Here is a 55,793-nt window from a genome sequence, read left to right on the forward strand (position 1 = left end):
GAGAACTCCCCCCTCCCCAGAGTGGCCGCGCCCCCCCCCGTCTCGGGTGGGAGCGGGCGCGCCCGCGAAGAGGCCAGCACAGTCACCTCACCCATTCTGTTGTAGCCCCCAATGCCCCAAATCCCCCACATCGTCCAGCGCATCATCGAACTGCTCAAACGCTACCCCGGCATCATCGCGCTCGGCGGTTTCCTCTCCGGCATCGGCAGTTTTATCCTGGTCGACCGCCAGGCTGGCCTTGCCAGCTGGGTAGCTGTGCTCATGCTGGTCAGCTGGCTCTGGCTGATGCTGGAAAACACCCTCACCGGCCTGTTCGCGCGCACCTTCAACCGCGAAATACCGCAGCCATTGCTGCGCTATGCGACACAGATGATCCACCAGGAATCGCTGTTCTTCGTACTGCCGTTCTTCTTCATCACCACCACCTGGAACAGCGGCCAGTTGGTGTTCACCGGCCTGCTTGGCGCCGCCGGGCTGATTTCGATCATCGATCCGCTGTACTACAAGTGGCTGGCACCGAGGCGCTGGCTGTTCCTGGCGCTGCATACCCTGACCCTGTTCGCCGCCCTGCTGACCGCGCTGCCGATCATCCTGCACCTGACCACCGCGCAAAGCTTCAAGCTGGCCCTGATCGCAGCCATGGCCCTGTCGTTTCCCAGCCTTGCCAGCAGCTTCCCGATCAACAACTGGCGCCGTGCCGTGGCCCTGGTGCTGGTCACCCTGTCGGTTGGCGGCGGGGGCTGGCTTCTGCGCTCCTGGGTGCCACCAGCAACCTTGTGGATGACCGAAGTGGCGGTCAGTACCGAAGTGCTGAACCGCCAGCCGGGCGATTCGCTGCACGAAATTGCCGCCAGCCGCATCCGTAGCAGCGGCCTGTACGCCTACACCGCGATCAACGCGCCACGCGGCCTGAACGAGCGGATCTATCACGTGTGGCAAAAGGACGGCCAGGAAGTCGATCGCATTGCCCTGGACATCCATGGCGGGCGCAAGGAAGGCTACCGGGCCTGGACCCACAAGCAGAACTTCCCGCCGAACCCGGTGGGCAAGTGGCAGGTGAGGGTACTGACAGAGGATGGGCAGGTCATCGGTGTGCTGCGCTTCAAGGTGGTCGATGACGCGCCCGCAGGGTGAGTTTAAGGGGGCCCCTTTGCGGCCCATCGCCGGCAAGCCAGCTCCCACCGGGCCAGCGATAACCCGCTCCATGTGGGAGCTGGCTTGCCGGCGATGGCGGCGATGGGCTGCAAAGCAGCCCCCAAGGTCCGTGAAGACAGCACATAATCACCAAACAGCCCATGCCCGCTGCGCTATGATCAGGCCCTAAGCCTTAGCGCCGAGTCAGTAGCATGGAGCCGATGACCACCCCCAGCGCCACCCTGGACACCAGTAGCCAACCGGCCTGCCTGCGCATTACCGGTGACTGGACCCTGGCGCACTACGCCAGCCTCAAGCGTGAGAGCGAGCGCCTGCGGGCGCAATATGCTGCCGATACCGTCGCCGACCTTAGCCAACTGGGACGCCTGGATACCGCCGGTGCCTCGCTGCTGGCCGAACTGCTCGGCTCCGAACGCCTGTCCCGCTGCACCCATGGCCTGCCCGAAGCCAGCCGCGCCCTGCTCAAGAATGTCTACTGCTCGGTGCAGGACTACTGCATTCCGGTCAAGGAACCCGAGCGTAACGTGCTGCTGTTGCTGCTAGAGCGCATCGGCTGCGCCGTTGGCACCTTGTGGCAAGACACCCTGCAGGTGCTCGGCTTCGTTGGCCTGATCCTCGAAACCCTGCTGCGCCGTGCCCTGCAACCCCATCGCTGGCGCTTTACCCCGGTCGTGGCGCACATCGAACAGACCGGTCTGGACGCCGCGCCCATCGTCGCCCTGCTGACCTTCCTGGTGGGCGCGGTGGTGGCCTTCCTCGGCGCCACGGTGCTGGCCGATTTCGGCGCGACCATCTTCACCGTCGACCTGGTGGCATTCTCGTTCCTGCGAGAGTTCGCCGTGCTGCTGACCGCCATCCTCATGGCCGGCCGCACCGCAAGCGCGTTCACCGCGCAGATCGGCTCGATGAAGGCCAACGAGGAAATCGATGCCATCCGCACCCTGGGCCTGAACCCTATGGAGATGCTGGTGGTGCCGCGCGTACTGGCGCTGTTGATTTCGCTGCCCTTGCTGACCTTCATCGCGATGATCTGCGGCATCGTCGGCGGCGCGGTGGTGTGCGCGCTGTCACTGGACATCTCGCCAGCCATGTTCCTGTCACTGCTGCAAAGCGACATCGGCGTGCAGCACTTCCTGGTCGGCCTGGCCAAGGCACCGTTCTTCGCCTTCCTGATCGCCGCGATCGGCTGCCTGGAAGGCTTCAAGGTCAGCGGCAGCGCCGAATCGGTGGGCGCGCACACCACCTCGGCGGTCGTGCAGTCGATATTCGTGGTCATCGTGCTGGATGCGGTGGCTGCGCTGTTCTTCATGGAGATGGGCTGGTGAGTGGCCAGGAACGTGTGATCGAGGCCCGCGGCATCTGTAACCGCTTCGGCCGCCAGAGCGTGCACGAAAACCTCGACCTCGACCTGTATCGCGGCGAGATACTCGCCGTGGTCGGCGGCTCGGGCAGCGGCAAGTCGGTGCTGCTACGCAGCATCATTGGCCTGCGGCGGCCCGACGAAGGGCAGATCAAGGTGTTCGGCCAGGACTTGGCCGGCCTGCGCGAAGAGCAGCGCTCACTGGTCGAACGGCGCTTCGGCGTGCTGTTTCAGAAGGGCGCGCTGTTCTCTTCGCTGACTGTCACCGAAAACGTGGCATTGCCGCTGATCGAGCACGCCGGGCTGTCCCGCGCCGATGCCGAGCACCTGGCCGGGGTGAAACTGGCCCTGGCCGGGCTGCCAATCTCGGCCGCCGACAAATACCCGGCCTCGCTGTCCGGGGGCATGATCAAGCGCGCCGCGCTGGCCCGGGCACTGGCACTGGACCCGGACATCCTGTTCCTCGACGAGCCCACCGCCGGCCTGGACCCGATCGGTGCCGCCGCCTTCGACCAGTTGATCCTTACCCTGCGTGACGCCCTGGGCCTGTCGGTGTTCCTCATCACCCACGACCTCGACACCTTGTACACCATCACCGACCGCATCGCCGTGCTGTCGCAGAAGAAGGTCCTGGTGGCCGGCCCGCTGGCTGAGGTCGAGCAAACCGACGACGCCTGGATTCAAGAATACTTTCATGGCCCACGCGGGCGCGCAGCCGAGCAGGCCGCCACCCGTGCCGGGCAGGAGCGCTGAGCAATGGAAACCCGAGCCCATCACGTTCTTATCGGCCTGGTCACCGTCCTGGTGGTGGCCGGCGCCATGCTGTTCGGCATGTGGCTGGCCAAGTCGAGTGTCGACGACGCCTTCAAGGACTACGAAGTGGTGTTCAACGAAGCCGTCTCCGGCCTGTCCCGCGGCAGCCCGGTGCAGTACAACGGCATCAAGGTAGGCGATGTGTCCACCCTGCGCCTGGACCCGAAAGACCCGCGCCGGGTACTGGCACGGGTGCGCCTGAGCGCCGACACCCCGGTGAAGGAAGACACCCAGGCCAAGCTGACCCTGGCCGGCGTGACCGGCAACTCGTTCATCCAGCTCAGCGGGGGCACCCCGCAAAGCCCCGAGTTGAAAGGCAAGGACGGCAAGCTGCCGGTGATCATCGCATCGCCCTCGCCAATCTCGCGCCTGCTCAATGACAGCAGCGACCTGGTGACCAACATCAACCTGCTGCTGCATAACGCCAACCAGATGTTTTCCGAGGACAACATCGGCCACCTCAGCAACACCCTGTCCAACCTCGACAAGACCACCGGCGCCTTCGCTGGCCAGCACGGCAGCATCACCCAGGCCATCGAGCAACTGGTGCAGGTGGGCAAGCAGGCCAGCGCCACCCTGGCCGAAACCCAGGCACTGATGCGCAATGCCAACGGCCTGCTGGGCAGCGAAGGCAAGCAGGCAATCGGCAGCGCCGAGCAGGCCATGCAGTCACTGGCCGAGAGCACCGCCACCATCAACCGCCTGCTCGAGGACAACCGCGAAGCCATCGGCGACGGTGCCCAGGGCCTGAACCAGCTGACCCCGGCGATTCGCGAGCTACGCGAAACCCTAAACGCACTCAAAGGCATTTCCCGGCAACTGGAGGCCGACCCTAGCGGCTACCTGCTCGGCCGCGACAACAACAAGGAGTTCCAACCATGAAACCGTCGCTGCGCCTGCTGGCCCTGGCGGCCGCACTGAGCCTGGCCAGTGCCTGCTCGATCCTGCCGCAGAGCGAGCCCGTCGACCTGTACCGTCTGCCGGTGAACCAGCCCGGCCGGACGGCGCCGGCGCTGGACTGGTCATTGCGCCTGAACAAGCCGCTGGCCAGCGAAGTGCTGGCCGGGCCACGGATTGCAGTGATTCCCCAGGGCGATGTGGTCAGCAGCTACAAGGGCGCGCGCTGGAGCGACGCAGTGCCGGTGCTGCTGCGCAACCGGCTGCTAGACGGTTTCCAGCGTGACGGCCAGGTAGAACGCCTTAGCGCCGACGACAGCAACCTGCAGGCCGACTACGAGTTGGCTGGCGAGCTTCAGGCGTTCCAGACCGAATACCGCGCGGGCGGGGCGGTGGAGGTGGTGATCCGCTATGACGCACGCCTGGTCCAAGGCCGCAACCAGCGCATTCTGGCCAGCAAACGCTTCGAAATTCGCCAGCCGCTGGCCGACAAGCAGGTGTCAGCAGTAGTTGCCGGTTTCGGGAAGGCCTGCGACCAGCTGACCGGGCAGGTGGTGAGTTGGACCATTGCACAGGCGGGTAGTACACAACCACCATCAGTCCGTTGAGTCAGGCCCGGTTCTATCTCCTGTCAGGGCCTCATCGCCGGCAAGCCAGCTCCCACAGGTACTTCGCATGCCTTGAAGTCTGTGAGGTCAAGGTGGGAGCTGGCTTGCCGGCGATGGGGCGCACAGCGCCCCCAAAAAAGTTAGGTGGAGAAACAATAGAAGACGAATATCGCCGCGATCACACCGGAAAACTCCGCCAGCAAGGCGCAGCCGACGGCATGGCGCACGCGCTGGATACCCACCGCACCAAAGTAAACCGCCAGCACGTAGAAGGTGGTTTCGGTACTCCCCTGAATCGTCGCCGCCACCAGCGCCGGGAAGCTGTCCACACCGTGGGTCTGCATGGTCTCGATCAGCATCGCCCGCGCCGCACTGCCGGAGAACGGTTTGACCAGCGCCGTGGGCAAGCCCTCGACGAAGCGGGTGTCCAGGCCCAGCCCAGTCACCGCATGACGAATACCGTCCAAGGCCAGCTCCAGGGCGCCTGAGGCCCGCAATACACCCACCGCCACCAGCATCGCCACCAGGTAAGGCAACAGGCCCTTGGCCACATCGAAACCTTCCTTGGCGCCTTCGACAAAGGCTTCATACACCTTGACCCGCTTCAAGGCGCCGATCACCAGGAACAGGGTGATCACGCCAAACAACGTGAGGTTGCCCAGGATCGACGACAGGCTGGCCAGCGCGGCCGCCGAAAGGGTGCCGAGAAAGGCCATGAAGCCGCCCAGCAGCAAGGCACCGGGAATCAGGTAGGCAAGCACTACCGGGTCCCACAGGCGCAGGCGCTGCATCACTGCCACCGACAGCAGGCCGACCAAGGTGGAGACGCTGGTGGCCAGCAGGATTGGCAGGAACACCATGGTCGGGTCCGCCGCACCTTGCTGGGCCCGATACATGAAGATGGTCACAGGCAGCAGGGTCAACGACGATGCGTTGAGCACCAGGAACAGGATCTGCGCGTTGCTCGCCGTGGTACTGCTGGGGTTCAACTCCTGCAGCGCGCGCATGGCCTTCAGGCCGATCGGCGTGGCGGCGTTGTCCAGCCCCAGGCCGTTGGCGGCGAAGTTCATGGTGATCAGGCCCAGGGCCGGGTGGCCGGGCGGAACTTCCGGCATCAGCCGGGCAAACAGCGGGCCGAGCACCTTGGCCAGCCACTCGACGATGCCAGCCTTCTCGGCGATCTTGAGAAAGCCCAGCCACAGGGTCAGCGTGCCGAACAACAGCACCATCACCTCGACCGACAACTTGGCCATGGCGAATATGCTCTCGACCATCGCCGCGAAGATGCCGGCGTTGCCGCCTATTAGCCATTGGGCCAGGGCGGACACTGCCGCCACCAGGAAAAAGCCAAGCCAAAGGCCGTTGAGCATCCGTGTGTTCCCCCTGAAAAATGCCCGAATGATAGCGTATCGGGGCCTGTGACTGGCGATCGCGATCCTTTGTAGGAGCGGCCTTGTGTCGCGAAAGGGGTGCGCAGCGCCCCCCAAGATTTCAGCTCCGCTGCACAAATTGCCGGGGCCGCTCTGCGGCCCTTTCGCGACACAAGGCCGCTCCTACAAGGGTTCGCAATTGGCTCCCAAGATCTCACAGGCAACAAAAAGCCCCGACAAGTCGGGGCTTTTGGTCAAACAGCAGTCAGGCTCAGCGCTTGGCAGCTTCGCCAACCATGGCCGCTTCCTGCTTGCCGGCCATCAGCGAGGCGTAGTACTTCTCGCCCTTGGCGGCGTCGTACATGCCTTCCCAGCGCGCGATGACCAGGGCTGCCAGGGCGTTGCCCACAACGTTCAAGGCGGTACGGGCCATGTCCATGATGCGGTCGACACCGGCGATGAAGGCCAGGCCTTCCAGCGGGATACCCACGCTGCCCAGGGTGGCCAGCAGCACCACGAAAGAAACACCCGGTACGCCAGCGATACCCTTGGAGGTGACCATCAGGGTCAGCACCAGCAGCAGCTGCTGGCTCCACGACAGATCGATACCGTACAGCTGGGCAATGAAGATGGCCGCGATGCTCTGGTACAGGGTCGAGCCGTCGAGGTTGAACGAGTAGCCGGTCGGTACCACGAACGAGCAGATCGACTTCGGCGCACCGTACTTCTCCATCTTCTCGATCACGCGCGGCAGCACGGTTTCCGAGCTGGAGGTGGAGTAAGCGAGAATCAGCTCATCTTTCATGATGCGCATGATCTTGATCACCGAGAAGCCGAACAGGCGGGCAACCAGGCCCAGCACCATGAAGGCGAAGAAGGCGATGGCGAAGTACACCAGTACCACCAGCTTGGCCAGCGGCAGCAGCGAGCTGAACCCGAAGTTGGCCACGGTCACGGCGATCAGGGCGAACACGCCGATAGGGGCGTAGTTCATGATCATGTGGGTGACCTTGAACATGGTCTCGGAAACCGCCTGGAAAGTACGCACCAGCGGGTCGCGCAGCTCTGCCTGCAGGCTCGACAGACCCAGGCCGAACATCACCGAGAAGAAGATGATCGGCAGCATTTCGCCACGCATCAGCGCTGCGAAGATGTTCGACGGGATCAGGTTCAGCAGGGTTTCGATGAACGCATGCTCATGCTGCACCTCGGCCGCGGTAGCCTGGTACTTGGAGATGTCCACTGTACCCAGGGTGCTCATGTCGATGCCGGCGCCCGGGTGGAACAGGTTGGCCAACACCAGGCCGACGACGATGGCGATGGTGGTCACCACTTCGAAGTAGATGATGGTCTTCAGGCCGATGCTGCCCAGTTTCTTCGCGTCGCCAACCCCGGCGATACCCACGATCAGCGACGAAATCACGATCGGGACAACGATCATCTTGATCAGGCGAATGAAGATGTCACCAGCGGGCTGGAGGACGTTGCTGATCCACCATGCCTTTTCTGCACTGAAATGATTCAGTAGAGCGCCGATTGCAACACCCAGGACCAGACCGATGACGATCTGCCAGGCGAGGCTCAGTTTTGCCTTCTTCATGTCTTTACCCTTTGTTCTAGTGGTCATGGGCACCCAACGGAAACGCGCGTAACAGAGCCGTTGGCTAGGTCACGGGCAGCAGCTGCTTCCGTCCGGCGACTTCATGTAAGGACACCGCAGGCGAGCGATAGGGCGCTCGGCCGGCGAAAAAGGCGGCAACTATTGCGATGGCAAAGGGGGAAATCTAATGCCTGAAGCGCATGGCCCATGCCGTTTATGCATAACGTTTCTGACCAGAACGAGAGGTTCGCAAGTGCTTGATTTACAACGTTCGGAATCCCGAACAAGACCAAACCGCCATATTTAGGCAGATTTGGCAGGGTAAAAAGGACAGGGGCGATGGCTCGTTCGACAATCCGAATGGCCGAAATGCCACTTGAACAAGCGCCGAGCTGATCGAAAAAAATTGATGTGCGGTCGAGACAAAATGTGTCTCGAAGAGGAAATCGCGCAGGGAAGAGACGTTTCCTACATGGCTCCTCGGAAGTCAGGTCTGGTCAGATGCCCCTATGGCACCGCCGACCTGAAACTTCCGATTCCGCCTTTCCTGACCCGGCCCATTGCTGGAGGCACTCCCTGTACCCCTAGGCCACTCCGATCCTGCAACAATCAGAACAGCCCGGCCCCTTGGTCATGTGCAGCCCCTCCTCGGGGCGGCGCATCATAGAAGGCTGAAATATAGACAGGTTCAGCTTCTATTACGTGACAGTGCATGACCTTTCATCCGTACCGGCTACAAACGCTCAGTACCAGTTCGGGTCACGCTTGAGCTGCTCCTGCAGCATTGCCTTCATGCCGTCATCCGGCTCACCCAGCCAGCGGTACTGCGCGTGGCGGGTAGGCGACTTGTCGTTCGGCAGACCTTCGGGCACCTCCACGAGCATCCCGTAGGCATCATCCTTGTCCCAGCTGAACGCCACGATCAGGCGCTTGTAGGTGCAGTTGTCCTGGCCTTCGCACAACGGGCCGACCAGGTACTTGTCGCCGTCTTCGGTGACGGCAGACATCTGCTGCTGGGAACTGCCGGTCAGATTGACCACCCAGTCAGGCAGGCGTTCCTCGCCTTTGATCGTGTCCTGCCAGGTTTCCCTGTACTCCGGGTCCGAGCCGAGCAACTGGTCGACCCGGACCTGGCCGTCATTGGCCGCCATCGCCGCCGCACTGCCACCCAGTAACAGGGCGGCAGCCAGGGCTGTCCAACGCTTCCTGCCCATCTTCAACCTCGTCCACGTCCAAAGAAGAAGGAGGCTACGAACAGCACCAGGAAGACAATGAACAGAATCTTCGCGATACCCGTGGCAGCGCCCGCGATACCACCGAAGCCCAGTACGGCGGCGACAATGGCGATGATGAGGAAAGTGATAGCCCAACTCAGCATGGTGGTTCTCCTTTCTTTTTCGGAATCGGTTCAACCGGCGGTCAGAACACCCAGCGGTCCTGGGGTACGACATTTTCCAAGGTGCCCGGTGACGCACTGGCCTGGCCGGTTGGCAGCGGGTCGGCGGCCTTGACCAGGGTGTTGGCACGGGTTGCCTGAATGTGCGTCAACAGGGCGGTCTGCGCCGCCACTTGCTCGGCCAGGCGCGCGGTCTGCCAGCTGTAATAGAAGAGGCCAGCGGCCAAAGTCAGTACCAGCGCCAGGCCGAGTGACAACACCTGGCGCAGGGGCAGTGCGGCGCTCTGCAAGCGGTTGACGGATTGGCAGTTCATGCCGGCTCCTCCTGCTGTAATTCTTGTTCAAACCTGAATAAGTAATTGCAGCCTGCATGCCAGCCTTTTGATTCAAATAAAATCCTTTAAAATCAAGTATTTACACATGAAGGCGATAATCGACAGGGACGTATCCTGCACGATGCCTTCCGTGGGGTCGTGCGAATTGCACGATCAACCTTCGACCTTGGTCGCTACCTTGAGCAGGTCGGCATCCACCCCGCGCACGCCGATGATCTGCCTAGCGATTTCCACGGCGATGGTTTTCTGCTCGCTGCTGACCACCTCGCCTGAAAGCCGAACCAGCCCCTCTTCGCTGGCCACTTTCAGGTTCAGGCCATCGAGGTTGCGGCTGAAGCGGTAGCTGTTCTGGATCTTGTCGATGATCCAGCTGTCACTCGGCTGCGGCCCGGTCGGCAGCCCAACCGGAGCTTCCCGGGCCTTCGCCATGGCGGCGGTATCGAGGCTGACCAGGTTGTTGACCAGGTGTACGCCCTCGGTGGTGCGCGCCACCACGCCGGCCAGCTCCTTGGCCTCGGCACTGTCGACCTTGCCGCGCAGGGTCACCACACCTTCGCTGCTCTGTACATCTATAGGTGCCTTCTCGGTTATGCGGCTCCATAGCAGCCGAGCACGGATCACGGCGGCCAGGGTGGCATCCTCCAGGCGCTGGGCGTAGGCACGCAACGCCAGCGGGCGCTCCACCAGCTGGGCATTGACCCGCAGTTGGTTGTCAACCTGCTCGATGCCACGGGTAGCCAGAGCCACATGCTCTGCCAGCTGGCGCTCGACGTCGTTCTCCACCTCACCGGAAAGCCGCGCCTGCTTGCCATCCACCTCGACCTGAATACGGAACGGGTCGAGCATGCGGTTCAGCGACAGGGCAGTTTGCAGGGCCCCCTCCAGGCGGGCGTCTTGCACCGGATCGGCGAATACCGGCGTGAACACCGGTAGCAATGTGGCTGCCAACATGGCGGCTCGGATGGAAAAGGGCATGGCAGTGCCTCCTTTTGTAGGCAAAAACTGAAAATCCTCGCAACCAATGTGCCACCGTGCGCCTCTAAGAAAATCATCTGGATAGCGCGGCCTCCACGCGCTGATTGGCCAGTGGCTAGCATGCAAAGGACAGGTTCCTTCACAATGGACCATGCAACTTGCCCGATTTTTCCCACACTAAATGAAGATCTTTCCTAAAGGAGCGCAGCACATGGAGTCAGCCCAGGACAACCAAGGCCGCATTCTGCTGGTGGATGACGAGTCCGCGATCCTGCGCACCTTCCGCTACTGCCTGGAGGACGAGGGCTACAATGTGGCAACGGCCAACAGCGCCGCCCAGGCCGAAGCCTTGCTGCAGCGCCAAGTATTCGACCTGTGCTTCCTCGATTTGCGCCTGGGCGAGGACAACGGCCTCGATGTGCTGGCGCAGATGCGTATCCAGGCCCCCTGGATGCGGGTGGTGATCGTCACCGCGCACTCAGCGATCGATACGGCGGTAGACGCGATCCAGGCCGGCGCCGCCGATTACCTGGTAAAGCCGTGCAGCCCCGACCAGCTGCGCCTGGCTACCGCCAAACAGTTGGAAGTGCGCCAGCTTTCCGCGCGACTGGAGGCCCTGGAAGGTGAAGTGCGCAAACCCAAGGACGGCCTCGACTCGCACAGCCCGGCCATGATGGCGGTACTGGAAACCGCCCGCCAGGTCGCTACCACCGACGCCAACATCCTCATCCTTGGCGAGTCGGGCACAGGTAAAGGTGAACTGGCCCGGGCCATCCACGGCTGGAGCAAGCGCGCGCGCAAATCCTGCGTGACCATCAACTGCCCGTCACTGAACGCCGAGCTGATGGAAAGCGAGTTGTTCGGCCACACCCGCGGCGCCTTCACCGGCGCCAGCGAAAGCACCCTGGGGCGAGTCAACCAGGCAGATGGGGGCACGCTATTCCTCGACGAGATCGGCGATTTCCCGCTGACCTTGCAGCCCAAACTGCTGCGTTTCATCCAGGACAAGGAATACGAGCGCGTCGGCGACCCGGTCACCCGTCGCGCCGATGTGCGTATCCTCGCCGCCACCAACCTCAACCTCGAAGAGATGGTGCGTGAGAGCCGTTTCCGCGAAGACCTGTTGTATCGCCTGAACGTCATCACTTTGCACCTGCCGCCGCTGCGCGAGCGCAGTGAAGACATCCTGACCTTGGCCGACCGCTTTCTCGCCCGCTTCGTCAAGGAATACTCTCGGCCTGCGCGCGGCTTCAGTGACGAAGCCCGCACAGCCCTGCTCAACTACCGCTGGCCCGGCAACATTCGCGAACTGCGTAACGTGGTGGAGCGGGCCAGTATCATCTGCCCGCAGGAACGCGTGGAAATCAGCCACCTGGGCATGGGCGAGCAGCCTGCTGGTAACGCCCCTCGCATAGGCGCCGCGCTGAGCCTTGATGAGCTTGAGCGCGCCCACATTGGCGCGGTGCTGGCCGCCAGTGACACCCTTGACCAGGCCGCCAAGACCCTGGGGATCGATGCATCCACCCTGTACCGCAAGCGCAAGCAGTACAACCTATGAAATGGCCGCCCATGAAGCTGCGCACGCGGCTTTTCCTCAGCATTTCGGCGCTGGTCACCGTGGCCCTGCTCGGGTTGCTGCTGGGCCTGGTCAGCGTGCTGCAGATGGCCACGGTGCAGCAGCGACTGGTGCGCGATACCACCCACACCTTGGAAATAGGGCTGAAGTTGCGCCAGAACCTTGGCGAACAGTTGACCCTGATCCTCGATGACGAGACCGCCCCGGAAAACCTGCGGCTGCTGCAAGACAACTTCCAGACCCTGCTCAACCAAGGGCTGGACCAAGGTGGCGAGCGCACCGGCTTCAGCAAGGCCAGCAGCAACTACCAGGCCTTCCTCCAGGCCTACCGCGACAGCCCGGCGCCCTCCCGCAGCATGGGCGTTGACCAACCACTCGGGGCCGCGTTCAACCAGGTCCGCACCGATCTGATCGATTCCCACAAGCAGGCCTTGGAGCACATCACCCGCAGCGAGGAACACACCCGCGCCCACGCCCTCCTGGTCAGCGGCGTACTCGGCCTGATGGGTTTGGTGGTACTGGTACTGGGCTTCATCACCGCGCACAACATCGCCCGGCGCTTCGGCCAGCCGATCGAAGCATTGGCTAAAGCGGCCGACCAACTCGGCAAGGGCGATTTCGACGTCACCCTGCCGGTCACACAGGCCACCGAACTGAACCAGCTCACCCGCCGCTTCGGCCTGATGGCCGATGCCTTGCGCAAGCACCAGGCCACCAACGTCGATGAACTGCTGGCTGGCCAGCAACGCTTGCAGGCCGTGCTGGACAGCATCGACGATGGCCTGCTGATCATTGATCGCCAGGGCCGCCTGGAACACCTCAACCCGGTGGCGCAGCGCCAGCTGGGCTGGACCGACAGCCGCGCCGGCAGCAGCCTGGCCGAAGCCCTGCAGCGCCCGGAACTGGAACAGCAGCTACGGCAGGTACTGCGCGGCGGCAACCTCGACCGCCAGCCAGACGACCTGAACATGGAGGTCGATGACGAAACGCGCCTGCTCGCCTACAGCCTGACCCCGGTCAGCCACCCGCAAGGGCCGATACTTGGCGCAGTGATGGTGCTGCATGATGTAACCGAGCAGCGCGCCTTCGAACGCGTGCGCAGCGAGTTCGTGCTGCGCGCTTCTCACGAGTTGCGCACCCCGGTGACTGGCATGCACATGGCCTTCGGCCTGTTGCGCGAGCGGCTCAAGTTCCCGCCAGAGGCGCGCGAGCATGACCTGCTGGAGACCATCGGCGAGGAAATGCAGCGCCTGACCCAGTTGATCAACGACCTGCTCAACTTCAGCCGCTACCAGAGCGGGATGCAGAAGCTCGAGCTGGCTCCCTGCGCCATAGACGAACTGCTGGAACGTGCACAACATCGCTTTGCCGAGCCAGCGGCGAACAAGCAGATCGAGTTGATCACGGAGCTGGAGCCGCCGCTACCGCGTATCCAGGCCGATGTCACCCAACTCGACCGGGTGCTGGACAACCTGTTGCACAATGCCATCCGCCATACCGCCAGCGGCGGTCGTATCCGCCTGCATGCACGACGGCATGCGGAGCGGGTCATCATCAGTGTCGAGGACAACGGCGAAGGCATTGCCTATGGGCAACAGGGGCGCATCTTCGAGCCCTTCGTGCAGGTAGGGCGCAAGAAAGGCGGCGCGGGGCTGGGGTTGGCGCTGTGCAAAGAGATCGTGCAACTGCATGGCGGGCGCATGGGCGTGTTTTCCCGACCGGGGCAGGGGACCCAGTTCTACATGGCACTACCGGTCTGAATGTACCCTGCCCCCAGCCCCATCTTCGGTGCCGGATCAGTCAATGCTCAACCCGCCGCGGCAGCCGACCTCGAGTCACCAGTTCGGCAAACTGCCGGGCATTCAGTGGCCGGGCAAAAAGCCAGCCCTGGCCATAATTGACCCCTTCGCTGTTCAGCAGCACCGCTTGGTCTTCACACTCGATTCCTTCGGCAATCACCCGCAGGTGCAGGTCGTGAGCCATGCGAATGATATGCGGGGCAACACCGCTACTGGCGGCGTCGTGCCCCAAGGCATCGATAAACGCCTTGTCGATCTTCAGGCAGTCCACTGGCAGGGTTTGCAGGTACGCCAGGCTGCAATAGCCAGTCCCAAAATCGTCGATCAGCACTTGATGCCCCACTGCGCGCAGCGCCTGGAGGTTGTCGCGGGCCACAACCACATCGATCAGGCCGCGCTCGGTCACCTCGAAGGCGATCTGGCTGGCCGACACACGGTGCAAGGCCAGCAAGCGTGCCGCCACCCGCCCGATGCGCGGCACCATCACATCACAGGCCGCCAGATTCACCGAAATGTACAAGTTGGGATGCGAGCGCAGCAGTTGCCCTAGCTGTTCCAGCACACGCTGCAGGACAAAGTCCGTGATCTGGCGAATCTGCCCGGTGTTTTCCGCCAAAGGGATGAACAGGTCCGGGCTGGTCAGGGTACCGTCCGGGCGGCGCCAGCGCACCAGAGCCTCGGCCCCGACACAGCGTCGGCTGTCGAGCTCGAAGATCGGCTGGTAGAGCACCTGCAGTTCGCCGCGACGCAAGGCATTCTGCAATTCCGAGCTCATCGACCGCCGCTGCAGGATCAGTTGCAGTACCAGCCAGCCGATGCAACAGGCCGCCAGTACACTGCCGGGGAACAGAAGCCAGAGCATGCCGTTCATCCTCAACGGCAGGCTCGCCCGCGGGGCGATCAGCACCAACTGGTAGTCCGGTGACTTGGTCGGCATTCGGTAGATCAGTCGATCGCTGAGTTCAAGCAGCGACTTGTGGCTGGTTGACCAGGCCGAAGGAGGCGGCCATACCTGCGGTGGCCCCAGCACGGGGATGGCCCGGGCACCGTTGTCCAACACCACCACAAGGCTGCCGCCCGGGGGCAGGTCGACCACATCGGTCAGGTGCCCACGAGAGGTGGATACCACGAACTTGCCCCTCCCAAGCATCAGCGCGGCCAGGTTCTCGTTCGGCTCGGTCGTGGTGTTCAGCCAGTAGCTGTAGGTCGGCCCTTGGATGTCGGGGGCGCGCAAGGGTTCGAACGCCCGCTCGTCACCGCGGTTTGAGCAGGCCACATCTCCATCCACGTACGCCGCTTCATAAATGAAGCGGGAACTCAGACCTACCTGCTGCAATGCCGTCAGCATCGCCGGGCTGCAGCCGCGCAAGGGTTGCGCCTGCAGCAGGTCGACCCCTTCGCGCAACTGGCCGAACACCTGCTCGAGGCGCTCCAGAAAGCGTTCGCCCTGGGCGTTCATCTGTGCACTCTCGCTTTGCTTCATCTGTTGCAGGGCAATGCCGATGCTTGCAGAAAGCAACAGTGCCGCGCTGGCCAGTGCTGCCAACGTGGCCAGCATCCAGGGACGGTAAAAAATTTGGCGCAGCAAGGCGATGAGGGCTGACATCGAGGGCATCCAGTTGATTACTAGGTTATAGCAACTGAATCAGGAATCACCTTTGCCGTTTGGCGCTTCGCTACAAGCGCCGAAGGCCGCTTCTAAACAAGAGCCCGTCTCACCTTGGCAGATCAACGCATCCGGTTGAGCACCTGCAGCATCGCCGCCGTCTGCGCATCCGGCATGCCATCGAAGCGCTGCGGGCGGAAACGCATCTGGAACGCGGCGATCACATGGCGGGTGGCAACATCCAGTACCCCAGTCTGCTCGATCGCATAGCCAAACCGCGCCAGCTCCTGCTGGTACCAGCCAACGCTCGGCGGGTTGACGCTGAAATAGGCTTGCTGCCGTGCCACGGCAGTTGCATCCGGCCAGACCCCCAGCCCGGCGTCGGCCAGGCGTTTCCACGGAAATAGCGGCCCCGGGTCAAGCTTGCGCAGCGGCGCGATATCGCTGTGGCCAATGATGTGCCGTGGCTCGATGTTGTTACGCTTGACGATGTCCTTGAGCAGCGCGATCAGCGACTGGACCTGCGCTTCGCTGTAAGGGTGCCAGACCCGCCCATTCGGCGTGTCGGTGAAGCCCGGGTTGACGATTTCGATACCGATGGACGAGGAGTTCAGCCAGGTCCGCCCCTGCCACTGGCTATCACCGGCATGCCAGGCGCGGCGGCTTTCATCCACCAGCTGGTACACCGTTGCCGGGCCGTCACCAATCAGGTAATGGCTGCTGACTTCGCCATGGGTCAGCAACGCCAGGGAACGCTCCAGCGAAGCATTGGTGTAGTGCAGGACAACGAACTGGATGCGGTTGTCCTGGTTGACCGAAGGGTGGCTACGGTCGATGCGCAGGCCCGTCGAGCAACCGGCGACAGACAACAGCAGGAAGGAAATCAGGGTTTTTTTAAGCGTGGAAAGCACGTCAGTGGCCTCAGCGTATGAGCGCTACAGTATAACGTGCTCCCCAAGGGCCGTGCTTGCCGCGAGTCAGCAGCTACCGGCTATGCCAGCTCGACACGGTTGCGTCCCGATTCCTTGGCCCGGTAAAGCGCCGCATCGGCGCGCTTGAGCACCTGATCGCCGCGCTCGCCGGGACGGAATGCACCCAGGCCGATGGACGTGGTGATCACCACCCGTTCGCCCTTGAAGTGGAACGGGCACGCCTCGACCGTGGCCCTCAGCATCTCGGCTATCTGGGCAGCGGCAGCCGGCGAGGTCTGCGGCAGCAGCAGGACAAACTCCTCGCCGCCAAACCGGGCGATGAAGTCATGGCTGCGCAGGCGCTTGCGCAACTGGTCGGCGACGATCTTCAAGACCTTGTCCCCAGCCAGGTGCCCATAGCTATCGTTAATACGCTTGAAATGGTCCAGGTCGAGGATCGCCATCGCCAGATGGCCGCCGTGTGCCTGCCATTCGAGCATTTCGCGCTCAACCCGCTCGCTCCAGGCCGCACGGTTGGGCAGGCCGGTTAGGGGATCGAGCAAGGCCTTCTGGCGCTGCTCTTCCAAGTGCTCACGGTAGCCGAGCGCCTCTTGCTCCATGTTCGCCACCCGCTCCGACAGCCCTTGCAGGCGTCCAGCCAGCTCCTGTTCGCGGCGATCACGCTCATGCTTGTGCTCATCCATGGTCACCAATAGGCCTTCCAGGCGGTTTTCCAGAATGTGCTTGAGGCTGTCGACGTCGGCGGCACCTTGCACACTGCTCTGCAACCCATCGACGTGCTCACGCAGCTGGGTATCCAGCTCGCGAGCGGCCGAGCTGTTGTCGGCATGGCCGGCGCTAGCCTCGTGCAGGTGGCTCTGGAAACCTTCCAGGCGTTCGTTGAGCTGCTGCAGGTAGGTTTCGAATTCGTGCTGGCCGCTGTCGGTGATCGCCAGCATGAGTACAGCCAGGTCATCCAGCACCGGTATCAGCTCATACCAGTTCAAGCCGCGGGCAACGCGTTCACGCATCTCTAGCGCCTGGGCCTTGTGTCGCTCCGGCAGGCTGAGGTCATCGAGCAAGCCGATCAGAGTGTGCTCGATATGCTCGGCAACCTGGCTGTAGGGCGGCTCCACCGCGTAGGGCAGGGCGTAGGGGCCATCTTCGCCAAAGGTTTCTTCGAGTGTTTGCGCCGGTCCTGCTTCAACCGGCGGCTCGCTGGCGATAGCTACCGGTGCCGATACATCGTCCGGGAACGGCTGCGGCAGCGGGGCTGGTGACAGTTCGGCCGTTTCGATAAGCGCCGGGCCTGGTGCCTCCAGCTCGGGCTCCGATATTACGAGTGCTTCGACAACAGAAGCTGAGGAGGCTGGCAGCGGCTGTAGCGCGTCCATGTCGCCGAGCTGCGGGGCATCGGCACCGGCAGGTGCCGCCAAGGGCTGCGCCTCGGCAACCGGCAGCGCCAGTGGCACAAGCGCTGGCTCGCCTTGCACGCCATCCTCGCGGCTGCCGAACAAGCGCTGCAAGAAGCCGGGGCGGGCCTCCTCCGCCGATTTGCCCAAGGCTGACAGCGCGCGGCCCTGCAAGCCGCTCAACTCGCCCAGCAACGGTGGCAGGTCGCGTGACTGGGCCACTCCGCCATTGAGCTTCTTCGCCAGCTTTTTCAACGGACGCGACACATCGTTCGGCAATGGCAGACCTTGCAGCTGGTCGACCAGCGCTGTCAGCGCATCGCTGACCTGGTTCATGCGGGCTTCCCGACGCTGTTCGGAGTCCAACACCGCCTTCTCAAGACGAGGAATCAACCCGGCAAGGCCGGCGTCCATGTTGTCGCTGCGGATGACCTCGCGCATTTCCTTCATGCACTGGTCCACCACCTTGTCGCTGCCTTCGGCAGCCAGGGTGCTGCGTACCAAGCCGCGACGCAGCAGGTCGAGACGGGCGTCCCAACGGCGTTCGAGCTTTTCCTGCTGCTCGATGCTTTTCAGGTATTTTTCTTTCCAGCGCTCAGCGTCTTCAGTCATGCCCGGGTCCGCAAACGGTGATGGCAATTAGCTCAGGACCGGCAGCGTATCCACAGTCAATGCATCAGGCAATCGAATCTCGACAGCAACGGGAAGGTGGTCGGAAATTGGCTGCGCCAGCACCTCGACACGCTCCAGCGTGAGGCTTGGGCTGAGCAGGATATGGTCCAGGCAACGCTGTGGACGCCAGCTGGGGAAAGTGGCCTCGACTTGCGGGGCAATCAGGCCCAGGTCGCGCAACGGCGAGTGCTCCAGCAGGTCGGTGGCATGGGTATTCATGTCGCCCATCAGCACCTGATGGCGGTAGCCGCCAATCAGCTCGCGGATGTAACCCAGTTGCAGGGCGCGGGTCTTGGCGCCGAGGGCCAGGTGCATCATCACCACGATCAGCGCATCTTCGCCCTCACCAAAGCGCACCAGAATCGCACCCCGCCCAGCCGGGCCGGGCAATGGGTGATCCTCGAGCAGTTGTGGCTTCAAGCGGCTGAGCACGCCATTGCTGTGCTGGGCAAAACGCCCGAGGTTGCGGTTGAGTTGCTGGTACCAGTAGGGGAAGGCACCCAGGTGGGCAAGGTGCTCGACCTGGTTGACGTAGCCCGAGCGCAGGCTGCCGCCATCGGCCTCCTGCAAGGCTACCAGGTCGAAGTCGCCCAGCAGTTGGCCAATCTTCTGCAGGTTGCCGGCACGCCCGTTGTGCGGCAGCAGGTGCTGCCAGCTGCGGGTCACGTAATGCCGGTAGCGCTCGGTGCTGATGCCCACCTGGATGTTGAAACTGAGCAGCCGCAGGCGACCATCCTCAGGGAGGCCAGGGGCCTGCAGGTGATGCTCGTTGACCTGCGGCTGGTGCAGGCCAATGCCACGCGCGGTTCTGAAGCGGCGCATGGGTTACGCCGCCTACTTAGCGGCGCGCTCCTTGGCGATCAGCTGGTCGGCAACGTTCAGTACGCCTTCCGGCCCGCCGGCGGTACCCAGGTCGAAGCGGTACTTGCCGTTGACCACCATGCTCGGTACGCCGGTGATCTCGTACTTCTTCGCCAGTTCCTTGGCCTGGTTGACCTGGCCCTTGATGGCGAACGAATTGAAGGTGGCGAGGAACTTGTCCTTGTCCACGCCCTGGGTGGCAAGGAAGTCGGCCATGTCCTGCGGGTCGGTCAGACGCTTGCGCTGGTTCTGGATGGCATCGAACACTGCGGCGTGCACCTTCTGCTCGACGCCCATGGCTTCGAGGGTCAGGAACATCTGGCCGTGGGCGTCCCATGCGCCACCGAACATGGCTGGTACGCGCTTGAAGTTGACGTCCTTGGGCAGTTTATCGACCCACGGGTTGATGGTCGGCTCGAAGTGGTAGCAGTGGGGGCAGCCGTACCAGAACAGCTCGACCACTTCGATCTTGCCAGGTACGGAAACCGGAACAGGGTTGCTCAGCTCGAGGTATTCCTTGCCAGCGACAGGCTCGGCGGCCTGGACGGCAGTCATACCGAATACGCTGGCAGCGACCAGCGCGGCGCTGAGAATCAGTTTACGCATGCTTTACTCCTGGGCAGTCATTGGTCGCCACGACGCGACCTGCACTGAGACAGGCCGGGAAGGGGCCGAGTTCTGTAGTGTAACGGCTGCGGACGGAAAAAAGGGCGGTCCGGCCGCCCTTTCATCATTGGCCTACAACATTAACTGAAAGTTAATGCAGCCCCTGGATGTAGCTGGCCAGCGCCTCGATGTCGTGATTGCTCAACTTGCCGGCGATGGTGCGCATGGTCATGGCATCGCCATCATTGGTGCGGTGGCCTTCGCGGAAGTCGGTGAGCTGCTTGGTCACGTACTGCGCGTGCTGCCCGCCCAGGTGCGGGAAACCGGCCAAGGCGATACCCGCGCCGTTCGGCGAGTGGCAGCCGGTGCAGGCAGGCATGCCCTTTTCCAGGTCTCCACCGTTGAACAGCGCCCGGCCACGCTCGACGAGCTTGGGATCGGCAGCACCCACGCTACCTTTCTGGCTGGAGAAGTAGGCGGCTATATCAGCCAGATCCTGGTCGCTGAACGCAGCCAGCATGCCGGTCATCTCCAGCACGGTACGCTTGCCTGACTTGATATCGTGCAATTGTTTTTCAAGGTAGCGCTGGCCTTGGCCGGCCAGTTTCGGGAAGTTCGGTGCCAGGCTGTTGCCGTCGGGGTTGTGGCAGGCGCCACAGACGGCCGTCTTGGCCTGGCCGGCGGCGGCATCGCCTTTGACGGGTTGCGCAGCAGTGGCCGCACCTGCGACACCCAGGGTCAACAGCAGACTCACGACTAGTTTGTTCATCAGCTAATCCAACACGGCTAAGGGTGAAATGTTATGTATCGGGACTGCCACTCATCCAAAGGATGACCAAACGGTAGTCCTCGGCACTGCAGTCCATGCACAATCCACGCGGCGGCATAGCCTTGAAACCCTGGGTCACGTGCTTCACCAGTACATCCATGCCTTGCGCCAGCCTTGGCTCCCATGCTGCCCGGTCACCCTGCCTGGGTGCCTGTGGCAACTGCCCGGTGTGACAGGCCGCGCACGTGCGGTTGTACAACACCTCGGGATCCTGTGTAGCCTGTGCGCTGAAAAACGGCAGGAACATACCGACAGCAAGCAGCCATTTCGCCATGCGGAACGACCTTCAGGGTTGGGGGCCGCGCTGCGTTCTGTTGCGCGAGCTATTGTTCGACACCCCATGCCCGTTCTCCTTCGCCGGGAGAATGAGCACACAAAAACTGGGGCATTATATACTTCCGCCATCCAAACGGAAACGACACCGCTTGCCAGGCTCGGGCCTATTGAGTCAGGCAACACCCACATCGGATATCCCATGCAAGTCAAGAACCCCATCCTCGGCCTCTGCCAGAAAGCCAAATTCGCCCTCAGCGCTGCCAAGGTCGAACAATGCCCGGACGACCAGGGTTACGAGGTGGCTTTCGCCGGCCGCTCCAACGCCGGCAAATCCAGCGCCCTCAACACCCTGACCCATGCCAGCCTGGCACGCACCTCGAAAACCCCCGGGCGCACCCAGCTATTGAATTTCTTCAGTCTGGACGATGAACGGCGTTTGGTCGACCTGCCAGGCTACGGTTATGCAAAAGTCCCGATTCCGCTCAAGCAGCACTGGCAGAAACACCTGGAAGCCTACCTGGGTAGCCGGGAGTGCCTGCGTGGCGTGATTCTGATGATGGACGTGCGCCATCCGATGACCGACTTCGACAAGATGATGCTCGACTGGGCCAAGGCCAGCAGCATGCCGATGCACATCCTGCTGACCAAGGCCGACAAGCTGACCCACGGCGCGGGCAAGAACACCCTGCTCAAGGTGCAGTCGGAAATCCGCAAGGGTTGGGGCGATGGCGTGACCATCCAGCTGTTCTCGGCGCCCAAGCGCCTGGGCGTGGAAGAGGCGTACCGGGTGCTGGCGGACTGGATGGAACTGGAAGACAAGCCGGTAGCCTGAGGCCTGCACCGTTCCCTCTGGGGGAAATTACTGTGGGAGCGGGCGTGCCCGCGAAGAATCCAACACGGAGCATAGCCCGGGCTTCTCCCAGGTTCGCGGGCACGCCCGCTCCTACAGCGCTCTTCACCGGACTCAAGGCAAATTCCGGGCAAAAAAAACCCCGGACTTCGTATGGGGAGGGGGAAGTTCGGGGTCCAAGTCCGGACCGCTAGGGCGGGGTCCAGATATCTGCCAACACTTAACACAACATAGGAGCATCGAAAGGCTTCACCAGCCATTCAGTTACTCTGAGTTCCGCTTCACCGGTTTAGTTCCAGAGCCCTGAAAACTATTTGCGATAGTTTCATGAAACCTCAGCACCGCTGGCACTGAGCAGTGCCGGATCCGCATCGCTACAACACGGATCCTACACAGCTTTCCCCACCCGATCAGTGAGCTTCGTCCCAATTCGCACCAATTCCTGCCTCGACCAGCAGCGGCACGTCCAGTTGCGCGGCCTTGCTCATGTGCTGGCGAATTTCATCTTTCACCAGCTCCACCAGGTCCTCGCGCACTTCCAGCACCAGTTCGTCGTGCACCTGCAGGATCACCCGAGCATCCAGCCCGCTCTCGCTCAGCCAGTTATCCACATTGACCATGGCCCGCTTGATGATGTCGGCCGCAGTGCCCTGCATCGGGGCGTTGATTGCCGTGCGCTCGGCGCCTCTGCGCAGGGCCGGGTTCTTGGCATTGATATCCGGCAGGTACAGGCGGCGGCCGAACAGGGTTTCTACAAAGCCTTGCTCCGCCGCCTGGGCGCGGGTGCGCTCCATGTACGCCAACACGCCCGGGTAGCGGGCGAAGTAGCGGTCGATGTAATCCTGCGACTGCTTGCGGTCTACGCCGATCTGCTTGGCCAGGCCAAAGGCGCTCATGCCGTAGATCAGGCCGAAGTTGATGGCCTTGGCACTGCGGCGCTGATCGGTGGTGACGTCTTCCAGGGCTACGCCGAATACTTCCGCCGCCGTGGCGCGGTGCACGTCCAGGTTGTTGCGGAAGGCATGCAGCAAGCCTTCGTCCTTGGCCAGGTGGGCCATGATGCGCAACTCGATCTGCGAGTAGTCCGCCGCCAGCAGCTTGTAACCCGGGCTGGCAACGAAAGCCTGGCGGATGCGCCGGCCTTCGGCAGTACGGATCGGGATGTTCTGCAGGTTCGGGTCGCTGGATGACAGTCGACCGGTGGCCGCCACCGCCTGCTGGTATGAGGTGTGGATACGCCCGGTGCGCGGGTTGATCTGCCCCGGCAGCTTGTCGGTGTAGGTGCTCTTGAGCTTGCTCAGGCTGCGGTACTGCATCAGTACCTCCGGCAGCGGGTAGCCTTGCTCGGCCAGTTCGTCGAGCACCGCTTCTGCCGTGGATGGCTGGCCCTTGGTGGTCTTGCTCAGCACCGGCATGCCCAGCTTGTCGTAGAGGATCGCGCCCAGTTGCTTGGGCGAGCCGAGGTTGAACTCCTCACCGGCCAGCTCATAGGCGCGCTGCTCGAGCTCGGCCATCTTTAGCCCCAGCTCACCGCTCTGCACCTGCAGCAACGCGGCATCGACCAGCGCCCCCTGGCGCTCGATCTTGGCCAGCACCGGCACCAGCGGCATCTCGATGTCCATCAACACCGGCTGCACGCTTGGCGTCTGTGCCAGGCGCGCCTGCAGCGCCTGGTGCAGGCGCAGGGTGATGTCGGCATCTTCGGCAGCGTAGGGGCCGGCCTTGTCCAGGTGGATCTGGTTGAAGGTCAGCTGCTTGGCGCCTTTGCCGGCGATATCCTCGAAGGCAATGGTGGTATGGTCGAGGTACTTCTGCGCCAGGCTGTCCATGTCGTGACGGGTGGCGGTGGAGTTCAGCACGTACGACTCGAGCATGGTGTCGTAGGCAACGCCGCGCATTTCGATAGCGGGCGAGCCATTGGCAAGGATGTTGATATCGTACTTGGCGTTCTGCCCGACCTTGGCCTTGGCCGGGTCTTCCAGCAGTGGCTTCAGCGCCTGCAGCACGGCAGTGCGGTCCAACTGGGCCGGCGCGCCTTCATAGTCGTGGGCCAGCGGCACATAGGCCGCTTCGTGCGGTTCAACGGCGAACGACAGGCCGACCAGCTGGGCCTGCTGAGCGTCCAGGCCGGTGGTCTCGGTGTCGAAAGCGAACAATGGCGCCTGGCGCAGCTTCTCCAGCCAGAAGTCGAAACGGGCCTGGTCGAGAATGGTTTCGTACCTGGGCTCGACCTTGGCCACCTGCTCCGCGACCGGCGCGATTTCGTCACCGGCCTTGGCAGCGTCACGCTGCACCTCGGCGATCCAGCTCTTGAATTCCATCTCGGTGTACAGCGCCAGCAACGCGTCGCGATCAGGTTCGCCGCACACCAGGGCATCTACTTCGATATCCAGCGGCACATCGACCTTGATGGTAGCCAGCTCATAGGACAGGAACGCCGCGTCGCGGTGCTCTTCCAGCTTGGCCGGCAGGGTCTTGGCGCCGCGAATGGCCAGCGTCGGGACCTTGTCCAGGTTAGCGTACAGGTCGCTGAGACCGCCGCCGATACCGGTCAGCAGGCCCACCGCGGTTTTTTCGCCCACGCCCGGCACTCCGGGGATGTTGTCGACCTTGTCGCCCATCAGCGCCAGGAAGTCGATGATATGTTCCGGGCCGACGCCAAATTTCTCGTGCACGCCAGCCACGTCCAGCACGCTTCCGGTCATGGTGTTGACCAAGGTAATGTGCCCGTCCACCAGCTGCGCCATGTCCTTGTCACCGGTCGAGATGATCACCGGGCGGTCCAACGCGGCGCTGCTGCGCGCCAGGGTGCCGATCACGTCGTCGGCCTCGACCCCCTCGACGCACAGCAGCGGGTAGCCCAGCGCCTTGACGCTGGCGTGCAGCGGCTCGATCTGTACCCGCAGGTCGTCAGGCATGCTCGGGCGGTTTGCCTTGTATTCAGCGAACATGGCATCGCGGAAGGTGCCACCCTTGGCGTCGAACACCACCGCGAACAGGCTGTCGGGGTATTGCTTGCGCAGGCTCTTGAGCATGTTCAGCACCCCCTTCACCGCGCCGGTCGGCATGCCCTTGGAGGTAGTCAACGGCGGCAGCGCGTGGAAGGCGCGGTACAGGTAGGAGGAACCGTCCACCAGGACGAGGGGCGCTTGGCTCATGAGCAGAATCAACCTTTTCGACGGGTCCGGCGCTAGAATAGCCAGAATCATTGACGACAAAGGGACAAGGTTATCATGCGTACACTCAATCGCCTGTTACTGCTCGGTCTGTTGGCCACCATGCCTGTCGTCACCCTGGCGGCGGAAGACGCCCCCTCGGCCGATCCCGAGGTGACCATTCGCACGGAAGGCGACAAAACCATCCAGGAGTACCGGCAGAACGGGTTCCTGTATGCGATCAAGATCACGCCGAAAAACGGCAAGCCTTATTTCCTGGTACGCGCCGATGGCTCTGATGGCAATTTCATTCGTTCCGACCAGCCGGACATGCTGATTCCGTCCTGGAAGATCTTCGAGTGGTAATCTGACGCGCACCGTTCACATCAACCCGGCACTTCCCGGCGGAAGTGCCCGTATGGGCAAATTTTCATCATGTCAGTCTTCACCCCCGTGACCCGGCCTGAGCTGGAAACCTTTCTGGCGCCGTACGCGCTGGGTCGTCTGCTCGATTTCCAGGGCATCGCCGCCGGCACCGAGAACAGCAATTTCTTCGTCAGCCTCGAACAGGGGGAGTTCGTCCTGACGCTGATCGAGCGCGGGCCCAGCGAGGACATGCCGTTCTTCATCGAGCTGCTGGACACTTTGCATGCAGCCGACATGCCGGTGCCCTATGCCATACGCGACCGCGACGGCAATGGCCTGCGCGAGCTGTGCGGCAAGCCGGCGCTGCTGCAGCCACGGCTGTCGGGCAAGCACATCAAGGCACCGAACGCCCAGCACTGCGCCCAGGTCGGCGAGCTGCTGGCCCACATTCACCTGGCTACCCGCGAGCACATCATCGAGCGCCGCACCGACCGCGGCCTGGACTGGATGCTGGCTTCGGGTGCCGAGTTACTGCCGCGCCTTACCGCCGAGCAAGCCGCGCTGTTGCAACCGGCGCTGGATGAAATCAGTGCGCACAAGGCACAGATCCTGGCCCTGCCACGGGCAAACCTGCATGCCGACCTGTTCCGCGACAACGTGATGTTCGAAGGCACCCACCTGACCGGTGTGATCGACTTCTACAACGCTTGTTCCGGGCCGATGCTGTATGACATTGCCATCACCGTGAACGACTGGTGCCTGGATGAACACGGCGCGATCGATGTGCCACGCGCCCAGGCGTTGCTGGCGGCCTATGCGGCGCTGAGGCCGTTCACCGCGGCCGAAGCCGAACTGTGGCCGGAGATGTTGCGGGTAGGCTGCGTGCGCTTCTGGCTGTCGCGACTGATTGCAGCGGAATCGTTTGCCGGGATGGATGTGATGATCCACGACCCGAGCGAGTTCGAAGTGCGTTTGGCGCAGCGTCAGCAGGTGGCCTTGCACCTGCCGTTTGCCCTCTAGTCCAGCTTCTGCTTCTTCGCGGGCATGCCCGCTCCCACAGGGATAACACAAACCTCAAGGTTGTCGTTGTACCTGTGGGAGCGGGCGTGCCCGCGAAGAGGCCGGTACAGGCTTACAACTGTTCCAGGCACCCAACCAGGTCGCCACCCAGCCTCTCCAGCAAACGCTCATAGCCCTTGCCATCCACCGGGTCGGTACCGCCCAGGGCATCCAGCTCGGCCAGGCGCACCGGCAGCCCGGCGGTCAAGGTCTCGGCTAGCCGCGGCCGCAGCGGCGGTTCGCTGAACACACAGGTCTTGCCCACTTCCTGCAGGCGCTTGCGCATGGCTGCCACGTGCTGCGCACCCGGCTGCACCTCGGACGCTACGCTGAACACCCCGGTGTGCTTCAGGCCATACTCGGCCTCGAAATAGTCGAATGCTTCGTGAAACACGAAGTACGGCTTGCCGGCAATCCCGGCCACCCGCGCCTTGATCCGCTTATCCAATGCGTCCAGGCGTTCGTCGAAGGCCTTGAGGTTGCTCTGGTAGCGCACCGTATTGGCCGGATCGATCTGCGCCAGGTCAGCCGCCATTTTCGCTGCAATCACACGCGCGTTGACCGACGATAGCCACAGGTGCGCGTCCAGGCTGCCCGGGCGGTGGTCGTGGTCATGGTCGTCGTGGTCTTCTTCCTCATGGGAATGGCTGTCCTCGCCAAAATGCCGAAGCTTCATGCCCGGTAGCCCCTGCACGGCCACAGTGGGCTTGCTGCGATTGCCCAGTACCCGCGGCAGAAAGCCTTCCATGTCCGGGCCGATCCAGTAAAGCAGGTCGGCATCGCCTACCCGCCGTACGTCGGACGGGCGCAGCGCGTAGTGGTGTGGCGAAGCCCCCGGAGGCAGCAATACCTCAGGGGTGCCAACACCGTCCTGCACGGCAGCGGCAATCTGCTGCAGGGGTTTGATACTGGTCAGCACGCGCACGTCGGCCTGGGCGGAAAATGCGATGAAAGCGACAAAAAGGACTAGGAATCGGGACACGGTGAATACTCGAGTCGTCAGAAACAGGTAACATAATAACGTCTCCATCCAGAACCGTCGCTGCCCATGTCCATCACGCCGCTGGCCAACCGTCCTCACGATCATTCCCATTGCGTACACAGCGCATTGGCTGAAGCCGACGCCTTGTGCACCCGCCAGGGCCTGCGCCTGACCGCGCTGCGCCGTCGAGTGCTGGAACTGGTGTGGCAAAGCCACAAGCCGCTGGGCGCCTACGATATCCTCGCCGTGCTCAGTGAGCAGGACGGCCGCCGTGCCGCGCCCCCCACGGTGTACCGTGCGCTGGACTTCCTGCTGGAAAACGGCCTGGTGCACCGCATCGCCTCGCTCAACGCCTTTATCGGCTGCAGCCACCCGGAACACCTGCACCAGGGCCAGTTCCTGATCTGCCGGGCCTGCCATGTGGCAATCGAACTGGAACAGGACAGCATCAGCGAAGCCATCATCAGCAGCGCCAAGGGCGTGGGCTTCGCGGTCGAGACCCAGACGGTGGAAGTGGTCGGCCTTTGCAGCAATTGCCGGAGCGCGGCATGAGCGATGCACTGATCCGCCTGGAGCAGGTCGGTGTCACCTTCGGTGGCGAGGCGGTGCTCGACAGCATCGACCTGTCAGTCTCACCTGGCCAGATCGTCACGCTGATCGGCCCCAACGGCGCGGGCAAGACCACCCTCGTGCGCGCCGTGCTCGGCCTGCTCAAGCCGCACCGCGGCAAGGTTTGGCGCAAGCCGAAACTGCGCATTGGCTACATGCCGCAAAAGATCCAGGTCGATGCCACGCTCCCGCTGTCAGTGTTGCGCTTCTTGCGCCTGGTGCCCGGTGTAGACCGCGCGGCAGCCTTGTCGGCGTTGCAGGAAGTAGGCGCCGAGCAGGTCATCGACAGCCCGATCCAGACCATTTCCGGCGGCGAGATGCAGCGCGTGCTGCTGGCCCGCGCCCTGCTGCGCGAACCCCAGCTGCTGGTGCTCGACGAGCCAGTGCAGGGCGTAGACGTAGTTGGCCAGACCGAGCTGTACAACCTCATTACCCGCCTTCGCGACCGTCACGGCTGCGGCGTGCTGATGGTTTCCCACGACCTGCACCTGGTGATGAGCGCCACAGACCAGGTGGTGTGCCTGAACCGCCACGTGTGCTGTTCGGGCCACCCCGAGCAGGTCAGCGGCGACCCGGCATTCGTCGAGCTGTTCGGCCAGACCGCCGCACCCAGCCTGGCCATCTACCACCACCATCACGACCACAGCCACGACCTGCACGGCTCGGTGGTCGCCCCTGGCACCCATGTTCACGGAGCGCACTGCAAGCATGGCTGATTTTCTTCTCTACGCCCTGCTTGCCGGTTTGTCCCTGGCGCTGGTGGCCGGCCCACTGGGCTCCTTCGTGGTGTGGCGGCGCATGGCCTATTTTGGCGACACCCTGTCCCACGCCGCCCTGCTCGGCGTGGCCCTGGGTTTTGCTCTGGACGTCAGCCCGGCGCTGGCGGTAACCGTGGGCTGCCTGTTGCTGGCGATCTTGCTGGTTACCTTGCAGCAACGCCAACCTCTGGCCTCCGATACACTGCTTGGCATCCTCGCCCCCAGCACCTTGTCGCTGGGCCTGGTGGTGCTGAGCTTCATGCATGATGTCCGCATCGACCTGATGGCCTATCTGTTCGGCGACCTGCTGGCCATCAGCACTACCGATCTTGCCTGGATCCTCGGTGGCAGCGCGCTGGTCCTGCTGCTGCTCGCTGCACTGTGGCGGCCGTTGCTTGCAGTCACCGTGCACGAGGAGCTGGCCATGGTCGAGGACCTGCCGGTGGCCGGGCTGCGCATGGCGCTGATGCTGCTGATCGCGGTGGTGATTGCCGTTGCCATGAAGATCGTCGGGGTGCTGCTGATCACCTCGCTGCTGATCATTCCTGCCGCTGCGGCGCAACGTCACGCCCGTTCTCCCGAACAGATGGCCTTGGGCGCCAGCCTGCTGGGCGTGACCGCGGTATGCGGCGGCCTGGCTCTGTCCTGGTTCAAGGACACCCCTGCCGGCCCATCGATCGTGGTCTGCGCGGCGGTGCTATTCTTGCTGAGCCTGGCCCTGCCAAAACGCTGAAAAACAGGGCGTGTGAAGGCGCGCCCTGCAACCTTTCCGCACGTAAAGGGTCTGTAAGACTTGTTTTCGAGCGTGCGCACCTGGGTGTAGACTTGCTCGCTTTTTGCGCAAATAGAGAGTCGCAGGAATGAAGCCGTTCGCCTCCCGTTATCTGCTTGTTGCCGCGTTTTCCCTGTTCCTGGCTGCGTGTTCAAACGCGCCGGTCGAGCAGGCCACCGCACCTGCCCAAGCAGATGCCTGGCAGCAATTGCAACAGAACATCGCCAGCAACGAGCTGGCCACCGCCGAAGACCAGCTGGCAGCCCTGCAGGCCCAGGCGCCGGATGACGCGCGCCTGGAGCAATACCAGCGCCAGCTTGCCGAAGCCTACCTGCAACGCAGCCAGATCTTCCTGCAAAAGGGTGATGTGAACGCTGCCGCCACAGCCTTGGCCCGTGCCCGCGCGCTGATGCCGCAGGCCCCGGCGGTTACCGGTGGCGACGCCGTGACACAGGCGCGCAAGGCCGAGCTGGAGAAAGCTGAAGCGGCGTTGAAAGCGGCCGAGGCCAAGCCCAAGGCGCGCATCATCGACCCGGCTGCACCGAGCACCGTGGTGGCCTTGAAGACCACCGACAGCCGCGCCATGCGTCGCCAGCTGGATGACATTGCCGCCGATGTGGTGAGTTATCAGTGCGACGTGGTGTTCCAGGTGCCGCGCACCGAGGATGCGCCTTGGCTGAAGACCTTGCTGGAGAAGCGCGTGCGCAAGATCGACAGCGGGTTCGAGTTGAAGCAGAAGCATGAGATTCAGCGGTCGTTGCCGGCGCAGGTGGTTCTGGTTCCGCATCAACAATAAGCCTCCCGGGCCCTATCGCCGGCAAGCCAGCTCCCACCTCGACCGCACCAATTTCAAGCCTGGTGCAGTACCTGTGGGAGCTGGCTTGCCGGCGATGGGCTGCAAAGCAGCCCCCTTAGGCAGGCACAGCCTCCGCATCCGCCTCCCGCTCCCACACCCGATGCCCTTCTACCGCTTTGACGAAGGCATCCACGGTCTTCTGCTCATCCCCCAGCAGCAACCCCTTGTCTTCTTTTAGCCCCAAGCTGCCCAAAAGCTCTTTGGTCAACACCATCGCCTTCAGGTGCTTGTAGCCCTCCAGCAGGAAATGCTTGGCCAACCCGCTGGCCGCCAGCGCATCGGTCGAAGCCTTGCCCCCAGGCACGACAATCCCATCGAACATGATCGATGGCATCCCCTCCATGGACGCATCCACCGGCAGTTGTTTGCCAGCCGCCGTCTTCACCGGCGCCGAAGTCGGCCCCAGCAGCATTGGCCTGGCGCTTTGCGCTTCCAGCGCCTTGACCAGCCTGTCGACGCTCGCCGCGTCCACTCCGTCTGCCACCAACAGCGCAATCTTGCGCCCCTTGACACCCACATCACCGGGGTGGTTCATCTGGCTCAAAGCCTTGGACTGCGCCAGCTTGCTGCCTTTGACCTGCACAGTGCCAGCCTTCGGCGCTGACAACCCCAGGTTCGCCGCTACCGCAGCAGCGAGCTTCAGGTCGATGTTCGCCAGAATCTCGTTCACCTCACGCTGGCGAATGGCTTCACGCTCCACTTTGCCCAGTTCAAAGCTGTAGGCCTTGATGATGTGCTGCTGCTCGATCGGGCTCATGCTCTGGAAGAACAACCGCGCCTGCGAGAAGTGGTCGCCGAACGACTCGCTGCGCTGACGGATCTTGTGCGCATCGATGCGCTCCTGATAACTCTCGAAACCGCCATCCTGCGCGGCAGGTGGCGTTTCCTTCGGCCAGCCGCCGTCGATGGAATTGGGCTCGTACGAAGCCCGCCCCTTGTCGATGGTCATGCGGTGCATGGCATCGCGCTGGCTGCTGTGGTTCGGCGCCACCGGGCGGTTGATCGGGATTTCATGGAAATTCGGCCCGCCCAGCCGGCTGATCTGCGTGTCGGTGTAGGAGAACAGCCGGCCCTGCAGCAGCGGGTCGTTGGTGAAGTCGATGCCCGGCACGATATGCCCCGGGCAGAAGGCTACCTGCTCGGTTTCGGCAAAGAAGTTGTCCGGGTTGCGATTGAGCACCATCTTGCCCAGCAGCGTCACCGGCACCAGCTCTTCGGGGATGATCTTGGTCGGGTCGAGCAGGTCAAAGTCATACTTGTGTTCGTCAGCCTCGGGGACGATCTGCACGCCCAGTTCCCATTCCGGATAGTCGCCGGTCTCGATGGCCTCCCACAGGTCGCGACGGTGGTAGTCGGTGTCCTTGCCCGCCAGCTTCTGCGCTTCATCCCACAGCAGCGAATGCACACCCTGGCGCGGCTTCCAGTGGAACTTGACGAAACTGGCCACGCCCTCGGCGTTGATCAGGCGGAAGGTGTGCACGCCAAAGCCCTCCATCATCCGCAGGCTGCGCGGGATGGCACGGTCGGACATGGCCCAGGTCACCATGTGCGCCGACTCCGGCACCAGCGAGACGAAGTCCCAGAAAGTGTCGTGAGCCGAGCCGCCGGTAGGCATCTCGTTGTGCGGCTCGGGTTTGACTGCATGCACGAAGTCCGGAAACTTGATGGCATCCTGGATGAAGAACACCGGCATGTTGTTGCCAACCAGGTCGAAATTGCCTTCATCGGTATAGAACTTGACGGCAAAGCCGCGCACATCGCGAACCGTGTCACCCGAGCCTCGCGGCCCCTGCACCGTGGAAAAACGCACGAATACCGGGGTCACCTTCTCAGGGTCCTGCAGGAAACCGGCCTTGGTCAGCTCGGCATGGCAGCCGTAGCTCTGGAAGTAGCCATGCGCCCCGGTCCCGCGGGCATGGACGATACGCTCCGGAATGCGCTCATGGTCGAAGTGGGTGATCTTCTCGCGCATGATGAAGTCTTCGAGCAGCGAAGGCCCGCGAGCACCGGCCTTGAGGCTGTTCTGATTGTCGGCGATCTTCACGCCCTGGTTGGTGCGCAAGGCCTGGCCTGTGGCATCGCTGCGGAAGGTTTCCAGGCTCTGAAGCTTGGCATTGGTGTTGGCCCGGTCCGGGGTCTGGGTGCCAGCGGCCTCGCTGTGCTTCGGCGCGTCCGTGTTCTTGCTGGGCATGATCGGCTCTCCTCGTCAGTCTTAAGGCATACCCGTTTCGGGCTGTGTGCAAGTAGTGACCGGGAGGCTTTGCCGAGCGTTCAATCAGGATTACCGGTTGTCGCGATATGCCCGAAGGATTGGTGCATTACGAAATAAATGCTAAGAACAGCTATGGGAAAAGGCTAAAATGCGCGACCCCAGCTAACCGCTGACCCAAATTCCATGCGCCCCACAAGGTTCGCTACGTGATCGAGTTCCAACAGGTACACAAGACCTACCGCGTCGCCGGTAGGGAAATCCCCGCACTGAATCCGACCAGCCTGACCATCGAAGATGGCCAGGTGTTCGGCCTGATCGGCCATTCCGGCGCCGGCAAGAGCACCATGCTGCGCCTGATCAACCGCCTGGAAGAGCCTTCCGGCGGCAAGATCATCGTCGACGGCGAAGACGTTACCGCGTTCAACGCGAGCCAGCTGCGCGGTTTCCGTCAGCAGGTCGGGATGATTTTCCAGCACTTCAACCTGCTGGCCTCCAAGACTGTCGCCGACAACGTCGCCTTGCCACTGACCCTGGCCGGCGAGCTGTCGCGCAGCGAAATCGACAAGCGCGTGACCGAGCTTCTGGCCCGCGTCGGCCTTTCCGACCATGCCAAAAAGTACCCGGCGCAGTTGTCCGGTGGCCAGAAGCAGCGCGTCGGCATCGCCCGCGCCCTGTCCACCAACCCGAAGATCCTGCTGTGCGACGAGGCCACCAGCGCCCTCGACCCGCAAACCACCGCCTCGGTCCTGCAATTGCTGGCCGAAATCAACCGTGAGCTGAAGCTGACCATCGTGCTGATCACGCACGAAATGGACGTGATCCGCCGGGTCTGCGACCGCGTGGCAGTGATGGACGCCGGCCAGATCGTCGAGCAGGGCTCGGTGGCCGAGGTGTTCCTGCACCCGCAGCACCCCACCACCAAGCGCTTCGTCCAGGAAGACGAGCAGGTTGACGAAGGCGAGCAGCGTGACGACTTCGCCCACGTGCCGGGCCGTATCGTGCGCCTGACCTTCCAGGGCGAGGCCACCTACGCGCCGCTGCTGGGCACCGTGGCCCGCGAAACCGGTGTGGACTACAGCATCCTCGCCGGGCGTATCGACCGCATCAAGGATGTCCCCTATGGCCAGCTCACCCTCGCCCTGATCGGCGGTGACATGGAAGCGGCGTTCGCCCGCTTCAAGGCAGCTGACGTACATATGGAGGTACTGCGTTGATGGACGCCCTGAATTTCTTTGCCAACGTCGACTGGGCCGAAATCTGGCTGGCCAGCGTCGACACCATGATCATGCTGTTCGGCTCGCTGTTCTTCACCGTGCTGCTCGGCCTGCCGCTGGGCGTGCTGCTGTTCCTCTGCGGGCCAAAGCAGATGTTCGAGCAGAAGGGTGTGTATGCGCTGCTGTCGCTGATCGTCAACATCCTGCGCTCGCTGCCGTTCATCATCCTGCTGATCGTTATGATCCCGATCACAGTGCTGATCACAGGCACTTCCCTGGGCGTCGCCGGCGCCATTCCGCCGCTGGTGGTGGGTGCCACGCCGTTCTTCGCGCGCCTTGTGGAAACCGCCCTGCGTGAAGTGGACCGCGGCATCATCGAAGCCACCCAGTCGATGGGCGCCACTACCCGCCAGATCATCACCAGCGCACTGCTGCCGGAGGCTCGCCCGGGCATCTTCGCCGCCATTACCGTGACCGCCATCACCCTGGTTTCGTACACCGCCATGGCTGGTGTGGTCGGTGCCGGCGGCCTGGGCGACCTGGCCATCCGCTTCGGCTACCAGCGTTTCCAGACCGACGTGATGGTCGTCACCGTGGTGCTGTTGCTGGTACTGGTTCAAGTCCTGCAGAGCGTGGGCGACAAACTGGTCGTGCATTTTTCCCGTAAGTAACCCCAATGGGGTCGGCCCGGCCGACCCGTTCGGGGGCCGTCGCGGCCCTCACAAGGAGTGATCAATGAAGAAGCTGCTTGCTGTTGTCGCCGCTGTCGCGGCCTTCTCGGCCCACGCCGAGTCCCTGACCGTTGCCGCTACCCCGGTTCCGCACGCCGAGATCCTCAACTTCGTCAAACCTGTTCTGGCGAAAGAGGGCGTGGAGCTGAAGGTCAAGGAATTCACCGACTACATCCAGCCGAACGTGCAGGTGGCGGAAAAGCGCCTGGACGCCAACTTCTTCCAGCACCAGCCGTACCTGGATGAGTTCAACAAGGCCAAGGGTACCAAGCTGGTGAGCGTTGCCGGCGTGCACATCGAGCCGCTGGGCGTGTACTCGACCAAGATCAAGAAACTGGACGAGCTGTCCTCCGGCGCCACCGTGGTCATCCCCAATGACGCCACCAACGGCGGCCGCGCGCTGCTGCTGCTGGACAAGGCCGGCGTGATCAAGCTGAAGGACAACAAGAACATCCTGTCCACCGTGAAGGATGTTGCCGAGAACCCGAAAAGCCTGAAGTTCCGTGAGCTGGAAGCAGCCACCATCCCGCGCGTGCTGACCCAGGTCGATGCTGCCCTGATCAACACCAACTACGCGTTGGAAGCCAAGCTGAACCCGGAGAAAGACGCCCTGGTCATCGAAGGCAGCGACTCGCCTTACGTGAACATCCTGGTTGCCCGCCCGGACAACAAGGACTCGGACGCCATGAAAAAGCTGGCTGCTGCGCTGCACTCGCCTGAGGTGAAGCAGTTCATCAACGAGAAGTACAAAGGCGCTGTGGTTCCGGCGTTCTGATCCGAAATCCCCGGGGCCGCTTTGCGGCCCATTCGCCGGCAAGCCAGCTCCCACAGGTACAGCGCCAGCCTCAGGCCCTGTGAGGTCCCTGTGGGAGCCGGCTTGCCGGCGATTTGCCCTGGCAGGCAAACCATGAGGACCGAGGCGTACGCCGTACTTTGTAGGAGCGGCCTTGTGTCGCGATAGGCCTGCGCAGCAGGCCCAAAAATCTCAATCCCGCTTCACGAGCCCGGGCAACTGCGCCACCAGCTTCTGGTTGTTGAACGGCGCCCGAATGAACCCGCGCTGACGCCCATCCGGCCCCACTACCGCCAGGTTGCCGCTGTGATCCACGGTATACCCAGGCTTGCTGGTATCGGCCGGAATGAACGGAATGCTCAAGGCATTGGCCAGCTTCTGGGTATCCTCGATCGACCCCGCCACCCCGACGAAATCCTTGTCGAAATAACCCAGGTACTGCTTCAGCTGGTTCGGCGTGTCGCGGTTCGGGTCAACGCTCACCAGCACCACCTGCAGCCGGTCGACGGCCTCCTTGGGCAGCTCGCTCTTCACCTGGCGCAACTGGGCCAGGGTGGTCGGGCAGATGTCCGGGCAGTAGGTGTAGCCGAAGAACAGCAGCGACCATTTGCCCTTCAGGTCATCCAGTTGCACCGGCTGGCCGTCCTGGTTGGTCATGGTCACGTCGGCCACGGTACGGCTCTGCGGCAGCAGGATGATGCCGGCATCGATCAGTTCGGTGGGGTTGGGCTGGTCGCGGCCATTGAGCACCTTGTTGACGGTCAGGCCCAGGATCAACGCGACCAGGGCAACGAGGATGAAGACGGTTTTCTGGGTTCGGGTCATAGGTTCAGCATCAGGTAGTGGTCGAGGAGCAACGCGATGAACAGCGCGAACAGGTAGCCGATAGAGTACTTGAAGGTGCCGATCGCTGCGTGCGGCCGGCTGCCACGGTACAACACCCATGCCCATTGCAGGAAGCGCAGGCCCAGTACAAGGGCACAGGCCAGGTACAGCGGGCCGCTCATGTGGATGGCGTACGGCAGCAGGCTCACCGCCAGCAATACCAGGGTGTACAGCAGGATATGCAGCTTGGTGTAGCGCTCGCCGTGGGTCACCGGCAGCATCGGGATATCGGCCTTGGCGTACTCCTCCTTGCGGTGGATGGCCAAGGCCCAGAAGTGTGGTGGGGTCCACGCGAAGATGATCAGCACCAGCAGCAGGGGCTCGGCGCTGACATGCCCACTGACCGCCACCCAGCCCAGCAACGGCGGGGCGGCGCCGGCCAATCCGCCGATGACGATGTTCTGCGGCGTGGCGCGCTTGAGAAAGCCGGTGTAAAGCACCGCATAGCCGAGCAGGGAAGCCAGTGTCAGCCAGGCAGTGAGGGCGTTGGTGAACACCAGCAGCAGGGCCATGCCAAGTAGCGCCAGCGCCAGGGCGAACAGCAGCGCCGGCAGCGGCTCGACCCGGCCCTGGGCCAGCGGCCGCTTGTGGGTACGCGCCATCAGCGCGTCGATGCGTCGGTCCACCACATGGTTGACCACCGCCGCGCCGCCTGCACAAAAGCCGATGCCCAGGTTGCCGAACAGCAGCACGCTCCAGCTGACACCCGCACGGGTGGCAAGGAACATGCTCGCCAGCGAGGTGATCAGCATCAGCACCACCACCTTGGGCTTGGTCAGCTCCAGGTAGTCACGCCAACTGGCCCTCTGTGCGCTCAGAAGCGTCGCCACGAATCATTCCTCATGTGGTGGGAGATGCCCACGCCAGCCACGGGCCGCAGGCGCCAGCCATGGCCGACACCCACGCGAACCTTGTCGACCACGCGGATGCGGTAGTTCACCAGCACCATGCTCAACAGCAACAGCGCCCCACCAGCGTTGTGCGCCACGGCCACGGCCAGCGGCAGGTGCAGCAGCACATTGCTGATGCCCAGGCCAACTTGCACCACCAGCGCCAGCAGCACCAGCCGCGCCAGGCCAGGGAGGCCGCAGCGGTGCAGCTTCCAGCTGAGCATCAGCAGCACGCAGGTCACCAGTAATGCGCCCAGGCGGTGGCTGATGTGGATGGCCGTTCGCGCATCACTGTCCAGCTGCCCGCCCAGGTAATTGGGCCCGACATGCTGGGTCAGGTGGAACCCGTTGCTGAAGTCCGCCGCCGGCCACCACTGGCCGTGGCAGGTGGGCAGGTCGATGCAGGCGACGGCCGCGTAATTGGCACTGACCCAGCCGCCCAGGGCGATCTGGCCGATCACCACCAGCAAGGCCAGCGCGGCGATCCGGCGCAGGCTCAATGGCAGCTTTGGCAAGGGCGCAAAGGCCCGCGACAGACGTAGGGACAACAGGAACAACAAACTCAGGGTAGTGAAGCCGCCAAGTAGATGCGCGGTGACCACCTGCGGCCACAGCTTGAGGGTGACCGTCCACATGCCGAAGGCTGCCTGGGCCAGCACCACGCCCAGCAGCAGCAAGGGCAGGCGGTAAGGCTGGCCATCGCGGGCATGCCGGCGCAGCGCCTGCAAGGCGAGCAGGGCGATCACCATTGCCAGGGTGCCGGCGAAGTAGCGGTGGACCATCTCGGCCCAGCCCTTGGCGGCTTCCACCGGGTGTTCGGGGAAATGCAGCTCGGCATGAGCCAGCTGCGCTTCGCTCTTGGGCACGCTGATGAAGCCGTAGCAACCCGGCCAGTCCGGGCAGCCGAGGCCGGCGTGGGTCAGGCGGGTATAGGCACCGAGCAGGACGACCAGCAGTGCCAGCAAGGTGGCGAACACAGCAAGGCGGAATCCGGGTCTGGCCATGGCAGGCTCCTAGCCGATGTTGGACAGCTTGAGCAGGTGGCGCAGGTCGTCCAGCACATGCTTGCCGTTGACCTTGGCGTCGTAGCGCAGCACCAGGTTGCCGTGTGGGTCGACGATCCACAGCTGCGGGCCGGTCTCGCCGACCTTTTGCAGGTAGCGTTGCGCATCCAGCGGGTAACGCTGCAACTGTGGGTATTCGCGGCCGAGCAACGCCTGGTAATCGGCACTTGCCGGCTGGGCGGCCGCCAGGGCATGGCTGGCACGGCTGGCATCACGGCCCAGGCCGACCTGGATCTGCCGGGCCAGGTACACCAGCCGCTGGCAATCCTCGGCACAGGCTGTGGGTGCGCTCACCAGCAGCTGCCAGCGCTCGTCCTGGCCCGCCACGCCGAGATCGGAAAGGCTCTCACCGTTGCCGATCATCACGCCGTGGTAGCTGCGGCCGTCCGGCACCCAGAACTTGAGCTTGTACATGCTGGTGGCCAGAACCATCGGCCCGAGCACCACCAGCAGAATCAACAGCAGCTGCAAACGCCCGCGGGCTCTGGGTTTGCTACGTTCAGGCACTTCCAGTGGAGTGGCGGTGGCCATGGCGTTTCTCCTTGTTGTGGCGCCAGCCGAAGTAGAGGTAGAGCAGTACCAAAGTGGTTGCCAGGGCAAACCACTGCACGGCGTAACCAAAGTGTTTTTCCGGGCCCATGGCAACGACCGGCCAGTCCAGGCGATAGGTCGCCGGGCCGGGTTCCAGGCGCAGCTCTTGGGCGAAGCCTTCGCGATCGAGCTGTTGCCATAACTGCGCGGCATCCACGGCGGTCAGCAGGTGCGGCCACTGGCCTCCTGCAGGGTCGGGATGCAGCTGGAACGTGCTGCCAGGCGCGACATATACCGAAGCGTCCAGCGCCAACGCCTGGGCAGGGGTATCGAAATGCACCGGCACGCGGCGGTCCGGCCAGGGCAGCCAACCGCGGTTGACCAGCAGCCACAGGCCGCTGGCCTGGTCATGGAAGGGTTGCAGCAGCTCGACACCGGCCTGGCCATCACGCATGCGGTTGTCCAGCAGCAAAGTGTGCTCGGCGTCGAAGCGGCCATAGAGATGCACGCGGCGGAAGGCATTGTCCTGGTTCGCTGTCAGCTGGGCCATGGCCACTGGCGCTTCGACCCGCCGCTCGGCATAGGCGGCCAGCAGCACGCGCTTTTCCTCGGCACGGCCGAGTTGCCAGCAGCCAAGCGCGATCAGCCCCGGCAGCAGCGCAAGCACCACCAGGGTTGGTACCCAGCCCGGACGAAACGGCCTCATCGGAGCCTCGTCGGGCCGATCGCTATACTTATCCACATCACCGCATCCCCCCGGAGTATCGCCATGCTCAAGGCCGCGATTGTCCTGATGCTGTTGGCCACGATTGCCAGCCTGTTCAGCGGCCTGGTGTTTCTGGTCAAGGACGATGAAAACTCGACCCGTTTGCTGAAGGCACTGACCGTGCGGGTGACCCTGGCGGCCCTCACCATCGGCCTGGTGGCCTGGGGCTTCATCAGTGGTCAGCTGGTCTCACACGCCCCCTTCTGAAGTTTTCACCTGACCCTGTGGGAGCGGGCATGCCCGCGAATGCGATGTTGAATGTACCGACGCATTCGCGGGCGCGCCCGCTCCCACAGGGTTCTCTATTCACAACACATAGACAAAGATGAACAACCCCACCCACACCACATCGACGAAGTGCCAGTACCAACTGGCCGCCTCGAAACCAAAGTGTTTCTCCGGGTTGAAATGCCCGCGCAAGATGCGCACGAACATCACGATCAGGATGATCGTGCCCAAGGTCACGTGGGCGCCGTGGAAGCCGGTGAGCATGAAGAACGTCGCGCCGTAGATACCCGACCCCAGCGTCAGCCCCAGCTTGGTATAGGCCTCGTGGTACTCGTAGGCCTGCAACGCGATGAAGCTGGCGCCCAGGACGATGGTCAGCGCCATCCAGAATTTCAGCGGGCCACGGTGGCCGCGGCGCAGGGCATGATGGGCGATGGTGATGGTCACGCTGGAGCTGACCAGCAAGATGGTGTTGATCAGCGGCAGGTGCCACGGGTCGATCACTTCCTTGGGCGGCGGGAACAGTTTCGGGTCGGGCGTGTGCAGCAGCGGCCAAGTGAATTCGAAGGTCGGCCACAACATGTGCGCAACACCCTTGGCCCCTTCACCGCCCAGCCACGGCCCGGCCAGCACGCGCACGTAGAACAGCGCACCGAAGAAGGCCAGAAAGAACATCACCTCGGAGAAAATGAACCAGCTCATGCCCCAGCGGAACGAGCGGTCCAGTTGCGGGCTGTACAGCCCCGCGCGGCTCTCCCGCACCACCGAACCGAACCAGCCGAACAGCATGTAGGCCAGGAACAACGCACCGATGAAGAAGATCAGCGGCCCGTGCGACTCGGGGTGGCCGGCCTTCATGTCGTTGAACCAGGTACCCAGGCCGAACACCGTGATGAACATGCCGATGGTGGCGATGATCGGCCACTTGCTCTGCGCCGGAACGTAGTAGTGCTCATGACTTGCCATTGCTGTTCTCCTTCCCTTAACGGGCGCCCTGGACGTCCTGAACCGCGACATGCGCGACCGGCGGGTGGCGAGCGGTGATGTCGAACAAGGTGTAGGCCAGTGTCAGGTGCTTCACGCTGGCCGGCAGGTCGCGGTCGACAATGAAGCGCACCGGCATCTCGATGCGTTCGCCGGGCTGCAGCACCTGCTGGGTGAAGCAGAAGCACTCGGTCTTGTGGAAGTACGCCGCAGCCTCGGCCGGGGTGATGCTGGGGATGGCTTGCGCACTCATCGGCCGATCGGTCGGGTTATGGGCGATGAAGATCATCTGGTTCACCGCACCCGGGTTGACCTCCAGCTGGTCGGCGGTGGAGTAGAAGTCCCAGACCATGTCGCTGGCATTGGTCGACATGAACTGCACCCGCACCGAACGCGTCGGGTCGCTGACCTGGCTGCCTTCGTACTGCCCTCCGGTCTTGCCGTTGATGCCGAAGGCCTTGCACATCACGTCATAGATAGGCACCAGGGCGAAGCCGAAGGCGAACATCACCACCGTCAGCATCAACAGGCGCAACACCAGACGTTTCAGCGAAAGTCCGTTCATGGCACGGTTCCTATTTCACTTCCGGTGGCGTCTGGAAGGTGTGGTAGGGCGCAGGCGAAGGGATCGACCACTCCAGGCCCTCGGCGCCATCCCATGGCTTGGCCGGTGCCGGCGCGCCGCCGCGGATGCACTTGATGACGATGAACAGGAAGAAGATCTGCGTGGCGCCGAACATGAACGCGCCGATCGACGACACCATGTTGAAGTCGGCGAACTGCAGGTTGTAGTCGGGGATCCGCCGTGGCATGCCGGCCAGCCCCACGAAGTGCATGGGGAAGAAGGCCATGTTCATGCCGACGAACGATAGCCAGAAGTGCAGCTTGCCGAGGGTTTCGTCGTACATGTGGCCGGTCCATTTCGGCAGCCAGTAGTAGGCCGAGGCGAAGATGCCGAAGATCGCCCCAGGCACCAGCACATAGTGGAAGTGCGCTACCACGAAGTAGGTGTCGTGGTACTGGAAGTCCGCCGGGGCGATGGCGAGCATCAGCCCACTGAAACCGCCGATGGTGAACAGGATGACAAAGGCGATGGCGAACAGCATCGGCGTTTCGAAGGTCAGCGAGCCTTCCCACATGGTACTGACCCAGTTGAACACCTTCACCCCGGTAGGCACGGCGATCAGCATGGTGGCGTACATGAAGAACAGCTCGCCGACCACGGGAATACCGACCACGAACATGTGGTGGGCCCAGACGATGAACGACAGGAAGGCGATGGCGCCGGTGGCGTACACCATCGAGGTGTAGCCGAACAGCGGCTTGCGCGAGAACGCCGGGATGATCGAGCTGACCGCGCCGAAGGCCGGCAGGATCATGATGTACACCTCGGGGTGGCCGAAGAACCAGAACACGTGCTGGAACAGCACCGGGTCACCACCGCCGGCGGCACTGAAGAAGCTGGTACCGAAGTGGATGTCCATCAGCATCATGGTCACGACGCCGGCCAGCACCGGCATCACCGCAATCAGCAGGAATGCGGTAATCAGCCAGGTCCAGACGAACAGTGGCATCTTCATCAGGGTCATGCCTGGGGCGCGCAAGTTGAGGATGGTGGCGATCACGTTGATCGCGCCCATGATCGAGCTGATGCCCATCAGGTGGATGGCAAAGATGAAGAAGGTGACGCTGGCCGGCGCGTAGGTGGTGGACAGCGGGGCGTAGAAGGTCCAGCCGAAGTTGGGCCCGCCGCCCGGGCTGAACAGGGTCGAAACCAGCAACAGGAAAGCCGCCGGCAGCAGCCAGAAGCTGAAGTTGTTCATCCGCGGCAGGGCCATGTCGGGCGCGCCGATCATCAGCGGGATCATCCAGTTGGCCAGGCCGACGAAGGCCGGCATCACCGCACCGAACACCATGATCAGGCCGTGCATGGTGGTCATCTGGTTGAAGAACTCCGGCTGGACGATCTGCAGGCCGGGCTGGAACAGCTCGGCGCGGATCACCATGGCGAACGAGCCGCCGAGCAGGAACATGATGAAGCTGAACCACAGGTACATCGTGCCGATGTCCTTGTGGTTGGTGGTCAGCACCCAGCGCATCAGGCCCTTGGCCGGGCCGTGCGCATGGTCATGGCCGTGGACGTGGTCGTCGATCACTGCACTCATGTCCTGTCTCCTGCAATCCATTGATTGCCGCGAGTAACCCGGTTCATTGCGCTTCTGCCTGCTTCAGCGCCAGCACGTCCTTCGGCGTGACCATGTCACCCTTGTTGTTGCCCCAGGCGTTGCGCTCGTAGGTGACCACGGCGGCGATGTCGACTTCCGAGAGCTGCTTGCCGAACGCGGCCATGGCAGTGCCAGGCTTGCCGTGGAATACGATGCCCAGGTGGGCTTCCTTCGGCCCGGTGGCGATCTTCGAGCCCTTGAGCGCAGGGAACATCGGCGGCAGGCCCTGGCCTTCGGCCTGGTGACAGGCCACGCAGGTGGTGTGGTAGACCTTGTCACCACGTTCCACCAGCTCCTCCAGGGTCCATTCCTTGCTGGTCAGCTCCTTGAGCTTCGCAGCTTCGGCCTTGCGCTCGCCCAGCCAGGTGTCGTAGTCGGCCTTTGACTTGACCTCGACCACCACCGGCATGAAACCGTGGTCCTTGCCGCACAGCTCGGTGCACTGGCCGCGGTAGATGCCGGGCTTCTCGATACGGGTCCAGGCTTCGTTGACGAAGCCGGGGATGGCATCACGCTTGACCGCGAAGGCCGGCACCCACCAGGAGTGGATGACATCGGCAGCGGTTACCAGGAAGCGCACCTTGGCGCCAACCGGCAGCACCAGCGGCTGGTCGACTTCGAGCAGGTAGTGCTCGTCCTTGGGTGCCTTGTTGTGGATCTGCTCGGTGGGGGTGGCCAGGTTGCTGAAGAACTCCACGTCCTGGCCAAGGTATTTGTAGTGCCACTTCCACTGGTAGCCGGTAACCTGGATATCAATGTCCGACTCGCTGGCATCGTAGATGTCGATCAGGGTCTTGGTGGCCGGGATGGCCATGGCCACCAGGATCAGGAAGGGGACCACGGTCCAGAGGATTTCCACCCAGGTGTGCTCGTGGAAATGCGCAGCCTGCTGGCCGGTGGAACGGCGGTGGATGACCATGGACCAGAACATCGCGCCAAAGACAACGATGCCGATGATCACGCAGATCCAGAAGATGGTCATGTGCAGGTCGAAGACGGCGTTGGAGACTTCCGTCGCGCCTGGGTGCATGTTCACGGTCCAGGCGGCGTTGGCCTGACCAAAAACCGACCACAACAGGAGGCCCATCCAGACATGTGGATGTCGCATCATTGCGGGTTCCCCTTCTCGTTCTTGTAGTCCCGGAGGCGTGGCCTGCGGCAAGAGGGAACGGTGGTCAAGACTACCTGGCTTCGACGACCGAGCCCCTGCTAAAAGCAGTCGGGCCTCATCAACGAATCACGTTCACCGGGAGTATAGACAGCGACCAACGGCACGCAACGAAGCCCGTGAAATGAACTTCATGAAATGGCTGAATGGCCTGAAAACCGCGCGCTTGACACGGCATGGCACAATAATGGCTTTTCGATATGCCTGAGCATGCACACGTTTGCGCGACTTATAACAAATGCGTCTTAGGTATTCTGTATACCGAGCTAATTTAGTGTCTTCCGTTTGAAACGTAATGTCCCTGGAGTTGTCATGAACATCGCTGCTGTACGCGAGCAGGTAAGCCAAGCCCATCAACACGAAGGCCAGACCGGCCAACTGAAAAAGCGTCTCGAGCTGCAACTGCCCCACCTGCACCCCTCGATCCAACTGCCTGAGCAGGACGCCCAGGGTACTTTGGCGCGCTTCGTCAGCGCCTACATCGACCAGGTTCCGGAACTGCTGGAGGCCGCCCATGAGGTCGCCCGCGAGGCCGGGATCGAATCGCAGATCAAACCTGTACTGAAAATAGCCGAGGCCTACTTCCTGCAGCCGCCCAGCGTGATGCAAGGGCATGTGGGCTTGGACTGCCTGCTGGATGAGGCCTACCTGGCGCACCGCCTGGTGGAAGAGGTGAACGACCTGTACATCCGTCACTTCCAGCAACCGTTGATCCCGGTCGACACCACCGTCGCCAACCTGATCGCCCACCAGCTGATTGGCGAAACGTTTGCCAATCAGCTGGATGAAGTGGTGCACCACTCGGTGGATGAAATGTTGAACGACGAAAGCTTCGCGGTGGAGTCGGTGGAGGCCTACCGCGAGAAATTGAGCAGCCCGGAAACAGGCGCGGCGTGGAAGCGCTGGCCGTGCCTGTCACGGCAGCTGGGGGTGGAGTTGGGCCAGCCGGCCTGAAGTTCCTGTCCCGGCCTCTTCGCGGGCACGCCCGCTCCCACAGGGAAAGCACATGCCTTGATGACTGTGGATTACCTGTGGGAGCGGGCGTGCCCGCGAAAGGGCCGGCTCATGCAGCAAAGATTCCGGCTCTAGGCCCCAACCCCGGCCGTAGTCCGCATCCGCCCCTCGATCCGCCGCTTCAAGCGCCGCTGCTCGATCAGCAACCGCGACCCATTGGCCGAATTACTGCGCCCCCAATCCTCAAGCAGCTCAAGGCACGAGTGGTCGATATAGCTGAGGTTACCCAACGGCACATGCAGGGTGGTCCCCGCCGGTACGCTATCCAGCACCTGGGTCAGCGCCGGCACCTTGAGGAAGGTAGCCGCGCCACTCAACCGCAGCTCCATGTGTCCAGCCTTTTCCAGGCTGACCAGGTTGATCTTCAATCGCGCCGCCTTCAGTGCCAGCTTCAGCAAGGTCAGGGCAAAGCCCAGCAATACACCGGTCAGCAGGTCGGTAAAGATGATCGCCAGCGCCGTCGCCGCGTAGGTGAACATCGGCATGCGGCCATAGCGGCCCAGCCCACGAAACGCCTTGAAATCCACCAGCTTGACCCCGGTAAACACCAGCACACCCGCCAGGCTAGCCACCGGGATCTGCTGCAGCACGCTGCTCAGCGCCACCACGAACGCCAACAGCCACAGGCCATGGAAGATCGCCGAAGCCCGGGTCTGCGCACCCGCCTGCACATTGGCCGAGCTACGCACGATCACCCCGGTCATCGGCAACGCACCGAGCACCCCGCACAGCATATTGCCGATGCCCTGGGCCGACAGCTCCCGATCAAAGTCCGAACGCTGGCCGCTGTGCATACGGTCGACCGCTGCAGCCGACAACAAGGTTTCGGCACTGGCGATGAAGGCCAGGGCAAAAGCGGCGACCAACAAGGTAGGGTCGGCCAGTTGCATCAGGTCACCAGGGCGGATCCAGTCGATGGCCTCGGACAGGTCGGCCGGCACCTGTACGCGGTTCACCGGCAAAGCCAGCCAGATACTGATGGCCGTCATGGCCGACACACCCAGCAGGGCACCCGGGACGAAGCGCAGCCGCTGCGGTCGCAGCCGCTCCCAGCTCCACATGATGGCGATGGTGCCCAGGCCAAGCGCACCGGCCATCCAACCAGAGCCGGCGCTTTCCTGCGGTAGGGCGGCGGCCACGGTCGCCGGGAACTCCAGCAGGTTCTGCATGCCGGATGGCTGCGGCGCGGTGTCGAACATCACATGCACCTGCGAAAGCACGATCAGCACGCCAATCCCCGCCAACATGCCGTACACCACCGCCGGAGCGGTAACCCGGAACCAGCAGCCCAGGCGCAGGCGCCCGGCCAGTAACTGCAGCAAGCCGGCCAGCAGCAGGATCGGCCCGAGCATGGCCATGCCGTGCTGGCGTACCAGCTCGAATACCAGTACCGCCAGACCGGCGGCCGGGCCACTGACCTGCAGCGGCGAACCGGCGAGGAAACCTACGACAATACCGCCGATAATGCCGGTAATCAGGCCTTTGGCCGGTGGCATGCCAGAGGCGATCGCAATGCCCATGCACAACGGCAGTGCCACCAGGAAGACCACCACCGACGCCAGCAACTCACGCGGCAGGGCCGCTTTCAACTGTGTAATGTTCACCGTGTTTCTCCTTTCTTTGTCACACAGCCATTCCCCTGGCCGTGGGCACGTTTGCCCCTGACGAGCGCGCAGGCGCGGGCCGCCAGCGGGCGTGCCGGCAAGGCAGTCAGGGAATTCAAGGCAGCCGAAGGCCGTGCCACACCCCTACGGGGTGCAGCCGGCTATCAAGGTTCCAGCGGGTGGATGGGTCGCTTAGTAGCGGCCTCTCGGAGTAGCGCAGGGGACCGGCTCGCCAGCAGCCAAGGGCAGGAAGGTATCGCTGGCAGCGTCGTAGGCTTCGATCTTGCTGGTCTCGATGTCGTAGACCCAGCCATGGATGTACAGCTCACCGGCTGCCAGGCGCGAGGCCACCGAAGGGTGGGTGCGCAGGTGATGCAGCTGGGCGATGACGTTTTCTTTGGTCAGCACCTGCATGGTTTCGTGTTCGCTGCCGCACGAGCAGTTGTTCTCGACCACGGTGCGGGCCACTTCGGCGTGGCGCAACCAGGCGGACACGGTCGGCATCTTGGTCAGCGATTGCGGGTTGAGTACGGCACGCATGGCGCCGCAGTCGGAGTGGCCGCAGACGATGATGTGATGCACTTTCAACGCCAGTACGGCGTATTCGATGGCGCTGGAAACGCCGCCGTTCATCTGGCCATACGGCGGTACCACGTTACCGACGTTACGGGTCACGAACAGGTCGCCAGGTGAACTCTGGGTGATCAGCTCGGGAACGATGCGCGAGTCGGCGCAGGTGATGAACATGGCTCGCGGGGTTTGCGCGGTGGCGAGCTTCTTGAACAGCTCTTGCTGCTCGGGGAAAACGTCATGGTGAAAACGCAGGAAGCCGTCGACGATGTGCTTCAGGGCGGCATCGGCGCTCTCCGCGGGGACCTGCGGTACGACCTTGGATGGGTCCTTGACGGGCATGATTCATCCTCTTGACGGTGTGTAGGTAAATCCATTTTACCGGTGAAAGATTCTGGCTATGCAGGGATTTAGATGACACGCACGGGCCATAGATCACAGTCGGTGAAGACTGATTTCCTACGCTAGCGGGGAAAACTTAACTGAAACTTAATTCGAAGGCTCTAGAACAGGTGTTCCAGATAGGAAAGGCGGGTATTGGATAATAGCAAAAAAACATCAACTGCCAAGAGCCATTACTGCAATTATCAACTTTAATTAGTTGCATTGAGGGCTGGCAATGCGCCACATGCGGGCACCCGGAACCTGCGCAGAACCTGTGGGAGTGGGCGTGCCCGCGAAGGAGGCAGCTCGGTACATGGCACCGGCTGTGCCGGTGTTCGCGGGCGCGCCCGCTCCCACAAAGACCGTACTCTGCTCAAGCATCAGAACAACGCCATCTGCCCACCCGGCGGGCAAAACGCCGAACAATCCAGCGCCTGCGCTTCTCGCCCTTCGAACTCCAGCCGATTCATGGCCTTGGCAAAACGCTGCGCCAGCAATTCGGCAAACACGCCTTCACCGCGCATGCGCGCACCAAAGCGGCTGTCATACAGTTCGCCGCCGCGGCTCTGGCGGATCAGGCTCAATACATGCGCCGCCCGCTGCGGGTAATGGTCCTGCAGCCATTGCTCGAACAACGGTGCCACTTCCAGCGGCAGGCGCAACATCATGTAGGCTGCGCTCTGTGCACCTGCCTCCCTCGCCGCCTCCAGCAGCCGTTCCAGTTCACTGTCGTTGATCATCGGAATCATCGGCGAACACAACACGCCCACCGGCACTCCCGCCTCGCGCAACACGCGGATCGCCCGCAAGCGCGCCTTGGGTGACGCCGCACGCGGTTCCAGCACCCGTTTCAAGTCATCGTCCAGCGTGGTCAGGCTGATCATCACCCGCACCAGGCGCTGGCGAGCCATCTCGGCCAGCAGGTCGAGGTCGCGCAGCACCAGCGCCCCCTTGGTGACGATGGTCACCGGGTGGCGAAAACGCAGTAGCACTTCGAGCAGGCGACGGGTCAGCAGTTGTTCACGTTCGATCGGCTGGTACGGGTCGGTATTGGAACCCAGGTTGATCGGCGCGCACACGTAACCCGGTTTGCTCAATTGTTGCGCAAGCACCTCGGCGGCGTTGGTCTTGGCAATCAGTTTTGTCTCGAAATCCAGGCCGGGGGAAAGGTCCCAGTAAGCGTGGGAAGGGCGGGCATAGCAGTAGATGCAACCGTGCTCGCAGCCACGGTATGGGTTGATGGAACGGTCGAAGGGCAGGTCGGGCGAGGTATTGCGACTGATCACCGATTTGGCCGTCTCTACCCGTACCTCGGTGCCCTGGGTTTGCGGCACCTCCTGATACCAGCCGTCATCCTCCACCACCGAATGGCTGGGGGCAAAGCGGTTGTGCGGATTGTGCGCCGTGCCACGGCCCTTTTGCGGTGCTGGAGGAATCATGGCCTACCCCGAATACTGTATTCATGTACAGTATCGCGCATGCCTGATTCTTTCCAGCACCTCCGGTCAGCCCACTCTCACTTCAGGCCATGCCAACGCAGGAAGGGCAGTTGGCTTGACTGCCGGCCGAGAAACGCCTCAATGCCGTCACGTAAAGGTCGCGATGCCCCAGGGGCAAGCAATGTTTCCTGCAGCGCCCGGCCTGTGGCCCGGTCCAGCAGGCCTTGGGCCTCGAAGCGGGTGAACAGGTCGAATGCGTGCACGTCCGACCACAGATAGGCGTAATAACCGGCATCGTAGCCGTTTACCAGATGGTCGAAGGCATGCGCCGGGTGCTCGAAATCGGCCAAGGGCCAGTAGCCACAACGCTCACGAGCATCGCCCAGGCGCTGCTCGAGGGACCGGCCATCGTTCGGCGTGCCATGCAGGTCCAGATCGAACAGCGCCATGCTCAGATCGCGCGCGGTTTCCTCCACACCTTGCTGCCGCAAGCGGCGCAGGCATTCATCGACCCGGGCCCGGGAAAGCTTGCTGCCATCCTGAAGTGGCGAAGAAATCGCCACCAGGTAATCCGCGTCCCAGACCCAGCGCTCAAACAGCTTGCCGAACAGTTCCACGCCATCGGTACCGAGTTCGGTGACGTTGGACATCACGTGGTTGGTCGTGCGCACCAGCAAATGGTGCAAGGCATGGCCAAACTCATGGAACAGCTTGCGCAGTGACAGATGGTCCAGCAACGGCTGGCTACCCGGCAGCGCTGCAGGCACGTCGCTGTAGACCACCACCGAGGCCGCCTGGAAGATGCCCTCGGCATCGACCCGGCGGTTGCGAATGTAGGTGGTGAACACCGAGTCAGGTTGCTTGCCGGCATGCTGTACGGCGTCCAGGTACAGGAAACCGATCAAGGCGTTGTCCTGCCACACCTCGAACGGTTGCACGCTGTCATCCCAGGTTGCCAGCGGCTTGGCCAGCAGCGTTACGCCAAACAGTTTTTCCGCCAACTGCTGCAATGCGCTGACCACGGCATTCAGCGGGAAGTGTTCGCGCAAGGCTTCGGTGGAAAGCACCTCGCGCGACGAGGCCTGCAGATAGGCAATGTCCCAGGGCTGGACATTCCCCAGACCTTTGGCTGCGGCCTGATACTGCATATCTGCACGCCACTGCAGCACGGCCGGCCGCACATGGTCGGCAAGGTCATGAAGAAAGCCGCGCACCTGGGCAACCGAACCCGCGCTCTTCGAATGGAGGCTCTGCTCCAGATGGCTGGCAAAGCCGAGCAAGTGGGCCTTTTCTTCCAGCAGCCTCGCCAGTTGCTCCAGGTGCGAGCGATTATCCTGCTGTTGGCCAAGGCCGACGCCTCGGGTGTTGTAAGCCCGGTATACGCGCTCACGCAGCTGCCGGTTGTCGGCATGCTTGAGCACGGCGTCGGTAGTCACGCTTTCACATGCAATCAACCAACCCGGCTCACCCGCCTCCTGTGCCCTGGTAGCCAGCTCGTCACGAATGCGTTGAGGTACGCCGCTCAGTTCGGACTCATCCGTAATGCTCAGCCCTGGCCGGTTGATGTTGCTGCGAAACGCCTCGCGCGCAGCGCCAATCCGTTTCAGCAGTTCGGCCAGGCGTACCTTGCCTGCGGGGTCGAGCGATACACCACTGGAGGTGAACTTGTGCAGATGCCAGCGCAGCGTGGCGCGTTTCTGGGCATCCAGCTGCTTGCCGATGTCGCTGTTGGCCAAGCGCTCATACAGACCCTGCAGTGCTGAATTGGCGAATTTCTGTTCGAACCGCTCCGTGGCCTTGGCGAAGAAGTCGAAGATGGCGCCGGCCCAGGCTTGATCCCGACCAACTAATGGCGAGGCGGCATACAACACCGTCAGCAGCTGACTATCCAGCCCGTCCACCGCCAGCACCATGTCATCCCAGGTTGGCAGTGCCTGCTGTTCGCGAATGATGCGCTCGATGCCTTGCTCGTGCGCCAACAGCACGTGGTCGAAGGCAAACTGCATGTTTTGAAGCGTGATCGAAGGATAATCGACGGGGATACGGCTATTTTGCAGAAGGGGGTTGTCCATGGTGCAACACCTTGCTCGTAGAGAAGAGCAGGCGAGCTTGCATGGCCAGCGTGCAGCAGGTGGCCTGACTATCTACCACCCGGGGCATGCCCGCCCGGGCACGAACCCGGGCGGCACGACGGCTTTATTCAGCCGGTTTCTTCAGCTTCGGGTTGGGGAAGAACTGCACCGTCTGTACCTTGGCCGGCGCGGCTTTCGGTTCCAGATGGTTGACCCGGGTGCCGAGCTCCTTCGGCACCGACAAGCCCTGCTCGTTGAGGGTGTCAGTAAAGCCGCAGGCCACGCACTCGCGGTGCGGTACGCCGTCTTCGTTCCACATCATCAGCTTGTCGGTCTCGCTGCACGCCGGGCATACCGCCCCGGCAATGAAGCGTTTCTTGGTCTTGTTCACGGCTACCTCGCTCATGCTGCAGCGTCCTCGCTCAGGCCACTATGGCGCAGCAAGGCATCGATGGAAGGCTCACGGCCACGGAAGTCGACGAACAGCTCCATCGGCTCGCGCGAACCACCACGTGCCAGGATCGCCTCGCGGAAAGCTCGGCCGGTTTCGGCATTCAGCACGCCTTCTTCCTCAAAGCGCGAGAAGGCGTCTGCCGACAGCACCTCGGCCCACTTGTAGCTGTAGTAGCCCGCCGCATAACCACCAGCAAAGATGTGCGCAAAGCTGTTGGGGAAGCGGTTGTACGCCGGTGGGCGCATGACAGACACCTCGTCGCGCACGCCTTCGAGCACCTGCAGCACGCTGCGGCCGTCGCCATGGGTTGCATGCAGCTCGAAGTCGAACAGCGAGAACTCCAACTGGCGTACCATCATCATGCCCGACTGGAAGTTCTTTGCCGCCAGCATCTTGTCCAGCAGGTCCTGGGGCAGGGGGGCGCCGGTTTCGTAGTGGGCGGAGATCAGTGCAAGGCCTTCCGGCTCCCAGCACCAGTTTTCCATGAACTGGCTCGGCAGTTCGACCGCGTCCCAGGCCACGCCGTTGATGCCGGATACACCGGCATGCTCGATGCGGGTCAGCATATGGTGCAGACCGTGGCCGAACTCGTGGAACAAGGTGGTGACTTCATCGTGGGTCAAAAGCGCCGGCTTGCCGGGCGCGGCCGGGGTGAAGTTGCACACCAGGTTGGCCACGGGGCTCTGCAACTGGCCAGCGGCTGTGCGGCGACGGTCACGCGCGCCATCCATCCAGGCGCCGCCACGCTTGTTGGCGCGCGCGTAGAGGTCGAAGAAGAAGCGGCCGACGTGCTGGCCGTTTTCCTTGATCTCGAACAGGCGCACATCCGGGTGCCAGCTGTCGAAGCCCTTGAGCTCGGCAATCTCGATACCGTAAAGGCGCTGCACGATGCTGAACAGGCCACCCAGCACCTTGTCGATCGGGAAGTAGGCGCGCAGGGCTTCCTGCGACACGCTGTAGCGCTGCTCGCGCAGCTTCTCGCCGAAGTACCCGGCGTCCCAGCTGGCCAGCTCAGGGCAGCCCTGCTCGGCGGCATAAGCCTTGAGCTGCTCCAGGTCCTGGGCGGCGAACGGCTTGGACCGCTTGGCCAGGTCACGCAGGAAGCTCAGCACCTGGTCACTGGACTCGGCCATCTTGGTGGCCAGGCTAAGCTCCGCGTAGTTCTTGTAGCCCAGCAGTTCGGCCAGCTCCTGGCGCAGGTCAAGGATTTCCTGCATCACCGGGCCGTTGTCGAACTGGCCGGCATTCGGGCCCTGGTCCGAGGCGCGGGTGCAGTAGGCCGCGTATAGCTCTTCGCGCAGGGCGCGGTCGCTGGCGTAGGTCATCACCGCGTAGTAGCTGGGGAATTCCAGGGTGATCAGCCAGCCGTCGAGGCCCTTGGCCTGGGCGGCCGCGGCCATCTGCGCCTTGGCCGAATCGGTCAGGCCGGCCAGCGCGGCTTCGTCGGTAACATGCTTGGTCCAGGCCTGGGTGGCGTCGAGCAACTGGTTGGAGAAACGGCTGCCCAGCTCGCTGAGCTTGCTCTGCACTTCGGCGTAGCGCTGCTGTTTATCCGCCGGCAGGTCGATACCCGACAGGCGGAAGTCACGCAGGGCGTGCTCGAGGATAGTCTTTTGCGCCACGTCGAAGCCGGCGGCCTCGGGGCTGTCGATCAGCGCCTGGTAGGCTTCGAACAGCGCGCGGTTCTGGCCCAGTTCGGTAGAGTAGGCGCTCAGCGCCGGCAGGCACGACTCATAGGCTTCGCGCAGCTGCGCGCTGTTGCACACCGCATTGAGGTGGCTGACCGGGCTCCAGGCGGCGCCCAGGCGGTCATTCAGTTCGTCCATGGCCAGCACCAGGCCAGCCCAGGTAGGGTTCTTGCCCTGCTTTTCGAGGATCTCGGCAATGGCTTTACGGTTGTCGGCCAGGATCGCTTCGATCGCCGGCAATACGTGTTCGGCACGGATTTGCGAGAAGGGCGGCAGATCGTAGGACTGCAGAAGCGGGTTGTTCGCACTCACGGTTTGGATACCTTGGCAGAAGAAACACTGCCCCATCTTAATTACAATCGACGCCGACCGCAGCAGGCAGCCTGCCTATCGGCACAGATGAGAGACGCTATCATGGCCATCCGAAGCTTCCAGCAACACACTCCGAAAGTTGGGCCCAGGGCCTTCGTCGACCGATCGGCGGTAGTGCTGGGCGACGTGGAAATCGGTGAAGACAGCTCCGTATGGCCGTTGACCGTGATACGCGGCGACATGCACCGCATCCGCATCGGCGCGCGTACCAGCGTGCAGGACGGCAGCGTGCTGCATATCACCCATGCCGGCCCGTTCAACCCGGACGGCTTCCCGCTGATCATCGGTGACGAAGTGACCATCGGCCACAAGGTCATGTTGCATGGCTGCACCCTGGGCAACCGCATCCTGGTCGGCATGGGCAGCACTATCATGGACGGTGCCATCGTCGAGGACGAAGTGATCATCGGCGCCGGCAGCCTGGTGCCGCCGGGCAAGCGCCTGGTCAGTGGGTACCTGTACATGGGCAGCCCGGTGAAGCAAGCCCGGCTGCTGAACGACCAGGAACACGCGTTCTTCGCCTACAGCGCCAGTAACTACGTGAAGCTCAAGGACCAGCACCTGGCCGAAGGCTACGACCAACCGGAATAACCCCTTCGCGGGCGCGCCCGCTCCCACAGGTCTAGCGAAGCCTTCAAGGCCAGTGCCGTACCTGTGGGAGCGGGCGAGCCCCCGAGGGAAGCCCCTCAACACTCAAGGGGAACCCACAAATGCACCAGCAAAACATCCTCTTCGACCTCGACGGCACCCTGACCGACCCACGCCAGGGCATCACCCGCTCGATCCAGTATGCCCTGGCCAAACTGGGCATCGACGAGCCGGACCTTACCCGCCTCGAGCACTTCATCGGCCCACCCCTGCTGCAGGCCTTCATGCAGTTCTACAGCTTTGACGAAGCCAAGGCCTGGGATGCGGTGAACTTCTATCGGGAACGCTTCAGCGTCACCGGCCTGTACGAAAATCTGGTGTTCGAAGGTGTGCCGGAGCTGCTCGAGGCCCTGAACGGGCAGGGTCGCACGCTGTACATCGCCACCTCCAAGCCGTGGAAGTTCGCCCGTGAAATCGCCCGGCACTTCGCCTTCGACCACCACTTCAAGGTGATCTATGGCAGTGAACTGGATGGCACACGCACCAACAAGGTCGAGCTGATTCGTCACCTGCTTGAGGAAGAAGGGCTGGACCCGGCGCAGACGCTGATGATCGGCGACCGCAAGCATGACCTGATCGGTGCGCGCAGCAATGGCTTGCAGGCGGTGGCGGTGGGGTACGGGTTTGGTAGCCAGGAAGAGTTGATGGCCGAAGAGCCGGCCTACCACTTTGCTACCTTGGCCGAGATGCATCAGGCATTTCTCAAGGCTTGATAGCCATTGGGGCTGCTTTGCAGCCCATCGCCGGCAAGCCAGCTCCCACAGGGGTAGCACATGGCCTGAGGTAAACACGGTCCGGGTGGGAGCTGGCTTGCCGGCGATGGGCCGCAACGCGGCCCCAAAATCTCACCGGCTGACCATCAACCGCCGCAACGCCGCCTTCCGCTCTTCAATCGGCAACCGCCCAAACTGCTCGACCCGCTGATAAAACCGCGCCCAGTCCCCACCCACCTCACGGAACACCGCCGCAAACGCAGGTACCCACTGGTCATACAGCCCGAACGGCAGCAACTTGGCATTGCTCATCGGCCCATACATCCAGGCGTCATAACGCTTGTCACCACCCCACTGGGCATCACGCACCTGCCGGTATTCCCGCCTAAGTAGCTCGAACTCTGCCTGCTTGGCCGCCCGCTTCTGCACATCATCCAGAGGCCCGGCATAAATCGCCTGCAACCGCTCGCGGCTGGCCAGCACCAAACGGATGAATTGCTCACGCTGCTGCCCCTGCTCCCCGCCAGAGGCAGCCAGGCCCCGCGCCACACGCCATTGCCGCGTGCCTTCCTGCTCGACGAAGGAGGCAAACGACTCGTTGAACTCGGTGTCGTCCTGCACATAGAAGCGCTGGTGGGCCAGTTCATGGAAGATCAGCGTGGCCAGGCGCTCGTCGCTCC

General features: G+C 62.9%; 52 protein-coding genes and 1 pseudogene (1 of these 53 running past the window's edge). 21 read left to right on the top strand and 32 right to left on the bottom strand.

Translation table 11 applies throughout. The features are described from left to right. Positions 1-111 precede the first annotated feature (111 nt). The 5 genes from ACLCGK_RS23495 to ACLCGK_RS23515 all read left to right on the top strand — a co-directional run bounded on the left by ACLCGK_RS23495 (position 112) and on the right by ACLCGK_RS23515 (position 4,833). On the top strand, positions 112-1,134 hold the full coding sequence (locus tag ACLCGK_RS23495) for a DUF5924 family protein (protein WP_015268494.1): 1,023 nt from the start codon (positions 112-114) through the stop codon (positions 1,132-1,134). 212 nt (positions 1,135-1,346) lie between these two features. Continuing rightward, on the top strand, positions 1,347-2,480 hold the full coding sequence (locus ACLCGK_RS23500; protein WP_410953077.1) for an ABC transporter permease: 1,134 nt from the start codon (positions 1,347-1,349) through the stop codon (positions 2,478-2,480). Next, positions 2,477-3,268, top strand: a complete 792-nt coding sequence (locus ACLCGK_RS23505; protein WP_410953078.1) for an ABC transporter ATP-binding protein — start codon at positions 2,477-2,479, stop codon at positions 3,266-3,268. The genes ACLCGK_RS23500 and ACLCGK_RS23505 overlap by 4 nt, the downstream gene beginning before the upstream one ends. A gap of 3 nt (positions 3,269-3,271) precedes the next feature. Continuing rightward, positions 3,272-4,210 carry an MlaD family protein gene (locus ACLCGK_RS23510; RefSeq protein ID WP_003256978.1) on the top strand — a complete coding sequence of 313 codons (939 nt, stop codon included), beginning with the start codon at positions 3,272-3,274 and terminating at the stop codon, positions 4,208-4,210. Beyond that, positions 4,207-4,833: an ABC-type transport auxiliary lipoprotein family protein gene (locus ACLCGK_RS23515; RefSeq protein WP_410953079.1), complete on the top strand. Its 627-nt coding sequence runs from the start codon at positions 4,207-4,209 to the stop codon at positions 4,831-4,833. Before ACLCGK_RS23510 ends, ACLCGK_RS23515 begins: the two co-directional genes overlap by 4 nt. Before the next feature lie 140 nt (positions 4,834-4,973). Here the strand turns inward: ACLCGK_RS23515 and ACLCGK_RS23520 are convergent, their stop codons facing one another. From ACLCGK_RS23520 to ACLCGK_RS23545, 6 genes are all read right to left on the bottom strand, one after another. Beyond that, the gene (locus ACLCGK_RS23520) at positions 4,974-6,203 is read right to left on the bottom strand and encodes a nucleoside recognition domain-containing protein (protein WP_410953080.1); all 1,230 of its coding nucleotides are present in this window, start codon (positions 6,201-6,203) and stop codon (positions 4,974-4,976) included. A gap of 271 nt (positions 6,204-6,474) precedes the next feature. Further along, a complete protein-coding gene (gene gltP / locus ACLCGK_RS23525; protein WP_003256981.1) occupies positions 6,475-7,803 on the bottom strand; it encodes a glutamate/aspartate:proton symporter GltP in 1,329 nt (442 codons plus the stop codon). Positions 7,804-8,546: 743 nt separating this feature from the next. Continuing rightward, a complete protein-coding gene (locus ACLCGK_RS23530; protein WP_061305082.1) occupies positions 8,547-9,017 on the bottom strand; it encodes an inhibitor of vertebrate lysozyme family protein in 471 nt (156 codons plus the stop codon). A gap of 2 nt (positions 9,018-9,019) precedes the next feature. Further along, on the bottom strand, positions 9,020-9,181 hold the full coding sequence (locus tag ACLCGK_RS23535; RefSeq protein ID WP_003252966.1) for a DUF1328 domain-containing protein: 162 nt from the start codon (positions 9,179-9,181) through the stop codon (positions 9,020-9,022). A gap of 41 nt (positions 9,182-9,222) precedes the next feature. Further along, positions 9,223-9,513 (bottom strand): hypothetical protein, encoded by a 291-nt coding sequence (locus ACLCGK_RS23540; RefSeq protein WP_015268487.1) that lies wholly within the window; start codon positions 9,511-9,513, stop codon positions 9,223-9,225. 174 nt (positions 9,514-9,687) lie between these two features. After that, complete coding sequence (locus ACLCGK_RS23545; RefSeq protein WP_410953081.1) at positions 9,688-10,509, bottom strand: BON domain-containing protein; 822 nt, start codon at positions 10,507-10,509, stop codon at positions 9,688-9,690. A gap of 211 nt (positions 10,510-10,720) precedes the next feature. On the opposite strand from ACLCGK_RS23545, the gene algB reads away from it, so the two are divergent. Together algB and ACLCGK_RS23555 are read left to right on the top strand one after the other, a co-directional pair. Continuing rightward, on the top strand, positions 10,721-12,067 hold the full coding sequence (algB, locus tag ACLCGK_RS23550; protein ID WP_015268485.1) for a sigma-54-dependent response regulator transcription factor AlgB: 1,347 nt from the start codon (positions 10,721-10,723) through the stop codon (positions 12,065-12,067). Then, on the top strand, positions 12,064-13,845 hold the full coding sequence (locus ACLCGK_RS23555; protein ID WP_410953082.1) for a KinB sensor domain-containing domain: 1,782 nt from the start codon (positions 12,064-12,066) through the stop codon (positions 13,843-13,845). The genes algB and ACLCGK_RS23555 overlap by 4 nt, the downstream gene beginning before the upstream one ends. Positions 13,846-13,885: 40 nt before the next feature. Here the strand turns inward: ACLCGK_RS23555 and ACLCGK_RS23560 are convergent, their stop codons facing one another. The 7 genes and pseudogenes from ACLCGK_RS23560 to ACLCGK_RS23590 all read right to left on the bottom strand — a co-directional run bounded on the left by ACLCGK_RS23560 (position 13,886) and on the right by ACLCGK_RS23590 (position 21,055). Beyond that, positions 13,886-15,490 carry an EAL domain-containing protein gene (locus ACLCGK_RS23560; protein ID WP_015268483.1) on the bottom strand — a complete coding sequence of 535 codons (1,605 nt, stop codon included), beginning with the start codon at positions 15,488-15,490 and terminating at the stop codon, positions 13,886-13,888. A gap of 122 nt (positions 15,491-15,612) precedes the next feature. After that, on the bottom strand, positions 15,613-16,401 hold the full coding sequence (locus ACLCGK_RS23565) for an N-acetylmuramoyl-L-alanine amidase (RefSeq protein ID WP_410953083.1): 789 nt from the start codon (positions 16,399-16,401) through the stop codon (positions 15,613-15,615). 80 nt (positions 16,402-16,481) lie between these two features. Continuing rightward, positions 16,482-18,425 (bottom strand): diguanylate cyclase, encoded by a 1,944-nt coding sequence (locus ACLCGK_RS23570; RefSeq protein ID WP_410953084.1) that lies wholly within the window; start codon positions 18,423-18,425, stop codon positions 16,482-16,484. Positions 18,426-18,452: 27 nt separating this feature from the next. Further along, positions 18,453-19,285, bottom strand: a pseudogene (locus ACLCGK_RS23575) (endonuclease/exonuclease/phosphatase family protein). A 34-nt stretch (positions 19,286-19,319) separates the two neighbouring features. After that, positions 19,320-19,952: a thiol:disulfide interchange protein DsbA gene (gene dsbA, locus ACLCGK_RS23580; RefSeq protein ID WP_003256950.1), complete on the bottom strand. Its 633-nt coding sequence runs from the start codon at positions 19,950-19,952 to the stop codon at positions 19,320-19,322. 151 nt (positions 19,953-20,103) lie between these two features. Then, complete coding sequence (locus ACLCGK_RS23585; protein WP_410953085.1) at positions 20,104-20,721, bottom strand: c-type cytochrome; 618 nt, start codon at positions 20,719-20,721, stop codon at positions 20,104-20,106. Between the two features lie 31 nt (positions 20,722-20,752). Next, positions 20,753-21,055, bottom strand: coding sequence for a c-type cytochrome (locus ACLCGK_RS23590; protein WP_015268479.1), 303 nt, complete (start codon positions 21,053-21,055; stop codon positions 20,753-20,755). 201 nt (positions 21,056-21,256) lie between these two features. Here ACLCGK_RS23590 and yihA point away from each other — a divergent pair, with 201 nt between their 5' ends. Beyond that, positions 21,257-21,889 carry a ribosome biogenesis GTP-binding protein YihA/YsxC gene (gene yihA / locus ACLCGK_RS23595; RefSeq protein ID WP_015268478.1) on the top strand — a complete coding sequence of 211 codons (633 nt, stop codon included), beginning with the start codon at positions 21,257-21,259 and terminating at the stop codon, positions 21,887-21,889. A 428-nt stretch (positions 21,890-22,317) separates the two neighbouring features. Here yihA and polA read toward each other — a convergent pair whose 3' ends face one another. Then, on the bottom strand, positions 22,318-25,065 hold the full coding sequence (polA, locus tag ACLCGK_RS23600) for a DNA polymerase I (RefSeq protein ID WP_410953086.1): 2,748 nt from the start codon (positions 25,063-25,065) through the stop codon (positions 22,318-22,320). Between the two features lie 75 nt (positions 25,066-25,140). On the opposite strand from polA, the gene ACLCGK_RS23605 reads away from it, so the two are divergent. Both ACLCGK_RS23605 and ACLCGK_RS23610 read left to right on the top strand, forming a co-directional pair. Beyond that, complete coding sequence (locus ACLCGK_RS23605; protein ID WP_015268476.1) at positions 25,141-25,428, top strand: DUF2782 domain-containing protein; 288 nt, start codon at positions 25,141-25,143, stop codon at positions 25,426-25,428. 69 nt (positions 25,429-25,497) lie between these two features. Beyond that, complete coding sequence (locus ACLCGK_RS23610) at positions 25,498-26,448, top strand: homoserine kinase (RefSeq protein WP_024087954.1); 951 nt, start codon at positions 25,498-25,500, stop codon at positions 26,446-26,448. A gap of 112 nt (positions 26,449-26,560) precedes the next feature. On the opposite strand, the gene ACLCGK_RS23615 is transcribed toward ACLCGK_RS23610, so the two are convergent. Beyond that, a complete protein-coding gene (locus ACLCGK_RS23615; protein WP_410953087.1) occupies positions 26,561-27,517 on the bottom strand; it encodes a zinc ABC transporter substrate-binding protein in 957 nt (318 codons plus the stop codon). A gap of 18 nt (positions 27,518-27,535) precedes the next feature. On the opposite strand from ACLCGK_RS23615, the gene zur reads away from it, so the two are divergent. The 4 genes from zur (at position 27,536) to ACLCGK_RS23635 (ending at position 30,404) form a co-directional block, all read left to right on the top strand. Further along, the gene (gene zur / locus ACLCGK_RS23620; protein ID WP_013970312.1) at positions 27,536-28,021 is read left to right on the top strand and encodes a zinc uptake transcriptional repressor Zur; all 486 of its coding nucleotides are present in this window, start codon (positions 27,536-27,538) and stop codon (positions 28,019-28,021) included. Next, positions 28,018-28,794, top strand: a complete 777-nt coding sequence (gene znuC / locus ACLCGK_RS23625; protein ID WP_410953088.1) for a zinc ABC transporter ATP-binding protein ZnuC — start codon at positions 28,018-28,020, stop codon at positions 28,792-28,794. The genes zur and znuC overlap by 4 nt, the downstream gene beginning before the upstream one ends. Next, positions 28,787-29,569, top strand: coding sequence for a zinc ABC transporter permease subunit ZnuB (gene znuB / locus ACLCGK_RS23630; RefSeq protein WP_410953089.1), 783 nt, complete (start codon positions 28,787-28,789; stop codon positions 29,567-29,569). Before znuC ends, znuB begins: the two co-directional genes overlap by 8 nt. A 127-nt stretch (positions 29,570-29,696) precedes the next feature. Continuing rightward, positions 29,697-30,404, top strand: a complete 708-nt coding sequence (locus ACLCGK_RS23635) for a PA5502 family lipoprotein (protein ID WP_236222962.1) — start codon at positions 29,697-29,699, stop codon at positions 30,402-30,404. 115 nt (positions 30,405-30,519) lie between these two features. Here the strand turns inward: ACLCGK_RS23635 and katE are convergent, their stop codons facing one another. Then, entirely contained in the window at positions 30,520-32,655 is a 2,136-nt protein-coding gene (katE, locus tag ACLCGK_RS23640) for a catalase HPII (protein ID WP_410953090.1), read from the bottom strand. Positions 32,656-32,882: 227 nt separating this feature from the next. Here katE and ACLCGK_RS23645 point away from each other — a divergent pair, with 227 nt between their 5' ends. The 3 genes from ACLCGK_RS23645 to ACLCGK_RS23655 all read left to right on the top strand — a co-directional run bounded on the left by ACLCGK_RS23645 (position 32,883) and on the right by ACLCGK_RS23655 (position 35,396). Next, positions 32,883-33,890, top strand: a complete 1,008-nt coding sequence (locus tag ACLCGK_RS23645) for a methionine ABC transporter ATP-binding protein (protein WP_410953091.1) — start codon at positions 32,883-32,885, stop codon at positions 33,888-33,890. Beyond that, a complete protein-coding gene (locus tag ACLCGK_RS23650; RefSeq protein WP_013970307.1) occupies positions 33,890-34,561 on the top strand; it encodes a methionine ABC transporter permease in 672 nt (223 codons plus the stop codon). The genes ACLCGK_RS23645 and ACLCGK_RS23650 overlap by 1 nt, the downstream gene beginning before the upstream one ends. Positions 34,562-34,625: 64 nt before the next feature. Then, positions 34,626-35,396: a MetQ/NlpA family ABC transporter substrate-binding protein gene (locus ACLCGK_RS23655; RefSeq protein ID WP_100413574.1), complete on the top strand. Its 771-nt coding sequence runs from the start codon at positions 34,626-34,628 to the stop codon at positions 35,394-35,396. A gap of 210 nt (positions 35,397-35,606) precedes the next feature. Here the strand turns inward: ACLCGK_RS23655 and ACLCGK_RS23660 are convergent, their stop codons facing one another. The 5 genes from ACLCGK_RS23660 to ACLCGK_RS23680 are packed head-to-tail and all read right to left on the bottom strand — an operon-like array spanning position 35,607 to position 39,490. Beyond that, positions 35,607-36,239 carry an SCO family protein gene (locus ACLCGK_RS23660; protein ID WP_013970305.1) on the bottom strand — a complete coding sequence of 211 codons (633 nt, stop codon included), beginning with the start codon at positions 36,237-36,239 and terminating at the stop codon, positions 35,607-35,609. Further along, complete coding sequence (gene cyoE, locus ACLCGK_RS23665) at positions 36,236-37,129, bottom strand: heme o synthase (RefSeq protein WP_410953092.1); 894 nt, start codon at positions 37,127-37,129, stop codon at positions 36,236-36,238. The genes ACLCGK_RS23660 and cyoE overlap by 4 nt, the downstream gene beginning before the upstream one ends. Further along, positions 37,114-38,193 carry a COX15/CtaA family protein gene (locus ACLCGK_RS23670; protein ID WP_015268468.1) on the bottom strand — a complete coding sequence of 360 codons (1,080 nt, stop codon included), beginning with the start codon at positions 38,191-38,193 and terminating at the stop codon, positions 37,114-37,116. The genes cyoE and ACLCGK_RS23670 overlap by 16 nt, the downstream gene beginning before the upstream one ends. A 9-nt stretch (positions 38,194-38,202) precedes the next feature. Next, entirely contained in the window at positions 38,203-38,784 is a 582-nt protein-coding gene (locus tag ACLCGK_RS23675) for a hypothetical protein (RefSeq protein ID WP_410953093.1), read from the bottom strand. Next, positions 38,753-39,490: an SURF1 family protein gene (locus ACLCGK_RS23680; protein WP_410953094.1), complete on the bottom strand. Its 738-nt coding sequence runs from the start codon at positions 39,488-39,490 to the stop codon at positions 38,753-38,755. Before ACLCGK_RS23680 ends, ACLCGK_RS23675 begins: the two co-directional genes overlap by 32 nt. A 63-nt stretch (positions 39,491-39,553) precedes the next feature. On the opposite strand from ACLCGK_RS23680, the gene ACLCGK_RS23685 reads away from it, so the two are divergent. Then, positions 39,554-39,757 carry a twin transmembrane helix small protein gene (locus ACLCGK_RS23685; RefSeq protein WP_003258925.1) on the top strand — a complete coding sequence of 68 codons (204 nt, stop codon included), beginning with the start codon at positions 39,554-39,556 and terminating at the stop codon, positions 39,755-39,757. 99 nt (positions 39,758-39,856) lie between these two features. On the opposite strand, the gene ACLCGK_RS23690 is transcribed toward ACLCGK_RS23685, so the two are convergent. Genes ACLCGK_RS23690 through coxB form a run of 4 tightly spaced genes read right to left on the bottom strand, consistent with a single transcriptional unit; the run spans position 39,857 to position 44,098 of the window. Beyond that, positions 39,857-40,744 (bottom strand): cytochrome c oxidase subunit 3, encoded by an 888-nt coding sequence (locus ACLCGK_RS23690; RefSeq protein WP_003258926.1) that lies wholly within the window; start codon positions 40,742-40,744, stop codon positions 39,857-39,859. 16 nt (positions 40,745-40,760) lie between these two features. Beyond that, positions 40,761-41,327 carry a cytochrome c oxidase assembly protein gene (locus ACLCGK_RS23695; protein WP_397461833.1) on the bottom strand — a complete coding sequence of 189 codons (567 nt, stop codon included), beginning with the start codon at positions 41,325-41,327 and terminating at the stop codon, positions 40,761-40,763. A 10-nt stretch (positions 41,328-41,337) separates the two neighbouring features. After that, positions 41,338-42,927: a cytochrome c oxidase subunit I gene (ctaD, locus tag ACLCGK_RS23700; protein ID WP_410953095.1), complete on the bottom strand. Its 1,590-nt coding sequence runs from the start codon at positions 42,925-42,927 to the stop codon at positions 41,338-41,340. A gap of 43 nt (positions 42,928-42,970) precedes the next feature. Next, the gene (coxB, locus tag ACLCGK_RS23705; RefSeq protein ID WP_015268462.1) at positions 42,971-44,098 is read right to left on the bottom strand and encodes a cytochrome c oxidase subunit II; all 1,128 of its coding nucleotides are present in this window, start codon (positions 44,096-44,098) and stop codon (positions 42,971-42,973) included. A gap of 369 nt (positions 44,099-44,467) precedes the next feature. On the opposite strand from coxB, the gene ACLCGK_RS23710 reads away from it, so the two are divergent. Beyond that, entirely contained in the window at positions 44,468-45,109 is a 642-nt protein-coding gene (locus ACLCGK_RS23710) for a hypothetical protein (RefSeq protein ID WP_043935172.1), read from the top strand. A gap of 131 nt (positions 45,110-45,240) precedes the next feature. On the opposite strand, the gene ACLCGK_RS23715 is transcribed toward ACLCGK_RS23710, so the two are convergent. The 6 genes from ACLCGK_RS23715 to prlC form a co-directional block, all read right to left on the bottom strand. Beyond that, positions 45,241-46,773: a SulP family inorganic anion transporter gene (locus ACLCGK_RS23715; RefSeq protein WP_013970296.1), complete on the bottom strand. Its 1,533-nt coding sequence runs from the start codon at positions 46,771-46,773 to the stop codon at positions 45,241-45,243. A 192-nt stretch (positions 46,774-46,965) separates the two neighbouring features. Then, the gene (locus tag ACLCGK_RS23720) at positions 46,966-47,685 is read right to left on the bottom strand and encodes a carbonic anhydrase (protein WP_013970295.1); all 720 of its coding nucleotides are present in this window, start codon (positions 47,683-47,685) and stop codon (positions 46,966-46,968) included. 422 nt (positions 47,686-48,107) lie between these two features. Further along, a complete protein-coding gene (locus tag ACLCGK_RS23725; RefSeq protein WP_410953096.1) occupies positions 48,108-49,166 on the bottom strand; it encodes a PA0069 family radical SAM protein in 1,059 nt (352 codons plus the stop codon). A 77-nt stretch (positions 49,167-49,243) separates the two neighbouring features. Beyond that, positions 49,244-51,238 (bottom strand): M3 family metallopeptidase, encoded by a 1,995-nt coding sequence (locus ACLCGK_RS23730; protein WP_410953097.1) that lies wholly within the window; start codon positions 51,236-51,238, stop codon positions 49,244-49,246. A gap of 124 nt (positions 51,239-51,362) precedes the next feature. Then, positions 51,363-51,644 carry a YheV family putative zinc ribbon protein gene (locus ACLCGK_RS23735; protein ID WP_013970292.1) on the bottom strand — a complete coding sequence of 94 codons (282 nt, stop codon included), beginning with the start codon at positions 51,642-51,644 and terminating at the stop codon, positions 51,363-51,365. Then, entirely contained in the window at positions 51,641-53,692 is a 2,052-nt protein-coding gene (gene prlC, locus ACLCGK_RS23740; protein ID WP_410953098.1) for an oligopeptidase A, read from the bottom strand. Before prlC ends, ACLCGK_RS23735 begins: the two co-directional genes overlap by 4 nt. Positions 53,693-53,794: 102 nt before the next feature. Between prlC and ACLCGK_RS23745 the strand changes: the two genes are divergently transcribed. Together ACLCGK_RS23745 and ACLCGK_RS23750 are read left to right on the top strand one after the other, a co-directional pair. Continuing rightward, a complete protein-coding gene (locus ACLCGK_RS23745; RefSeq protein ID WP_003261048.1) occupies positions 53,795-54,343 on the top strand; it encodes a gamma carbonic anhydrase family protein in 549 nt (182 codons plus the stop codon). Positions 54,344-54,462: 119 nt separating this feature from the next. Then, on the top strand, positions 54,463-55,113 hold the full coding sequence (locus ACLCGK_RS23750; RefSeq protein WP_367394382.1) for an HAD family hydrolase: 651 nt from the start codon (positions 54,463-54,465) through the stop codon (positions 55,111-55,113). 132 nt (positions 55,114-55,245) lie between these two features. On the opposite strand, the gene ACLCGK_RS23755 is transcribed toward ACLCGK_RS23750, so the two are convergent. Continuing rightward, positions 55,246-55,793 carry the 3' portion of an aminopeptidase gene (locus ACLCGK_RS23755; protein WP_410953099.1) on the bottom strand. The gene runs 526 nt beyond the window's last position, so only the last 548 of its 1,074 coding nucleotides appear in the window; its start codon lies off the right edge, out of view — the gene reads right to left on this strand; the stop codon is at positions 55,246-55,248.

Source organism: Pseudomonas sp. S1(2024), assembly GCF_046557535.1.

Bases quoted from the DNA above. Each gene is read 5' to 3' on its own strand.
- ACLCGK_RS23545 (WP_410953081.1), bottom strand. From the start codon at position 10,509: ATGCCCTTTTCCATCCGAGCCGCCATGTTGGCAGCCACATTGCTACCG.
- zur (WP_013970312.1), top strand. From the start codon at position 27,536: ATGTCCATCACGCCGCTGGCCAACCGTCCTCACGATCATTCCCATTGC.
- ACLCGK_RS23660 (WP_013970305.1), bottom strand. From the start codon at position 36,239: ATGACCCGAACCCAGAAAACCGTCTTCATCCTCGTTGCCCTGGTCGCG.
- ACLCGK_RS23675 (WP_410953093.1), bottom strand. From the start codon at position 38,784: ATGGCCACCGCCACTCCACTGGAAGTGCCTGAACGTAGCAAACCCAGA.
- ACLCGK_RS23695 (WP_397461833.1), bottom strand. From the start codon at position 41,327: ATGAACGGACTTTCGCTGAAACGTCTGGTGTTGCGCCTGTTGATGCTG.
- ACLCGK_RS23615 (WP_410953087.1), bottom strand. From the start codon at position 27,517: ATGGAGACGTTATTATGTTACCTGTTTCTGACGACTCGAGTATTCACC.
- znuC (WP_410953088.1), top strand. From the start codon at position 28,018: ATGAGCGATGCACTGATCCGCCTGGAGCAGGTCGGTGTCACCTTCGGT.
- coxB (WP_015268462.1), bottom strand. From the start codon at position 44,098: ATGATGCGACATCCACATGTCTGGATGGGCCTCCTGTTGTGGTCGGTT.
- ACLCGK_RS23560 (WP_015268483.1), bottom strand. From the start codon at position 15,490: ATGTCAGCCCTCATCGCCTTGCTGCGCCAAATTTTTTACCGTCCCTGG.
- ACLCGK_RS23680 (WP_410953094.1), bottom strand. From the start codon at position 39,490: ATGAGGCCGTTTCGTCCGGGCTGGGTACCAACCCTGGTGGTGCTTGCG.
- ACLCGK_RS23655 (WP_100413574.1), top strand. From the start codon at position 34,626: ATGAAGAAGCTGCTTGCTGTTGTCGCCGCTGTCGCGGCCTTCTCGGCC.
- ACLCGK_RS23730 (WP_410953097.1), bottom strand. From the start codon at position 51,238: ATGGACAACCCCCTTCTGCAAAATAGCCGTATCCCCGTCGATTATCCT.
- ACLCGK_RS23585 (WP_410953085.1), bottom strand. From the start codon at position 20,721: ATGAACAAACTAGTCGTGAGTCTGCTGTTGACCCTGGGTGTCGCAGGT.
- ACLCGK_RS23610 (WP_024087954.1), top strand. From the start codon at position 25,498: ATGTCAGTCTTCACCCCCGTGACCCGGCCTGAGCTGGAAACCTTTCTG.
- algB (WP_015268485.1), top strand. From the start codon at position 10,721: ATGGAGTCAGCCCAGGACAACCAAGGCCGCATTCTGCTGGTGGATGAC.
- ctaD (WP_410953095.1), bottom strand. From the start codon at position 42,927: ATGAGTGCAGTGATCGACGACCACGTCCACGGCCATGACCATGCGCAC.
- ACLCGK_RS23710 (WP_043935172.1), top strand. From the start codon at position 44,468: ATGAACATCGCTGCTGTACGCGAGCAGGTAAGCCAAGCCCATCAACAC.
- ACLCGK_RS23590 (WP_015268479.1), bottom strand. From the start codon at position 21,055: ATGGCGAAATGGCTGCTTGCTGTCGGTATGTTCCTGCCGTTTTTCAGC.
- ACLCGK_RS23750 (WP_367394382.1), top strand. From the start codon at position 54,463: ATGCACCAGCAAAACATCCTCTTCGACCTCGACGGCACCCTGACCGAC.
- ACLCGK_RS23570 (WP_410953084.1), bottom strand. From the start codon at position 18,425: ATGACTGAAGACGCTGAGCGCTGGAAAGAAAAATACCTGAAAAGCATC.
- dsbA (WP_003256950.1), bottom strand. From the start codon at position 19,952: ATGCGTAAACTGATTCTCAGCGCCGCGCTGGTCGCTGCCAGCGTATTC.
- ACLCGK_RS23520 (WP_410953080.1), bottom strand. From the start codon at position 6,203: ATGCTCAACGGCCTTTGGCTTGGCTTTTTCCTGGTGGCGGCAGTGTCC.
- ACLCGK_RS23690 (WP_003258926.1), bottom strand. From the start codon at position 40,744: ATGGCAAGTCATGAGCACTACTACGTTCCGGCGCAGAGCAAGTGGCCG.
- ACLCGK_RS23735 (WP_013970292.1), bottom strand. From the start codon at position 51,644: ATGAGCGAGGTAGCCGTGAACAAGACCAAGAAACGCTTCATTGCCGGG.
- ACLCGK_RS23720 (WP_013970295.1), bottom strand. From the start codon at position 47,685: ATGCCCGTCAAGGACCCATCCAAGGTCGTACCGCAGGTCCCCGCGGAG.
- ACLCGK_RS23515 (WP_410953079.1), top strand. From the start codon at position 4,207: ATGAAACCGTCGCTGCGCCTGCTGGCCCTGGCGGCCGCACTGAGCCTG.
- ACLCGK_RS23605 (WP_015268476.1), top strand. From the start codon at position 25,141: ATGCGTACACTCAATCGCCTGTTACTGCTCGGTCTGTTGGCCACCATG.
- gltP (WP_003256981.1), bottom strand. From the start codon at position 7,803: ATGAAGAAGGCAAAACTGAGCCTCGCCTGGCAGATCGTCATCGGTCTG.
- ACLCGK_RS23500 (WP_410953077.1), top strand. From the start codon at position 1,347: ATGGAGCCGATGACCACCCCCAGCGCCACCCTGGACACCAGTAGCCAA.
- ACLCGK_RS23530 (WP_061305082.1), bottom strand. From the start codon at position 9,017: ATGGGCAGGAAGCGTTGGACAGCCCTGGCTGCCGCCCTGTTACTGGGT.
- ACLCGK_RS23510 (WP_003256978.1), top strand. From the start codon at position 3,272: ATGGAAACCCGAGCCCATCACGTTCTTATCGGCCTGGTCACCGTCCTG.
- ACLCGK_RS23670 (WP_015268468.1), bottom strand. From the start codon at position 38,193: ATGGCCAGACCCGGATTCCGCCTTGCTGTGTTCGCCACCTTGCTGGCA.
- katE (WP_410953090.1), bottom strand. From the start codon at position 32,655: ATGCCCAGCAAGAACACGGACGCGCCGAAGCACAGCGAGGCCGCTGGC.
- ACLCGK_RS23535 (WP_003252966.1), bottom strand. From the start codon at position 9,181: ATGCTGAGTTGGGCTATCACTTTCCTCATCATCGCCATTGTCGCCGCC.
- ACLCGK_RS23685 (WP_003258925.1), top strand. From the start codon at position 39,554: ATGCTCAAGGCCGCGATTGTCCTGATGCTGTTGGCCACGATTGCCAGC.
- ACLCGK_RS23555 (WP_410953082.1), top strand. From the start codon at position 12,064: ATGAAATGGCCGCCCATGAAGCTGCGCACGCGGCTTTTCCTCAGCATT.
- yihA (WP_015268478.1), top strand. From the start codon at position 21,257: ATGCAAGTCAAGAACCCCATCCTCGGCCTCTGCCAGAAAGCCAAATTC.
- ACLCGK_RS23495 (WP_015268494.1), top strand. From the start codon at position 112: ATGCCCCAAATCCCCCACATCGTCCAGCGCATCATCGAACTGCTCAAA.
- znuB (WP_410953089.1), top strand. From the start codon at position 28,787: ATGGCTGATTTTCTTCTCTACGCCCTGCTTGCCGGTTTGTCCCTGGCG.
- ACLCGK_RS23650 (WP_013970307.1), top strand. From the start codon at position 33,890: ATGGACGCCCTGAATTTCTTTGCCAACGTCGACTGGGCCGAAATCTGG.
- polA (WP_410953086.1), bottom strand. From the start codon at position 25,065: ATGAGCCAAGCGCCCCTCGTCCTGGTGGACGGTTCCTCCTACCTGTAC.
- ACLCGK_RS23635 (WP_236222962.1), top strand. From the start codon at position 29,697: ATGAAGCCGTTCGCCTCCCGTTATCTGCTTGTTGCCGCGTTTTCCCTG.
- ACLCGK_RS23745 (WP_003261048.1), top strand. From the start codon at position 53,795: ATGGCCATCCGAAGCTTCCAGCAACACACTCCGAAAGTTGGGCCCAGG.
- ACLCGK_RS23540 (WP_015268487.1), bottom strand. From the start codon at position 9,513: ATGAACTGCCAATCCGTCAACCGCTTGCAGAGCGCCGCACTGCCCCTG.
- ACLCGK_RS23725 (WP_410953096.1), bottom strand. From the start codon at position 49,166: ATGATTCCTCCAGCACCGCAAAAGGGCCGTGGCACGGCGCACAATCCG.